At 62.2% G+C, this 56363-nt stretch carries 53 protein-coding genes and 1 pseudogene (1 of these 54 running past the window's edge); 29 read left to right on the plus strand and 25 right to left on the minus strand.

Annotation, left to right across the window (positions count from 1 at the left end):
* Positions 1–614: pseudogene (locus tag ACP153_RS19440) on the minus strand (transposase); the annotation flags it as partial.
* A 41-nt stretch (positions 615–655) separates the two neighbouring features.
* On the minus strand, positions 656–1384 hold the full coding sequence (locus ACP153_RS19445) for a winged helix-turn-helix domain-containing protein (protein ID WP_424972675.1): 729 nt from the start codon (positions 1382–1384) through the stop codon (positions 656–658).
* A 1365-nt stretch (positions 1385–2749) separates the two neighbouring features.
* On the opposite strand from ACP153_RS19445, the gene ACP153_RS19450 reads away from it, so the two are divergent.
* Complete coding sequence (locus ACP153_RS19450; protein WP_424972676.1) at positions 2750–3292, plus strand: RNA polymerase sigma factor; 543 nt, start codon at positions 2750–2752, stop codon at positions 3290–3292.
* On the opposite strand, the gene ACP153_RS19455 is transcribed toward ACP153_RS19450, so the two are convergent.
* On the minus strand, positions 3289–3852 hold the full coding sequence (locus ACP153_RS19455; RefSeq protein ID WP_424972677.1) for a hypothetical protein: 564 nt from the start codon (positions 3850–3852) through the stop codon (positions 3289–3291). The two genes, ACP153_RS19450 and ACP153_RS19455, sit on opposite strands and share 4 nt — an antisense overlap.
* Before the next feature lie 142 nt (positions 3853–3994).
* Between ACP153_RS19455 and ACP153_RS19460 the strand changes: the two genes are divergently transcribed.
* Complete coding sequence (locus ACP153_RS19460) at positions 3995–5155, plus strand: S8 family serine peptidase (protein WP_424972678.1); 1161 nt, start codon at positions 3995–3997, stop codon at positions 5153–5155.
* A gap of 77 nt (positions 5156–5232) precedes the next feature.
* Here the strand turns inward: ACP153_RS19460 and ACP153_RS19465 are convergent, their stop codons facing one another.
* From ACP153_RS19465 to ACP153_RS19475, 3 genes are all read right to left on the minus strand, one after another.
* The gene (locus tag ACP153_RS19465; RefSeq protein WP_424972679.1) at positions 5233–6840 is read right to left on the minus strand and encodes a calcium-binding protein; all 1608 of its coding nucleotides are present in this window, start codon (positions 6838–6840) and stop codon (positions 5233–5235) included.
* A gap of 562 nt (positions 6841–7402) precedes the next feature.
* A complete protein-coding gene (locus ACP153_RS19470; protein WP_424972680.1) occupies positions 7403–7774 on the minus strand; it encodes a Lin0512 family protein in 372 nt (123 codons plus the stop codon).
* The gene (locus ACP153_RS19475) at positions 7771–8118 is read right to left on the minus strand and encodes a Lin0512 family protein (protein ID WP_424972681.1); all 348 of its coding nucleotides are present in this window, start codon (positions 8116–8118) and stop codon (positions 7771–7773) included. The genes ACP153_RS19470 and ACP153_RS19475 overlap by 4 nt, the downstream gene beginning before the upstream one ends.
* Before the next feature lie 148 nt (positions 8119–8266).
* Here ACP153_RS19475 and ACP153_RS19480 point away from each other — a divergent pair, with 148 nt between their 5' ends.
* Positions 8267–9757: a hypothetical protein gene (locus ACP153_RS19480; RefSeq protein ID WP_424972682.1), complete on the plus strand. Its 1491-nt coding sequence runs from the start codon at positions 8267–8269 to the stop codon at positions 9755–9757.
* Between the two features lie 64 nt (positions 9758–9821).
* Here the strand turns inward: ACP153_RS19480 and cynS are convergent, their stop codons facing one another.
* From cynS to ACP153_RS19505, 5 genes are all read right to left on the minus strand, one after another.
* The gene (gene cynS / locus ACP153_RS19485; protein WP_424972683.1) at positions 9822–10292 is read right to left on the minus strand and encodes a cyanase; all 471 of its coding nucleotides are present in this window, start codon (positions 10290–10292) and stop codon (positions 9822–9824) included.
* Between the two features lie 30 nt (positions 10293–10322).
* Positions 10323–10802, minus strand: coding sequence for a DUF1348 family protein (locus tag ACP153_RS19490; protein WP_424972684.1), 480 nt, complete (start codon positions 10800–10802; stop codon positions 10323–10325).
* 2 nt (positions 10803–10804) lie between these two features.
* A complete protein-coding gene (locus tag ACP153_RS19495) occupies positions 10805–11719 on the minus strand; it encodes an ABC transporter ATP-binding protein (protein WP_424972685.1) in 915 nt (304 codons plus the stop codon).
* Positions 11720–11730: 11 nt separating this feature from the next.
* Positions 11731–12732 carry an ABC transporter permease gene (locus ACP153_RS19500; protein WP_424972686.1) on the minus strand — a complete coding sequence of 334 codons (1002 nt, stop codon included), beginning with the start codon at positions 12730–12732 and terminating at the stop codon, positions 11731–11733.
* Between the two features lie 75 nt (positions 12733–12807).
* Complete coding sequence (locus ACP153_RS19505) at positions 12808–14235, minus strand: ABC transporter substrate-binding protein (protein WP_424972687.1); 1428 nt, start codon at positions 14233–14235, stop codon at positions 12808–12810.
* 282 nt (positions 14236–14517) lie between these two features.
* Here ACP153_RS19505 and ACP153_RS19510 point away from each other — a divergent pair, with 282 nt between their 5' ends.
* Both ACP153_RS19510 and ACP153_RS19515 read left to right on the plus strand, forming a co-directional pair.
* The gene (locus ACP153_RS19510) at positions 14518–16371 is read left to right on the plus strand and encodes a sigma 54-interacting transcriptional regulator (RefSeq protein WP_424972688.1); all 1854 of its coding nucleotides are present in this window, start codon (positions 14518–14520) and stop codon (positions 16369–16371) included.
* A 191-nt stretch (positions 16372–16562) separates the two neighbouring features.
* Positions 16563–17024: a hypothetical protein gene (locus tag ACP153_RS19515; protein WP_424972689.1), complete on the plus strand. Its 462-nt coding sequence runs from the start codon at positions 16563–16565 to the stop codon at positions 17022–17024.
* A gap of 136 nt (positions 17025–17160) precedes the next feature.
* Here the strand turns inward: ACP153_RS19515 and ACP153_RS19520 are convergent, their stop codons facing one another.
* Entirely contained in the window at positions 17161–18324 is a 1164-nt protein-coding gene (locus ACP153_RS19520; protein WP_424972690.1) for an S-(hydroxymethyl)glutathione dehydrogenase/class III alcohol dehydrogenase, read from the minus strand.
* Positions 18325–18345: 21 nt separating this feature from the next.
* Positions 18346–18999, minus strand: coding sequence for a DUF1826 domain-containing protein (locus tag ACP153_RS19525; RefSeq protein WP_424972691.1), 654 nt, complete (start codon positions 18997–18999; stop codon positions 18346–18348).
* A 356-nt stretch (positions 19000–19355) separates the two neighbouring features.
* On the opposite strand from ACP153_RS19525, the gene ACP153_RS19530 reads away from it, so the two are divergent.
* A complete protein-coding gene (locus ACP153_RS19530; protein ID WP_424972692.1) occupies positions 19356–20774 on the plus strand; it encodes an amidase family protein in 1419 nt (472 codons plus the stop codon).
* Positions 20775–21322: 548 nt separating this feature from the next.
* On the opposite strand, the gene rtcR is transcribed toward ACP153_RS19530, so the two are convergent.
* Positions 21323–22951 (minus strand): RNA repair transcriptional activator RtcR, encoded by a 1629-nt coding sequence (rtcR, locus tag ACP153_RS19535; RefSeq protein WP_424972693.1) that lies wholly within the window; start codon positions 22949–22951, stop codon positions 21323–21325.
* 209 nt (positions 22952–23160) lie between these two features.
* Between rtcR and ACP153_RS19540 the strand changes: the two genes are divergently transcribed.
* Positions 23161–24567 carry an RtcB family protein gene (locus ACP153_RS19540; RefSeq protein WP_424972694.1) on the plus strand — a complete coding sequence of 469 codons (1407 nt, stop codon included), beginning with the start codon at positions 23161–23163 and terminating at the stop codon, positions 24565–24567.
* A gap of 266 nt (positions 24568–24833) precedes the next feature.
* Here the strand turns inward: ACP153_RS19540 and mgrA are convergent, their stop codons facing one another.
* Together mgrA and ACP153_RS19550 are read right to left on the minus strand one after the other, a co-directional pair.
* Positions 24834–25874 carry an L-glyceraldehyde 3-phosphate reductase gene (gene mgrA / locus ACP153_RS19545; RefSeq protein WP_424972695.1) on the minus strand — a complete coding sequence of 347 codons (1041 nt, stop codon included), beginning with the start codon at positions 25872–25874 and terminating at the stop codon, positions 24834–24836.
* A gap of 320 nt (positions 25875–26194) precedes the next feature.
* Positions 26195–27583 carry an NAD(P)/FAD-dependent oxidoreductase gene (locus ACP153_RS19550; RefSeq protein WP_424972696.1) on the minus strand — a complete coding sequence of 463 codons (1389 nt, stop codon included), beginning with the start codon at positions 27581–27583 and terminating at the stop codon, positions 26195–26197.
* Between the two features lie 311 nt (positions 27584–27894).
* Between ACP153_RS19550 and ACP153_RS19555 the strand changes: the two genes are divergently transcribed.
* From ACP153_RS19555 to ACP153_RS19575, 5 genes are all read left to right on the plus strand, one after another.
* Positions 27895–28695: a DeoR/GlpR family DNA-binding transcription regulator gene (locus tag ACP153_RS19555; protein WP_424972761.1), complete on the plus strand. Its 801-nt coding sequence runs from the start codon at positions 27895–27897 to the stop codon at positions 28693–28695.
* A 418-nt stretch (positions 28696–29113) separates the two neighbouring features.
* Entirely contained in the window at positions 29114–30655 is a 1542-nt protein-coding gene (locus ACP153_RS19560; RefSeq protein ID WP_424972697.1) for an ABC transporter substrate-binding protein, read from the plus strand.
* A 69-nt stretch (positions 30656–30724) separates the two neighbouring features.
* Complete coding sequence (locus ACP153_RS19565) at positions 30725–31666, plus strand: ABC transporter permease (RefSeq protein ID WP_424972698.1); 942 nt, start codon at positions 30725–30727, stop codon at positions 31664–31666.
* The gene (locus tag ACP153_RS19570) at positions 31663–32568 is read left to right on the plus strand and encodes an ABC transporter permease (RefSeq protein WP_424972699.1); all 906 of its coding nucleotides are present in this window, start codon (positions 31663–31665) and stop codon (positions 32566–32568) included. The genes ACP153_RS19565 and ACP153_RS19570 overlap by 4 nt, the downstream gene beginning before the upstream one ends.
* A complete protein-coding gene (locus tag ACP153_RS19575) occupies positions 32565–34361 on the plus strand; it encodes an ABC transporter ATP-binding protein (protein ID WP_424972700.1) in 1797 nt (598 codons plus the stop codon). The genes ACP153_RS19570 and ACP153_RS19575 overlap by 4 nt, the downstream gene beginning before the upstream one ends.
* Positions 34362–34971: 610 nt before the next feature.
* Here ACP153_RS19575 and ACP153_RS19580 read toward each other — a convergent pair.
* The 3 genes from ACP153_RS19580 to ACP153_RS19590 form a co-directional block, all read right to left on the minus strand.
* Complete coding sequence (locus tag ACP153_RS19580; protein ID WP_424972702.1) at positions 34972–35508, minus strand: GNAT family N-acetyltransferase; 537 nt, start codon at positions 35506–35508, stop codon at positions 34972–34974.
* Positions 35509–35538: 30 nt separating this feature from the next.
* Positions 35539–36705 carry a MerR family transcriptional regulator gene (locus ACP153_RS19585; RefSeq protein ID WP_424972703.1) on the minus strand — a complete coding sequence of 389 codons (1167 nt, stop codon included), beginning with the start codon at positions 36703–36705 and terminating at the stop codon, positions 35539–35541.
* Between the two features lie 108 nt (positions 36706–36813).
* Entirely contained in the window at positions 36814–37512 is a 699-nt protein-coding gene (locus ACP153_RS19590) for an ArsR/SmtB family transcription factor (protein WP_424972704.1), read from the minus strand.
* 145 nt (positions 37513–37657) lie between these two features.
* On the opposite strand from ACP153_RS19590, the gene ACP153_RS19595 reads away from it, so the two are divergent.
* Entirely contained in the window at positions 37658–38272 is a 615-nt protein-coding gene (locus ACP153_RS19595; RefSeq protein ID WP_424972705.1) for a LysE family translocator, read from the plus strand.
* 39 nt (positions 38273–38311) lie between these two features.
* Here the strand turns inward: ACP153_RS19595 and ACP153_RS19600 are convergent, their stop codons facing one another.
* The 4 genes from ACP153_RS19600 to ACP153_RS19615 form a co-directional block, all read right to left on the minus strand.
* Complete coding sequence (locus ACP153_RS19600) at positions 38312–39853, minus strand: hypothetical protein (protein ID WP_424972706.1); 1542 nt, start codon at positions 39851–39853, stop codon at positions 38312–38314.
* Positions 39854–40048: 195 nt separating this feature from the next.
* Positions 40049–41521: a multicopper oxidase domain-containing protein gene (locus ACP153_RS19605; protein WP_424972707.1), complete on the minus strand. Its 1473-nt coding sequence runs from the start codon at positions 41519–41521 to the stop codon at positions 40049–40051.
* Positions 41522–41659: 138 nt separating this feature from the next.
* Positions 41660–42280: a phosphatase PAP2 family protein gene (locus tag ACP153_RS19610; RefSeq protein WP_424972708.1), complete on the minus strand. Its 621-nt coding sequence runs from the start codon at positions 42278–42280 to the stop codon at positions 41660–41662.
* Positions 42281–42341: 61 nt separating this feature from the next.
* Complete coding sequence (locus ACP153_RS19615) at positions 42342–42674, minus strand: PepSY domain-containing protein (protein WP_424972709.1); 333 nt, start codon at positions 42672–42674, stop codon at positions 42342–42344.
* A 345-nt stretch (positions 42675–43019) separates the two neighbouring features.
* Here ACP153_RS19615 and ACP153_RS19620 point away from each other — a divergent pair, with 345 nt between their 5' ends.
* From ACP153_RS19620 to ACP153_RS19630, 3 genes are all read left to right on the plus strand, one after another.
* The gene (locus ACP153_RS19620) at positions 43020–43754 is read left to right on the plus strand and encodes a glycosyltransferase (RefSeq protein ID WP_424972710.1); all 735 of its coding nucleotides are present in this window, start codon (positions 43020–43022) and stop codon (positions 43752–43754) included.
* 9 nt (positions 43755–43763) lie between these two features.
* Positions 43764–45086 carry an LssY C-terminal domain-containing protein gene (locus ACP153_RS19625; RefSeq protein WP_424972711.1) on the plus strand — a complete coding sequence of 441 codons (1323 nt, stop codon included), beginning with the start codon at positions 43764–43766 and terminating at the stop codon, positions 45084–45086.
* A gap of 300 nt (positions 45087–45386) precedes the next feature.
* On the plus strand, positions 45387–45833 hold the full coding sequence (locus ACP153_RS19630; protein WP_424972762.1) for a YHYH protein: 447 nt from the start codon (positions 45387–45389) through the stop codon (positions 45831–45833).
* On the opposite strand, the gene ACP153_RS19635 is transcribed toward ACP153_RS19630, so the two are convergent.
* Entirely contained in the window at positions 45830–46402 is a 573-nt protein-coding gene (locus ACP153_RS19635) for a TetR/AcrR family transcriptional regulator (RefSeq protein WP_424972712.1), read from the minus strand. The two genes, ACP153_RS19630 and ACP153_RS19635, sit on opposite strands and share 4 nt — an antisense overlap.
* Positions 46403–46493: 91 nt before the next feature.
* Between ACP153_RS19635 and ACP153_RS19640 the strand changes: the two genes are divergently transcribed.
* The 8 genes from ACP153_RS19640 to ACP153_RS19675 all read left to right on the plus strand — a co-directional run bounded on the left by ACP153_RS19640 (position 46494) and on the right by ACP153_RS19675 (position 50275).
* Positions 46494–47408 (plus strand): AraC family transcriptional regulator, encoded by a 915-nt coding sequence (locus ACP153_RS19640; protein WP_424972713.1) that lies wholly within the window; start codon positions 46494–46496, stop codon positions 47406–47408.
* 95 nt (positions 47409–47503) lie between these two features.
* Entirely contained in the window at positions 47504–47794 is a 291-nt protein-coding gene (locus ACP153_RS19645; RefSeq protein ID WP_424972714.1) for a putative quinol monooxygenase, read from the plus strand.
* Entirely contained in the window at positions 47794–48120 is a 327-nt protein-coding gene (locus ACP153_RS19650) for a hypothetical protein (protein ID WP_424972715.1), read from the plus strand. The genes ACP153_RS19645 and ACP153_RS19650 overlap by 1 nt, the downstream gene beginning before the upstream one ends.
* A gap of 5 nt (positions 48121–48125) precedes the next feature.
* A complete protein-coding gene (locus tag ACP153_RS19655) occupies positions 48126–48581 on the plus strand; it encodes a hypothetical protein (protein ID WP_424972716.1) in 456 nt (151 codons plus the stop codon).
* Complete coding sequence (locus ACP153_RS19660; RefSeq protein WP_424972717.1) at positions 48578–49015, plus strand: DUF3995 domain-containing protein; 438 nt, start codon at positions 48578–48580, stop codon at positions 49013–49015. Before ACP153_RS19655 ends, ACP153_RS19660 begins: the two co-directional genes overlap by 4 nt.
* Positions 49016–49024: 9 nt before the next feature.
* The gene (locus tag ACP153_RS19665) at positions 49025–49399 is read left to right on the plus strand and encodes a hypothetical protein (RefSeq protein WP_424972718.1); all 375 of its coding nucleotides are present in this window, start codon (positions 49025–49027) and stop codon (positions 49397–49399) included.
* Positions 49396–49764: a hypothetical protein gene (locus ACP153_RS19670; protein ID WP_424972719.1), complete on the plus strand. Its 369-nt coding sequence runs from the start codon at positions 49396–49398 to the stop codon at positions 49762–49764. The genes ACP153_RS19665 and ACP153_RS19670 overlap by 4 nt, the downstream gene beginning before the upstream one ends.
* A gap of 133 nt (positions 49765–49897) precedes the next feature.
* Positions 49898–50275 (plus strand): hypothetical protein, encoded by a 378-nt coding sequence (locus ACP153_RS19675; protein ID WP_424972720.1) that lies wholly within the window; start codon positions 49898–49900, stop codon positions 50273–50275.
* Positions 50276–50310: 35 nt separating this feature from the next.
* Here the strand turns inward: ACP153_RS19675 and ACP153_RS19680 are convergent, their stop codons facing one another.
* Positions 50311–51714 carry a helix-turn-helix domain-containing protein gene (locus ACP153_RS19680; protein ID WP_424972721.1) on the minus strand — a complete coding sequence of 468 codons (1404 nt, stop codon included), beginning with the start codon at positions 51712–51714 and terminating at the stop codon, positions 50311–50313.
* A gap of 135 nt (positions 51715–51849) precedes the next feature.
* Here ACP153_RS19680 and ACP153_RS19685 point away from each other — a divergent pair, with 135 nt between their 5' ends.
* The 5 genes in view from ACP153_RS19685 to ACP153_RS19705 are tightly spaced (at most 39 nt apart) and all read left to right on the plus strand, a layout consistent with a single transcriptional unit that may run on beyond the window.
* Positions 51850–53052, plus strand: a complete 1203-nt coding sequence (locus tag ACP153_RS19685; RefSeq protein WP_424972722.1) for a pyridoxal-phosphate-dependent aminotransferase family protein — start codon at positions 51850–51852, stop codon at positions 53050–53052.
* A 39-nt stretch (positions 53053–53091) separates the two neighbouring features.
* On the plus strand, positions 53092–54045 hold the full coding sequence (locus ACP153_RS19690) for an HpcH/HpaI aldolase/citrate lyase family protein (RefSeq protein ID WP_424972723.1): 954 nt from the start codon (positions 53092–53094) through the stop codon (positions 54043–54045).
* A gap of 22 nt (positions 54046–54067) precedes the next feature.
* Positions 54068–55246 carry a malate--CoA ligase subunit beta gene (locus tag ACP153_RS19695; protein ID WP_424972724.1) on the plus strand — a complete coding sequence of 393 codons (1179 nt, stop codon included), beginning with the start codon at positions 54068–54070 and terminating at the stop codon, positions 55244–55246.
* Between the two features lie 10 nt (positions 55247–55256).
* Complete coding sequence (gene sucD, locus ACP153_RS19700) at positions 55257–56156, plus strand: succinate--CoA ligase subunit alpha (RefSeq protein ID WP_424972725.1); 900 nt, start codon at positions 55257–55259, stop codon at positions 56154–56156.
* Positions 56157–56164: 8 nt separating this feature from the next.
* On the plus strand, positions 56165–56363 hold the 5' portion of the coding sequence (locus tag ACP153_RS19705) for an FAS1-like dehydratase domain-containing protein (protein WP_424972726.1). The gene runs 683 nt beyond the window's last position; the window shows 199 of its 882 coding nt (coding positions 1–199); the start codon lies at positions 56165–56167; its stop codon lies beyond the right edge, outside the window.

A 56363-nucleotide genomic window follows, 5' to 3' on the forward strand; every position in this document is an offset into this window, starting at 1 on the left:
GCGATAGCTCCGTTTCCTTCAGCGCAAGATCCACAACCTTGCGCTTCACGTCAGAGGGCACCCGATTCCAGACGTGATTGGGCTTGGGAGATTGATCCGCCAGCCCAGCCTCACCGCGCTGCAGTATCGGTCATACCAACGGTAGAACGTGGTGCGAGGGATACCCAGCTTAGCCAGTGTTCGACGCGCCGACAGATGGCTTTCTTCCACCAGCCGAATGATCTCCAGCTTCTCTGATGCGGCATACCTCATTCGTGGTCGCCCCCATCCCCGAGCATGCTTTTTTTGAGAAGACGCAGCTCAAGCGTCTGTTCAGCGACCACTTCCTTGAGGTCCTTTGCCTCGCGGCGCAGTTCTTTGACCTCATCACTGTTCGCAGCCCGCGCTGTGTCCCCGGCCAAACGCTTCTTCCCGGCCTCCATGAAGTCCTTGGACCATTTGTAATACAGGCCCTGGGATATGCCTTCGCGACGGCATAGCTCCGCGATACTGTCCTCGCCGCGCAGACCATCCAGCACGATCCGGATCTTCTCTTCGCTCGAATACTGCTTGCGCGTGGCGCGCTTGATGTCTTTGACGATCTTCTCGCCAGGGCTCTTCGTTGTCTTTCTCATCGTCCACTCCTCGGTGGTTACGATGAGCAACAAACTCTCTCTTAGCAAATGACCCTGTTTGGACCCATAGGCACTGACGTCAGACAGGCCTCAGCACGACCTATATGAGGCGTGAGACAGGTGACGATGGCGCGGGCGACGTGCGCCTGTGTGTCAAAGTAGTCGACGAGGTCGCGATCAAAGGTTTCCGCCCAGACATGCCCCCCATCCGCGGCGTCGATCAACTGCGCGGTTACGCGCACGCGGCCCGGACGCGCCCGAACGCTGCCTTCGACGAGGTGCCGGACACCGAGGTCGGCCGCGACCGCGCGGAGATCTCGCGGCGTCTCGCGGTACACAAAGGCTGAGTTGCGCGCCACGACGAACAGATCCCGAAAACGGGAGAGCTCGGTCGTGATGTCCTTGACAAAGCCATTGGCGAGCCATTCGAGATCGGGAACTCCGCCGAGCGTGTCAAAAGGCAGGATCGCGACCGACGGCCTGTCGGGCAAATCAAGCGCCGCAATGCCTGGCTGAGTATCCAACGCAAAACGCAGTCCACGCCCGGCGACGGTGACGATCGCATCCGCCCCGAGCAGGCGACGCAGGTTGCCAATTTGCACATTGAGGTTATTGTCGCCCACGACGGTTTTTGGCCAAACGGCATCCATCAGTTCATCCCGAGACACGATCCTGTCTCGGTGGGACACAAGTACTTCCAAGACGTCGAAAGCGCGCGCCGAGGCGCACGACCTCGCCGTCGCGACGCAACTTTCGGGTGCGGCTGTCAAAAACGAAGTTTGCGAAACGGAATTGGTCTACGTGCCGAGTAGTAGAAGCCTAAGTGATTGTCGGAGCGTACTGGACCCGAGCCGTACATCCCAGACCCCGCGCGCTCCCCAGAACAGGCGTAGGTCTTTGATCCGGGTCACGCTTCACCCGCGAGAGTAATCAACGCGCGGTTGGTTGCGTTAGCTGCGTGTCCCATTGCAACAGCGAAGGGCTCATAGCGGGCTTCAATGCCTGAGTTCGAAACGCAGCGTGCATTCCATGAGTGTGTTCACCAGCGGCGATGCCGCGCTGCGTTCGAGGCACGCTTTGGAGCTCGCACCCAACGAGTGCTGCCACTTCGGAGCCGGTGTTCTACTGCGATAACCATTTTCTCAGCGTGCCGTTAATAGGTCAGGGCGTCAGCTGAAACTATGGAAGCAGCTTACCTCATGCGGCTCCTATTGGTGTCAAAATCCGCTCTGCTTCTGCTCTCTCACAATGTGTCATTCGTGACCGGCAGCGCGATGATCGCAGATGGTGGAAACGCCAAACGCAAAATGTAGGCCAAGAGGAGCGGGCATTGGCGGCGTGCCTTTCAGTGTTCTCATTCCGGTCACAACACAGCCTGGTTCAAGTAGGTGCAGTGAGCGGAGGCTTTGAGCGCGCCAACGCAGGATGTGGGTTGTCAGTAAAGGGAAATGGGGACCTCAGTTGAAATACCTCGACTGGATGTTGGCGCATTGCAAACCCGAAATCAAAGGCGGCATTCTGACGATCCCGGCTCGAGCTGGTGGGTCTTCGAAACGCACGAGGGGTAGTTTTCAGAAGCAAGAGAAAAGGAAATGCGTCGCACCTGCCATCTCTATGAAGCCCAGACAGATCCCTTCATCACGCCAGGGCACATCAGCAAGCTCCAAAATGAATGGAAGTATGGTGACGGTCTGGTTGGCGCCAGCGATCAGCAGGCAGAAGTTGGTCCCCTTCCATCGAGCCGAAGCGGGGCGCAAGGATCTCCCCGTGTGATGGATCCGAGGTAATGCGGGTGGATAAGCTCGAACTGGCCGAGGAGTATGATCTCGTAACGGGGTCTTGCAGTCGTTTCATGCGCGCAGCCAAACGGGTCGATCAGAGCAGCGGCCGTCGGGAAGGCTTTCGAACGTCGCTTTGGCGAAAGCCGTCTTCTCCTATTGCTGAAACTCGAAAGAAGCTGACCGAAGACAGCTTCGGTGCACTCGCTGTTCAACTTGATTTCGCCGTCGGCTACCGGCGCAGACAAACGAACCAGCCACTCCCAGTGCAAACTCTGCAACGTCCCGTTGAACCCGGTTGTGTCGGATGCCAGTGTTGGTTCGACGGGTACTGCGTTGGCAAGCGCGTGAGGGGTCTTGGACGATTTCGAGCTCATACAGCGGATCGGGCGCGGTGATACCCGGGCGATGCGCGTTCTTTACGAGAGGCATAACGGAGCGGTCTATGCCTTTGCGATGTCGCGCGCCAAGAATGCCGAGCTGGCCTCGGACTGTGTTCATGACACGATGATGGAGGTCTGGCGCAATGCCAGCAGGTTCGGGGAGCGGTCTTCGGTGCGGACCTGGCTGTTCGCCATCGCGCGCAACAAGCTTGTCGATGCTCTGCGAAAACGGGGGCGTATATCTTATGTCGAGGACGTGCCCGAAACCGAGGATCCTGCCCCCAGCCCCGAGGCGGCGGCCATCGCGGCGGCAGAGCGCGCGCGGCTTCAACACTGTCTCGGGGGGCTGTCCGGACCGCACGCCGCGGCGATCCGGCTCGCGTTTTTCGAGGAGCTCACCTACCCGGAGGTCGCCGAGATCGAAGGCGTGCCCGTCGGCACGATCAAAACGCGGATTTTCCATGCCAAGCAGGCGCTGATGCGGTGCCTGGAAAAGGGGCTGCGGAAAGCGCGCTAGTCCGCGATCAGCTCCACAAGATCGGGCCGCGCGGCGAGGGCCTCCCGCGCGGCAGCAGCAGCCTCGGCATCCGGGAAGGACAAACGCAAGAGCCCAAGCGCTGTGGGCCCATCGGCAATCGTGCCGCCGAGGGGCATGAGCGCCTCGGAAATTTCGGCCAGTGTCGCTGTTTCGGCAAAGCGGACCTGGAACCCGGCCTCCGTTTGCGCGTCGCTGGCGGTGCGGAAACCGCCCTCGCCTTGGGTGATGCGCGGGCCGAGCGTGACCTGCCAGACGCCGATGGCCAGCACGGCCACCGCAGCGTAGCGCAGCGCCTGCGCCCAGGGACGGCGGTTCTCGTTGGCTGGCGCCGGGGTCTCAATCTCAGCTGCGATCCGATCCCAAACGGCTTCGGCCTCGGAATGTTCCGGCCCGTCGGCCAGCTCTGCCTGCACTTTCCGCAACAACTCGACCTCGGCCGCGAGGGCGGCGTCGCGCGTCATCTCAGCCTCGAAGGCGGATTGCGCCTCGGGGGGCATCCGGTCCTGCAGGTAGTCGAGAATGTCCTGTTCGCGATCCACGGTATTCCGCTCGTTTTCTGGCCGTTACAATTGGTTGTCGCACAAAGCGGGCAGAAGGTTCAAAACTATTGTGAACGAGGGGGCATTGACCAAGGATTTGCGTTGTGTCCCCCGCTTCTTGGGCGAGCAGCAGGAGAGTGCCATGCCAGTTCAATTGTCTCGGGTCGCGCGGTTCTCCCTGCTTGTCGTGGCTCTTTTGCTTGCGGGATGCGCCGCGTTGCAGGATGCAGCAACACCTCGGGACGCGCAGGACCTCGTGACGCCTCGGCAGGTGATCGCGCTCTTGCCCGATGCGCCGGGTGTGGCTCTGATGCGCGCCGAGACCGAGGCGGAGGGCTATCGTGAGGTCGGCGTCACGCGGCTTGCCGGGCTGGGCCTGACGATGATGACCTACCGTATACCTGACGGGACTACCGGCGATGAGGCGATTGCTTCGCTGGAGGCCGCGGTGCCGTCCTCGGTGGTTGGTCTGAACCACGCCTATCGCCCGCAACAGGCCGGGGCGGTGCAGGGGCTCGACTATGCCGATGGGCTGATGGGCTGGGCCGTGGGGGCGTGCCGGGCGCAGATGGCTATTGGTATGATCGACACCGCTATCGATCCGACGACGCCGACCCTCGCCGGAGTGCAGATCGAGACGCGGCAATTCTTCGACGGCCCGTCGGCGGATCCGCGCCACGGAACGGACGTTGCTTCCATCCTCGCCGACCCGGCGCGGCTGCGCGATGTGACGCTCTACAGCGCGAATGTCTTTGGTGCGCCGGGCACCGGGGATCTGGTCACAGGCGCAGAGGCGCTGGTTCGTGCGCTCGACTGGTTGGCAGCGGAGGATGTGCGGCTGGTCAACCTCGCCCTGGCCGGGCCTTACAACAAGCTTCTGGATCTTGCAGTGGCCCGGGCGAGCGCGCGCGGGCTGATCCTGGTGGCGGCGGTGGGCAATGACGGCCCGGCTGTGGACCCGATGTACCCGGCGGGCTTCGACGATGTGATTGCGGTAACGGCCGTGGATGCGGCCCAGCGGGTGTATCGGAACGCGGTGCGTGGGCCCCATGTGGACGTGGCCGCCCCGGGGGTGGATGTCCGGATCGGCGAGGGTGACAGCATGAGGTTTGTCACCGGCACCTCGATCGCGACCCCGTTCGTGACGGCCCGGCTGGCTGCCGATCCAGACGTGGTGACAGCCCAAAGCGCGGGCGAGGTGCGCGCCCTGCTGGCCCGCACCAGTGCCGAGTTGGGCAGATCGGGCCGCGATCCGACCTTCGGTTTCGGATTGGCCCGGGCCGACGGGGTCTGCGGAGGCTGATCCTCAACGAAAGCGGATCCTTCAAGCAAAACCCCGCCAGGCCAGGCCGGCGGGGTCAGAGTTGCTCCGGGGCGCGCTCAGGCGATCAGGAACATGTCGGCGGAGAAATCGGCAACCTCGACATTCTCAAAAGTGATGAGCTTGTTGTTCAGGGCCAGTTCCACGTCGTCGCCCGCCTGAGTGAGGCTCGCCAGGAGGTTGGCCTCGGTCACATCCGGGTCATTGGTCGCAAAGGCCAGCTGGTCGATGCCGATCTCGAAATCCAGGATCACGTCGGTCCCAACGTCCTCCTGGAAGAAGAGGAACGTGTCCGCGCCCGCACCCCCGCGCATGGTGTCGTCACCCGACCCGCCGCGGATCACATTGTCCGCGTCATTCCCGGTCAGGATGTCATTGCTGTCCGTGCCGGTGACGTTCTCGAAATTGATGGCGACCCCGTCCGGGCCAGGGCCATTGTCAATCTCGATCACTCCGGTGGCGAGGTTCACGCTGACCGGGCCGGAGGCGGCACCAAGATCGAGCGTGTCGACACCCGCACCGCCGTCGAGATCAAGCGTGATCGCGTTCAACACATCGCCCTCGAGCACCGCAGTGTCGTCGCCGCCGCCGAAATTGGTCTCGAGCGTTTCAGTATTGCGAATGTCGAGCTGAAAGAGCCCGTTCACCGACTGATCGTTGACCTCGACACGGGCGAATTGCACGCCCTCCGCGGTGGTCGCAAAGGTGGCCACGTCCTTGTTCTGCAGGTCCGTATTCACGAGGTCGGTGTCGAAATTGACCTGTACCCGGTCCTCATCCGCGCCGCCATCGAACAGGTCCGAGCCGTCTCCGTTGTTCCAGATGATCGTGTCATCACCGGCGCCGCCTAGGACCGTGTCGCTGCCCTTGTTGCCGATCAGGGTGTCGTCGCCATTGCCGCCCGTGATCAGGTCGTCGCCATTCCCGCCGGAGATCACATTATCCGCGTCATTGCCGATGATCTGGTCGCCGCCCTCGGTGCCGATGACGTTCTCGAACCCGATCGCCTTCGAACTCTCAACAGCAGGTTCGAGGTCTTCAACGCCATCTGTAAAGAACGCGTTGCTGACAAGAGTTCCGCTGTCGAGATTGACCGAGATGTTGCTGGTGATCCCGCTGAAATCGAGCGTGTCGATGCCGGCGCCACCATCGAGCTGCAGCCGGATCGCGTTGAGCACCCCGTCGCCGATGATCGCGGTGTCATTGCCACCGCCGAAATTCGTTTCCTGCACCTCGGTTTCGCGGATATCGAGCTGGAACAGCCCCCGCTCGGTCTGGCCGTTCACCTCGATCCGGGCGAACTGGATCCCCTCATCGGTGACCGAAAAGGCCGCCACATCGTCATTCTGCAGATCGGTATTCACAAGGTCGGTGTCAAAATTCACCTGCTGGCGGTCCACGCCGTCGCCACCATGCATCAGGTCCGAACCATCGCCGTTGTTCCAAACCAGCAGGTCGTCGCCCGCGCCACCGAACATCCGGTCATTGCCGGTATTGCCGATCACGATGTCGGCGCCGAAGCCGCCAAAGAGGCTGTCCGCCTCCGCGCCGCCAGAGATCTTGTCATCGCCGAAAAGCCCGAAAGCAATATCTTTGCCATCGGATCCGGTGATGTGATCGCCTTTGAAAAAGCCGAAAATAAGCTGGAAAAGTGTAAGATCAGACATTGGGGTCTCCATTCTGGGTTCGTCCTCAACACATTCGTGCCGACCTTTCAGAGGCGCTGTTTTGCGCATGGCGCCGGCCAAGTGTGCGGTGGTCGCGAGAGGGCGCGGAATGGTTCAAAAGTTTTTCGAGATTATTTTGGGTGGGCGCGTGCAGGGCCAGTTTCGACACCCAGGTCGCGTCAGTCCTGGGGCGGGCAAAAGCGCTGCGAAGAGCCCCGTCTGCAGATGAACGCCTTCCCGCCAAAGCAGCCTTCCGAAACCATGTGGCGAGAGAGCGACGTCAGGGGATTGAGGTCTATGTAACGCGGGTTGATGTGCCAAACCGCGCGCGGTCTGCCTTGTCTCCGCGCGGGTCAGAGCCCCTAGCCTTGACTGCCGCGCTCACCGAACGTGCGCGTCCTTTTGTCAGACGCGCGCATTGCGGTCCGCGCTCCATGAGATCGATGGTTGCGTGCTTCGGCCATTTGCCGATGGAAGCCGAACTATAAGTCGGATGCGTTTCGCGCCGCACAGCATTGTGTGCGCTATAAACGATCGGACCCGGGCGTTTGGGCGGCTCCCCTCAGTCTGCCTTTCGTTGCAGAACCCATCCGTCTTGCGGTGGCAAGAATGCCTCCACCGCCGCACTTGCGATCACGATCACACCGCCCGTGTCTGGGTTCGGGACGTTCAGCCCCCCCAAGACGGCGCGGACCGTGACCCGCCCCCGCGGCAGCTTCGTTGCCAGGGCCGCGCAGTCCACGGCCTCGGGTTCCTGAACGCCCACGGTCACCTGAACACGCATCTGGTCATGGGACAGCCCCACAGCCTCGAAGATCGGGAGAGAGGAATGGCGGATGGCATCCTCGATCGCCCGAGCGGCGGCTTTGGTATAGTCCTGCCCGTACTGGTCGTTGCCCGTACCCATCTCGATGATGAAACGCTGCTCACTCATTGCGCGCGCTCCATGTCAAAGCTGACCGACAGGGCCACATTGGCGATGATCGTCGGATTGCCCGAGCCCTCGGGGCGCGGGATGTCGAGCCCGCCCTTGGTGATGTGGAACTCTGTCTGGCCATAGGGGAAGACCGTTTCCAGCTCGGCAATCTCTACGGCGCCGGGGTTCTGCACCCCCACATCGACGCGGATCTGCATATCGGTTTTCTCGAAGCCGAAAAGCTCCGCCAGGTTGATGGAGTTGTGCCACAGGGCGTCCTTGATGCCGCGCTTCACGGCCTCCGTATAGTCGCCGCGACGCAGGGAGGTCCCAACTCCGAACTCGGTAATCAGTCTTGGCATCAGTCAGCGCGTCCCTTGCTGCAAGATGGTTAGTGAATGGCCACGCGTTTGACACGACATGCTCCGGCGCGTTGAGCCTAGCGGCTTCGAGGCAAAGCGCAATCGCGGCGCCAAAGGTCCGGTGTGATCGACAGTGGGGCGCTGCCCCGTGGCGGATATCGGGAAAAGAGGCAGGGCCTCGATCCAGCCCCGGGAGTTTTTTCGATTTTTCTTTGAACCCTTCGTCGCGCCCAAACGACCTTTGAGCGATCCGGCCTGCTGGCCGATCCAGAAACACCAACGCGCAAAGGCAATGGACATGGCAAAGACATCGAATGATTTGATCGAAGGTGGCGGCGGGTTTGGCGACCCGGTTACGCCATTCACTTCGGGCCGACCCTTCAAACAGAGTGCGCCGGTCGCATCGCCCCCCGGCCCAACGGGCTCACAGCGGTTTGCGGCCGCGATCGAGCAGGCCCGGCACAGCATGTCGCTGGCACCCTGGATGCAATACAGCGCCAATCCAGAGCAGGAAGAGGCTGCTGCCGAACGGCAACTCAAGCACCAAATCGCAGCCGCGCTGGACCAGGGATTTGTCCTGCACGATCCCTGTTTTCCCGAGTTCAGTCGGCTGGATAAACACAATCAGTTCGGTCTTGTTAACCCGGACAACCTCTATTTCCTGGCGAGCATCGACACGCCCGGGACCTATGTGATCCACGGCAAACGTGGGACCAGCGCCGATCTGCAGATCCAAGTGGGCGCCGGCGAACCGGGCTTTGAGGTGGACCTGACGAGCCCGATCCCGGTCAGTGAACTGGACCTGAGCGCCTTGTCGGTCAAGCGGAACGGTGAGTTCACCATCATCATCAGCGACACCAAGCCCTGCGACCTGAAGCGGGGGGAGAACTGGCTTTGCAACACCAAAAAGGACTTGCGGGCGAACAGTATCCTGATCCGGGAAAGCCTGATGGATTGGGACACGGAAACGGGCGGGACATGGCGGATTGAACGCGTCGACACCATCGGCCAGCCCAATCCGCTGCCGACCCCTGCGCTGGTGAACCAGCAATATGACCGGGCGGCGAACTATCTGACGGGCTCGACGAAAGGTTGGATAAAGTTCGTCGAGCAACTCAGGGTCAATCTACCCGCCAACCATATCAGCCCGCCGCGAGAAACCGGGCAAGGCTTGCCGGGGCAGTATAACTCCGCCGGTCATTTCCGGATGAGCCCCGACACGGCAGTCCTCATCACGGTGGAGGAATCCGACGCGCGGTATCAGGGTATCCAACTCGGTGATCTCTGGTTCAACGCCCTCGATTTTCGCCGTCGGCAAACGAGCCTTACGACGAAACAGGCGTATCAAAGTGAGGATGGCAAATACCGCTTTGTAATCAGTGCAAAGGACCCCGGATTTGAAAACTGGCTGGACCCCGCCGGTGCCTCCACAGCGTTTGTCTTCATGCGCTGGCAGGGCATTCCGCACGCCCCGGGAGAAGAGCCGAAGGCACCCAACGCGCCTGAACGGCAGGTTTTGACGCTTGATCAGTTGGCAGAAAGGCTGAAAGGCGAACCCGATTTCACGCCAGAGCAACGCAAAGCGCAGCTTGCCGCTCGGCATGCGAGTGCCTTGAGGATCCCACGAGGGTTCTCGTAAATCGAGGGACTTCCTGCACGCACAATCAGGCCCATTGGGATGGGCCTGATTGGCCGCGATTCTATTACCAGGAGTTGTAGGACAGGAACTTGCCCGACATTTCGACTTTCACGCGGTCCCCTTTGGGGTGCTCGACCTTGGTGATCTGCATGTCGAAATCGATGGCGGACATGATGCCAGTGCCGAACTTCTCTTCTATCAGGGCTTTGATGGTCGGACCGTAAACACCCACGATCTCATAGAGGCGGTAGATGCACGGGTCGGTCGGGACCGCTTGTTCCCAGACCTTGGTGGGCGGCTCTTCCAGAACGCCAACGGCTTCTTGCGGCAGCCCCATCAGGGACACGATCGCCTCCGCCTTGTCTTTGGGCCAGCCGTTCATGCCCATGCAGGCCGAGTGGGTCCAGACAGGCGACATGTCGATCTTTTCCGCGATCTCTTCCCAGGTCAGGCCGGCCGTTTTCTTGGCCGACAGGATCATCATGGTCACGTCTTCTTTCGTCATCATGGCGGGCACCTCGAACGTATCTTTCATGGGGGTCTCCTCGGTAATGTGTTCCGGGCCTTACAGGCCCAATTCGGTCAGCCCAGGGTGGTCGAGCGGGCGCGGGCCCTGTGGCCAGTGGAATTTGCGATCCGCTTCGGCGATGGGCACGTCGTTGATCGAGGCATGGCGTTGGGCCATGTAGCCTTTCTCGTCGAACTGCCAGTTCTCGTTGCCATGGGCGCGGAACCAGTTGCCCTCCTCATCGTGCCATTCATAGCAGAAGCGCACGGCGATCCGGTTTCCCTCATGGGCCCAGATCTCCTTGATCAGGCGGTAGCCGTTCTCCGTCTCCCATTTGCGGGTCAGGAAGGCGCGCACCTCCTCGCGTCCGTTCAGGAACTCGGAGCGATTGCGCCATTTCGTGTCCGCCGTATAGGCCATGGACACCTTCTCGGGGTCGCGCCGGTTCCAAGCGTCTTCGGCCATCCGGACCTTCTGCACCGCTTCTTCAAAGGTGAAGGGCGGGACCGGGGGGCGGATCGGGTCTTCTATCGTCATTCTCAGTCTCCAACAGCGCGCAGCGCAGGGGCAGGCACAGGGTCAGGGTCGTCCACTTGGGCGGGGTCGGTTTTGTCGATATGGACCGTCTCGGGGCGCTGATCCTCCGAATTGCTCTCCTGGCCTGCCAGCTCCTTGGAGCGTTGACCGAGGAACTGCACGAGGTGATTGCGGATCGCGTAGTAGTTCGGATGCTCAACGATCTCGGTCCGGTTCCGGGGGCGCGGGATCGTGATCTCGACGGATTCCGCGACCCGCGCGAGGGGGCCATTGGTCATGAGCAGGATCCGGTCCGCGAGCAGGATCGCCTCGTCGATGTCATGGGTGATCATGAAGACCGTTTGCTCGGTCTGGCTCCAGACCTTGATAAGCTCTTCCTGGATTGTCCCCCGGGTGAGCGCGTCCAGCGCGCCAAAGGGTTCGTCCAGCAACAGCAGCTTGGGCTGGTTCGCGAAGGCCCGGGCGATGGACACCCGCTGGCGCATCCCGCCGGATAGTTGCGAAGGTTTGCGGTGGACCACATCGCCCTCCAGCCCGACCTGGGCGAGGTATTTACGGGCGTGTTCCTCCACCTGCGCTTTGGACCAGTCTTTGTACCGGGCCTCCACGCCGAAGGTCACGTTCTTCAGGGCCGAGAGCCAGGGCAGGAGCGAGTAGTTCTGAAACACAACGCCCCGATCCAAGGAAGGCCCGGACACCTCGAACCCGTCCATCTTGACCACGCCCGAGGTGGGTTCGGCCAGCCCGGCCAGAATGTTCATGATCGTGGATTTGCCGCAGCCTGAATGGCCCAGGATGCACACGAACTCTCCCTTCTCGACGCCGAAGGTCGCGTTCTCGAAGACAGTGAGTGTGCCGCCAGCCCCATCCGGGAAACGCTGGGTCAGACGCTCGATCGAAAGAAACGGTTTCGCCATATCAGGGCCCTTTATTCGGTGTACGCCACGGCGCGTTGCAGGCGGGCGAAGAGCCCATCCAGCAGCATGCCCATGACGCCGATCAGCAGGATTGCGACGATCATCCGATCCAGTCGCAGACCGTTCCATTCATTCCAGACGACGTAGCCAATGCCGGTGCCGCCCACGAGCATCTCGGCGGCCACGATAACCAGCCATGCGATGCCGATGGAGATCCGCATGCCCGTGATGATCGTCGGGGCAGCTGCGGGCAGGATCACGGTCATGGCTGTCTTGAACGCGCCCAACTCGTGCGTCCGCGCCACATTGATCCAGTCGGACCGGACAGACGCCACGCCAAAGGCGGTATTGGTCAGCATGGGCCAGACCGAGCAGATGAAGATCACGAAGATCGATGACAGCTCACTATCACCGATGGTGAAGAGCGCGATGGGCATCCAGGCCAGCGGCGAGATCGGCTTGAGCACCTGGATATAGGGGTCGAGCGCCTTGTAGGCCAAGGGCGACATCCCGATGAGAAAGCCGAGCGGGATGGCCACCGCCGCCGCCAGCGCGTAGCCGATCACGACCCGCAGCAGGGAGTAGCCGATCTGGATCCCGTAGCCCATGTCATTCGTGCCCGCCACGTAGAACGGGTCGGTGATGGTCGCCCAAAGCTCGACACCGATCTGGGCGGGTGAGGGGAAGAGCGATCCGGGGGCAGGCGCGGAATTTTCATCGGGAACGCTGATCCCCAGCGCCCGGATCCCGCCTGCCATTTCAATGGTCTCGCGCGAGAGGCCGAGGCCCGCGATCTGCTCGAGCTGCGGGAACTCCACGCCTTGACTGGAATAGAGCTCGATATCCTCCGCCGGCATGTTCTTGGCCAGAAGCGCATCGCGCTGGTCGTCCGTCAGCACAACGCCAATCGGTCCCGTGTCCGGGACGTAGGTTGCGGCGTGCCAAATGAACAGGCCCGCGACGAGGATACACAACGACAGCAACGAACTGCGCAGATCAAAGTTCCGGACCATGCCGACCCTCCAGGAAAAATCGTCGTAAGAGCGGGGCATGTCGCTGCCCCGCTCCGGTGTCTTTGCAGCGTTGGATCAGACCGTCCGGCTGAACGGCTGGCTGTCGATGAACTGCTGCGCGTTGCCGGGGGCGAACTCGCGGCCCTGGATCGTCACGGGCGCGAAGACGTCCTGATCCACATCCGAGAAGGTGAGGTTCGGATCTGCGGCCATCATGGCGCGCATGCGCTCGCGGGTGGTGGTGGTCAGCACCAGCTCCTCCGCCAGGGTCGCGTAATCCGTATCCGCCTCGATGTAGTTCCAGCGGCGCAGCTGCGACAGGACCCATGTGCTCATGGTCTGGGTGGGCAGCGGCATGAAGGAAATCCGATCCGGGACGGCCTTGATGTTGCCCTGGCCGTCCGGGAACACGCCCGTGAGGATCTGCTTGAGGATCTCGACCGGCTGGTTGAGGTAGTTGGCAGGCGCCATGGACTCCGCAAAGGCAACGCGGCCCTCGGCGGTTTCTGCGGAGGCCGTCGCCTCGAGGATCGAGGTGGTCAGCGCCATGGTGGTGTTCGGGTTTTCGGTGATGAATTTCTCCGACAGGCCAAACACACAGCACGGGTGCTGCTTCCACAGATCCAGCGTCAGTTTGTGGATGAAGCCCACCTGGTCATAGACCGCGCGCTGACAGAAGGGGTCGGGCGCCAGGTAGCCATCCACGTTCTCCGAACGCAGGTTCGCAACCATCTCGGGTGGCGGCACCACGCGGATCTGGATGTCGCGATCCGGGTCGAGCCCGGCATCTGCCACGTAGTTGCGCAGCAGGAGGTTGTGCATCGAATATTCAAACGGCACCGCGAAGGTGAAACCCTTCCAATTGGCCGGATCCTGATTGTCCAGATGCTTGTTGGCCAGAACGATCGCCTGACCATTGGTGTTCACATTCGACACCACGCGCCAAGGCTGTGCGGTGGAGCCGATCCCCAGGGACATGGCCATCGGCATCGGATAGAGCAGGTGCGAGCCGTCATATTCACCGTTCAGGCACTTGTCGCGCGAGACCGCCCAACCGGCCGTTTTCACGATGTCGACGTCCAGCCCGTAGCGCTCATAGAACCCGAGCGCGTGACCACCGATGATCGGCGTCGCGCAGGTGATGGGCACAAAACCCAGGGTCAGCTTGGTCTTCTCGAGGTTCTTCATGGCCTCTTCGGCCATCAGCTGCAGCGAGGAGAGCGGGAAGACCGTGGCAACCGCAGCAAGCGCCCCCGTGACACCCGCACTGCGCAGGAAGGCCCGGCGCGAGATATCTGTCTTGAACAGGCCCTGCATGACCGAGCTCTCCAGAGCGCGGGTCATCCCGACCTCAGGGTTCAACGACTGCTTCGCCCGTTTGCGCAGGATCGCCGCATCATCCGGCGTCAGCCCGGCATAGGGATCGGCGGGGGCGTCGGAGGCTTCGCCGCACTCGTTCCAGACGTCGATATTGGGGTTAAAGGGATCTTTAAAGTGGGTCATTGAGCACCTTTGATATGTGATCGAACCGCAGACACGGTGGTGACTACCTTCCTCGGGCCGCGCTGCTCCGGGTCTCTCTCAGAACCTCTTTTGCAGCGCTGATAGGGTCAGTATGAGAAAGCCGTTAACCAGAATGAAGCATGCGCCATTTATTTGTGCGCTGTGAAAATTACCCTGAAATCAGTGCCTTAATCGGTTGGATCAATCAGCGATTGTAACGAGAATTCGTAATTTACGAAATCTCGCTAGGTGGTGTGAGGATCCGCAAGCTATGTGTCTCCCATGTCCGATTTGGCGCTCATTCCCGATTCCATTGTCGCCGCTGTCCCCGAAGCGGCGCTCATTCTCTGCACCCGGAGCGACGAGATCCTCGCCTTGAACGCATCGGCGCGGGAGCTGCTTGGAATCGGCCTCAACACACCACCATTCTCGGTCCTTCTGGGGGAGAGCGCGGGGCATTTCCTCGTGTTTCTGGACGAGATCGACAGTCGCGGCAGCGCCTGGACACGCCAAGTCGCCATCCGCCGACCAGATGGCACCCCGGTGCATGCCGAGCTGCGCGGGCGTCCCTTGCCGGGACAGCACGGGAAGGTAGTCCTGACCGTGACGGATCTAGATGATCTGGACCGGCGCCGCGAGGCGACGGAAGTGGCCGAGTTGCATCGCGCAGGCCTGACCGAATGGAAGCGGGCCGAAAGCTTCTTCGCGGATCTGGAGCGGCGCAACCAGTTGATCCTGAACGCGGCGGGCGAGGGGATCTACGGCCTCAATGCGGAGGGCAAGGCGACCTTCGTGAACCGCGCTGCGCAAGAGATGCTGGGCTGGACGACCGAGGATCTGCTGGGCAAGGACATCCACTCGATCCTGCACCACACCCATGCGAACGGCGATCACTACCACCACCACGACTGCCCGATCTACAAGTCCTTCCGCTTTGAGCAGGTCAATCGGATCGAGGACGAGTTCTTCTGGCGCAAGGACGGCAAACCGATCCCGGTCGAATACATTTCAACGCCGATTTACGATCACCAGATCCTCGCCGGGGCCGTTGTGATCTTTCGCGACATCACCGAGCGGAAGGAAAACGAAAAGAAGCTCCGGAATGCGCTGGGCGAGGTTGCCGAGCTGCGCGACCGTCTCGAGCAAGAGAACGCCTATCTGCAGGAAGAGATCAATTCCGAGCGGGCGCATCACACCATCATCGGCAAATCGGCAGCCATCGAGCAGATCGTTGCGCGCATCGATCTGGTTGCCAAGACCGATGCGACGGTCATGATTTCCGGGGAACCCGGGACGGGCAAGACCCTGATGGCGAACGAGATCCACAAGGCCAGTTCCCGCTCGCGCCGCCCGCTTATTCATTTCAACTGTAGCTCCGTGGTGCCCGAAGCCGTGGAAGCCGAGCTTTTCGGGCAGGTGCGCGGCGGACCCCATGCCGCCAAGCAGGACAAACCCGGAAAGCTGGAGCTCGCTCAAGGCGGCACGCTCTTTCTGGATGATGTGGAGGATCTGCCTCAGCAGGTTCAGGGCAAGCTTCTCCATGCGTTGCAGACAAGCACGGTCCGGCGCGTCGGGGATACGCGCGAAAAACCGCTGGATATCCGTGTGATTTGCGCGACCACCTTGTCCTCAAAGGGGCCGCTCGCGGCGCAGCGCCTGCGCGAGGCCCTGTTCATGCATCTGAGCCTCTTTCCGATCACCTCCGTCCCCCTGCGCGACCGGCCCGAGGACGTGCCATTGCTCGCCGTGCATCTGCTGAGCGTTGCCTGTCGACGCCTGAACCGCCCGGTCCCTGCGATCCCGGCCCGCGTCATGCGGGAGCTTGAGGCCTACACTTGGCCCGGCAATGTGCGTGAGCTGCGGAACGTGATCGAACGGGCCGCGATTGTCACGAAGGGGCAGAAGCTCGAAGTCGAGCTGTCCCTCGGCTTTGCCGGTGGGTCGCAATCCCCCGAGGCGATCATGACCGAGGCGGAGGTCCAAACCCTGGTGCGTGGCAATATCGTCGCCGCGTTGCGGTCGGCCAAGGGTAAGGTTTCGGGCGCCACAGGGGCGGCCAGCCTGCTCGACATGAAGCCAACCACGCTGCATTCCCGCATCAAAGCCTTGGGGATTACCGAAGCCGATTGGCAGTGACGGTCCCGGCCTCCGCCGTCAGATCGGCACGATCATCGCCCCCTTGCGCCTGAATGCCAATGGCGGCGATCGGCCCGGAGGTGGGCGCAGATGTCGCTGCGCATTCTGCAAAGGGCTGTTTAACAGCGCAGCATGCTACAGTATACATGTCGCCGCATTTACCAACCGACCAAGAATGACGGACCGTAGCCATGTCTGAACGCAGTTTTGAACCGATGACCAAAGCCGAAGTTGTCACGGCGCAAAGAACCTGGGCCAAGAGCGTAACGGACCAGGATGTGGATGCACTCCTTGAGCTCTACGATTTTGGCGACCCGGATGAGCCTCTCCTCTTCAAGCCCACGCTGGCGGATGTGATCCGTTTGGACAAGAAAGGCGCGAAGGCGTATTTTGTCGGCGGCGACCCCGATTATCCGCAGGATAGCGGGTTTTTGAAGCGCGGCTGGAAGACTGTCGAGTTTCAAAGCGCCGTCGGCCCGATCCTGAAAGCGGGTGGTCTCGGATACAAGGATATGGGGCACTACACGTTTGTGGATGGGTCCGGGAATGCGACCCGGGCGGACTACACTTTTGCTTATCACAAACTGGATGGGCGCGTGTTGATTTCGCTGCACCACTCCTCGTTGACCTGGTTCCCGCCAATGGACGAGTGACGCCACCAAAGCGGTCGAATGCCAGTCTACGACTCTGGTGATCCTCCAGGGTCGCCGCTGGAGCAGAATGTCCATTACCACGGCCGTGTCGTTGGTCCTGCCCAACATCTTGAGCAGGACCACGCTTGGCTGCGGCCTAGGCCGGCACGATCTTCCCGGGCAGGGAGTTGACCTTCAGGGTTTCCTGCGGCTGGAAGTGGATCACCGACCGGATGGACTCACCCGCCTTGAGCAGGTCGAAGGCCGTATTGATCTGCTCATGATGCATGTGGTGGGTGATATAGGGATCGACGTCGAAATCGCCGCGCAGCCATTCATCCACCATGCCCGGCAACTGGCTGCGGCCCAGCACGCCGCCAAAGGCGGTGCCGCGCCAAACCCGTCCGGTCACAAGCTGGAAGGGACGGGTCGAGATTTCCTGCCCCGCGCCCGCTACGCCGATAACGGTGCATTCTCCCCAACCTTTGTGACAGGCCTCCAGCGCCGAGCGCATGAGGTTCACATTGCCGACGGCTTCGAATGTGTAGTCGAGACCGCCATTGGTCATCTCGATCAGCACTTCATGGATCGGAGCGGTGTGATCCTTTGGATTGACGCATTCCGTGGCGCCGAGGGACATGGCCAGAGGGAACTTGTTGGGGTTCACGTCGACCCCGATGATCCGCGATGCGCCCTTGAGCACCGCGCCCTGGATCACGGCCATTCCGACGGCGCCAAGACCAAAGACAGCGACGGTCGAGCCGGGTTCCACCTTGGCTGTGTTGCGCACGGCACCGATCCCAGTGGGAACCGCGCAGCCCATGACGGAGGCTTTGGAAAGCGGTGCCTCCTTCGAAATCTTCGCGACGGAGATTTCCGGAAGCACCGTGTATTCGCTGAAGGTGCTGGTGCCCATATAGTGCAGGATCTGCTTGCCCTTATAGGAGAAGCGCGAGGTGCCATCGGGCATCAAACCGGCCCCTTGCGTGGCGCGGATGGTCTGGCAGAGATTCGTCTTGCCCGACTTGATATAGGGGCATTCGGGGTCTTCTGGCACGTAAAGAGGGATGACGTGATCGCCCGGCTTGACCGATGTCACGCCGCGCCCGACCTCTTCCACGATGCCACAGCCCTCATGGCCGAGGATGCAGGGGAAGAGCCCTTCCGGATCCTCCCCAGAGAGCGTGAAGACATCCGTGTGGCATAGGCTCGTGGTGACGATCCGAACCAGAACCTCGCCATCCTTCGGACCTTCCAGATCGATCTCTTCGATCTCCAGAGGCTGGTTTGGCCCCCAGGCGATTGCGGCACGTGTTTTCATCCTTTGTCTCCTCCCAAGGGATCAATGGTAAGTGTTTGGCTTTGGAGCCGTTGTTCTTCCCGGGGCACGGACTGGGTCCAGGGTGAGAACAAGGCTGCTCAATGGCGCGCCGGTAGTGGGCAGCGCGTGGTAGGGCAGGGTTTTCGCGGAAAACCCGTCCGGGTCCGTCTCGCGCATGATGAAGGGAACCCCGTTTGCGATCGGGGTCCCCGGAGTATGGCCATCCGCGCTCTGAGCGATTTCCAGCTGCGGCCCCCGATAGACGCAGACCAGGCGCGCGTTTTCGATGGGGGCATCTGCGGTGATCTCCTGAGGGCCGTCGCACACGGTCAGGCGAAGGCGCAGGTAGTCGCAGCGCGCAATCTCCGCGAAGATATGCGCCAGTGCTGCGATATCCCCGGTCAGCATATTGCGCTCCCGACAATCGGGGATCCCGGCTTGCTGGCACAGATGCGTCATGGCCTCTTTCACCGTCTCCGCCTGCAGGATCAGACGGGCGCTTGGCAGAGACGTGGCGCAGAGCGCGTCCAGCCACATCTGAAAAGACGCAAGAGGCTGGCGCTGCCATACGGCTGCAAAGCAAGCCGGCGCGGTAACCTTGGACAGGACAAAAGGTGTCTCTGCGACCGCAATCCCGGAAGGTGGTGACGGCAATCGTGCCTGTTGTATGCTCATGCAAATGTGGTCCGAAATGGCTTGGCGGCAGCGTGTTGGTAAAATGAAACTATTTCAGTTACGTGATTCTCGCAACAAGCAGAGTTGCGAGATGGCCTTGTGGCTGCGGCGCTTTGATATGAAGGCAAAACCCCGTCGGACCTTGGCGAAGTCTGCGCTCAGGCATGACCCCTCTGGGCGCTCGACGGCGTTGATCTCAGTGGAGATCGCCGAGTGAGCCGTGCCCAATTCAATCTTGCCGCGCTGAACGTTGGGAACGTCGCGCGATGCCGTCCTTGCCGGGTGGCGCTTTGTCAAAAAAATCAGCACGGTCCTGAAACCGGCCCAGCTGCATTCACCCGAAGGAATTCCGCGACATGACTGACACACGTCCTCTTTGGCAGTGGAGCGCCTCCGAGATTGCTGCGGCAACGCGGAGCGGATCGCTCAGCGCATCGGAGGTCACAGAGGCCGCGATTACACGGATGGAGGCGGCCAATCCCGACCTGAACGCCGTGGTCGAGAGCCTGGCGGAGGAAGCGCGTACGGACGCCGCCGCACTTGACGCCAGCTTTGACCCCAAGGGGCCGCTGCACGGCGTGCCTGTGACCATCAAGATCAACGTGGATCAGAAAGGCCACGCGACATCCAACGGCGTCGTGGCCTTCAAGGATATCATCGCCCCGGATGATGCAACCGTCGTGCGCAATCTGAAGGCGGCTGGCGCGGTTGTCATTGGCCGTACGAACACGCCGGAATTTTCCTTCCGCGCGGATACGGACAACCCGCTCTATGGTCGAACCCAGAACCCCTGGGGGCCGCATATCTCGCCCGGGGGGTCGTCGGGCGGTGCGGGGGCGGCGGTCATGGCCGGGATCGGTGCCCTTGCCCATGGGAACGACATTGGCGGCTCGCTGCGGTTTCCGGCCGCCGCGAACGGGGCCGTGACGGTCAAGCCGGGCTTGGGACGCGTGCCCGCCTATAACCCCAGCCAGACGAGCGAGCGGGGGCTTCTGGCACAATCCATGTCCGTCCAGGGGCTCATCGCGCGCAACGCGGCTGATTTGCATCTGTCGATGCCCGCCATGATCGCACCAGATGCGCGGGACCCATTCCATGTGCCCATGCCATGGCGCGGTGCGCCGATCGAGCCTCCGCTCCGGGTCGCGGTCGCCAGTGACGATTTCGGCTTCGGCATGGATCCTGCCGTGCGGACCGCGCTCGACAAGGCGGCCTCTGCGCTTTCGGATGCCGGATATGCCGTCGAGGCGGTGGAGCCGCCGCTTGCACGCGAAACCGGAGAGACCGCCTACAGGACGCTCCTGGGGGAGGTGCATGCCATGCTGGGCCCCGATATTCGCGCCTACGGGTCCGAAGAAATCAACGCGATCTTTGACGAATACTATCGCCAGTTTCCCCCATATGAGGGCAACGACCTTCTGAAAATGCTCGCCCAGCGGACAGCTTTTGCGCGGAATTGGTCGCTGTTTCTCGAGGAGTATCCGCTGGTTCTGACCCCCTTCATGCTCACGCCCTTCTTTGCGCCCGGACGCGACATCGAAGGCGCCGATGGCGTGAGGGAGGTGTTGGGATGCTCCCATTGGTCCTTCATCATGAACTTCCTTGGCCTGCCCGCGGGCAACCTGCCGACGCATGTCGCCGAGACAGCGGAGGGCCCCAGCCCAATCGGTGTGCAGATCGCGGGACGCAGATGGCGAGAGGATCTTATCGTGGATGCGATGCAGGCCATCGAGGCGAGGATCCCGCCCACCTGCACCCGGCTCTGGGCCGGGTAGCGGCGGGCATCCGGCTACGACCGGTTTTCGTCGGTGGATCTGGCCGCTGCGATCCCTGAAGCTGAGGCACGGCACTCCGTGTCTCCATGCGTTGCTCGGTGGTCAAGGAGGCGCAGCCCTCAGCCCCGTCTTTCACACAAGGCTTAGCCCGACAGCACCGGCTCCAGCCGATCGAATGCCTGCTCGAGGATGTCGGGCAGTTGCGCATGGCACAGACGGAGAAAGCCCGCCCCATCCTCTCCGAAGGCGATGCGACAATGCACTTGTCTGATCGAGGGTGCCAATCACCCAACCGGTCGGGTCGCTATGAGAATTGACACGGTAACCGATTTCAACAGCCTCGTTTGCTGCATGTGTTTCGACCCCGCGGCTCTGCCCGTTCCGAGCGACTATGGGCACGAAAGCCAAATTCAAGAGATTCCGCAACTGTTGCCTGCCCCAGGAACAGGACGCCGCCAAAAGCGCGCGACCCATTTGTGTACGTTCGCGACTGCCATGTGACCTGCACTCTGGTGCTCAATTCTCGCAGTCAACGACGAGCCTGAGTATCAGCTGGAAACGTCTTCCCAAGACAGACCAAAACGGGCGAGGTACTTCCTGAGGCGGTCGGAGTCGTTGACGCTGCTCCGCTGCGCGCGGGAGACCGTATAGAGCTTGCGCCCTGCCTCGCTAAGCGTTTTGGAGCTTTGGCATACCCGAATGACATGCGCCAATTGCGGGATGTCGAACGGGTCAATCTCCTCGTTGATGACATCAGCCACAAGGTTCGCATCATCGTCCTTGGAGGCTGTTGCCCAGCGGTGCTTGAGGGCTTCGATCTCTTCATTGACCTGGCTGAGGGTGATGCGACCCCGCGGCGCGAGCGTGCAAAGTCGTAGGACCGCACCGCTGAAATCGCGGAAGTTCCCGGGCCAGTCTGTGTCCGGCGCGCGCGAGAACCGCAGCCAAGCGTCCGCGGCATCCGCATTGAAGCCGATGCGACTTCCCAGCTTTTGCTCGGCCCGGAGCAACTCGTGGCGCAGATTGACTTCAATGTCGTCGCGCCGGTCGCGCAGTGGCGGAAGATGAAAGGTCCAGGTGTTCAACCGCGACAATAGATCTGCACGGAACTTGCCGTCTGCAACAAGCACCGAGAGGTCCTGCGAGGCAGCCGCGATGACCTGAAACCGGCTTGTTGCTTCCGCGTCAGACCCGAGCGGATAGTAGCGCCCAGTTTCGATCGCATGGAGCAGGAGCGACTGCTCGTCCGCACCCAATGTGTCGATCTCGTCGAGAAAGAGAACGCCGCCATCCGCTTCACGCAGCAGGCCCGCGCGTTCACTGCCCGCAATCCCTGTATGGCTTCGGCGTTGGCCAAAGAGCGTCGGAAAGGCTATTTCTCCGCGCAAGGTGGCGCAGTTGACTTGGACCAGCCGTCCTTTGACCCGGCGGCGCTGCAGCTTCATTTCGTAGATCCGTTGCGCGAGCTCGGATTTGCCGACACCGGGTTCGCCGAGGATCAAGACAGGCTCGTCAGAGCGCTCGGTGACGTGTTCGATCCGGTCTATGATGCTGTTGAACGCGCGGTTTCGGGTTTCGATCCCGCCCTTGAGAAGGGTGCCATACTCGCGCGTTTGCTGGTCGAAGCGTTTTTGGATCGCGTCATATTGGCTGAGGTCGAGATCGATGAGGTCAAACGTTCCTGCCTCGACCTCTCCCTTGCGAGGGGGGCCTGTCTGGATCAGAGCTGCAGGGATGTGCCTGCTCTCGGTCAACAGGAACCAGCAGATCTGCGCGATATGCGTCCCCGTGGTCAAATGGATATGGTACCGCTCGCGATCCTCGTCGAACCCATAGTTCTGTGCGAAATCAAACAGCTTGCCGTAGACCTCTTGCAGATCCCAGGGGTCGTCCAGATCCATGCGTTGCAGCAGAACCTCTGTCTCGGGAGAGACCTTCGAGATTTCCCGGCGGACGTCATGGGCAAGGCGATTGAACTTGCGATCATAGAGGAGTTCGAGACGGTCGATCTCAAAGCCGGGCTCTTGGCACATGCCAACTGTTGGCCGCCAGCCAAGTTTGCCGCCGCGATCTAGCTGCGTCCCCAGAAAGCCGAGAACGACATTTCTCATAAGTTTGATCCATTTGGATAAATTACGATCACCAGGGATCGTATCTTGAGGGAGGTGTTTGTGCAAACTTCAATAAACTGTCACGAAAACAGGCGCTTGATGGCTTCTCCGTTTTTCCTTCGGCGCAGGCTGGGACACTGCCAAAACACTCTCACCAAAAGGATGAGAGAAGAAAGCAACGGATGATCCGCATCCCCAAGTCCAGCGGCCTGGGCCCATTCCCAGGCCGCTACACCATTCCCTCGATTGCTGAAGACTGATGAGAGGCTGTGAGTATGAACGAGTTGACACCTTTGACCGGTCACGATCTGACCGCGTGGGGCCATACGCCTGGCCCGCAGTTTCCCGCTTTGCTGGAGCGTGCGAACACCCTCTTGGGCACTGGCCGCAATCGGGATGACATTCGCGAAGCCTTGGCGGCAGACCTGCCGCCAGAGCCCGTAGAGTATCCGTTGCAGAGCGCTGCAGATGTTCCGCTTTTTGAGAACCTGACACCGGCAGATGCAGATGAGGAAACAAACCTCAGCAAAGTGCGCGAAACGATCCGCGCGGTGATGGAAACCCCGACCGTTGTCAGCGCGGCGATCATGCCGGATGCCTGCCCGGCGGGTCCTGTCGGGACCATTCCTGTCGGTGGGGTCATCGCGGCTCGGAACGCCATTCATCCCGGGATGCACTCGGCCGACATCTGTTGTTCGCTGATGTTGAGCGATCTGGGCAACGCGGATCCAAAGGCTGTTCTCGATGCCGCATCCCAGGTGACACATTTTGGCCCCGGTGGGCGGGCGCAGGGCCAGCGCTTTACCGTCTCCTTGGATTTGCTGGATGCCTTTCGGGCAAATCCGTTCTTGAACAGCGCCAAGACAATTCGTGCCGCGCAAGAGCATATGGGGACGCAAGGAGACGGCAACCATTTCCTGTTCGTCGGCACGTCCCGGCGCAGCGGGCGGACCATGCTGATCACACATCACGGGTCGCGCGGGCCGGGCGCCAAGCTCTACAAGGCCGGGATGGAGGTTGCTGAGCGGTACCGTCGCAAACATGCAAAGGGGACCCTGAAGCAGAATGCCTGGATCCCTGCGGATACCGAGGATGGTGTGGCCTATTGGGACGCCCTTCAGCTCATTCGGAAGTGGACAAAGACGAACCACAACTCGATCCACCAAGCGACGGTCGAGGCCGTTGGTGCGTCAGCGTCGGATCGGTTCTGGAACGAGCACAACTTTGTCTTCCGCCGCGGTGATGTCTTTTACCATGGCAAAGGGGCGACCCCCGCGTGGCGTGACTTTGCTGCTGATGCTGATCCTGCGGGTCGGACGATCATTCCGCTGAACATGGCGGAGCCGGTCCTGATTGTGAAAGGCGCTGACGCGCCCAACGGCCTTGGCTTCAGTCCTCATGGGGCGGGGCGCAACTGGTCGCGGACCGAACACATCCGCCGGCTCGGCGCCAAAACGCCGGATGAGGCTTTGATCGAGGAAGCGAAAGGGCTCGACGTCCGGTTCTTCTGTGGGAAAGTCGATGCCTCGGAGTTGCCGTCGAGTTACAAACCGGCCGCTGCGCTTGAGGCCCAGATCACAGAATTTGGTCTGGCCACCATCGAAGACTGGATTGATCCCTATGGCTGCCTCATGGCCGGCGAGGTCCCGCGCTACCAGCGGCGCGTCAAAGGTCGCCGCTGAGACGCCCCGCTCGAAGGTTTTCCGGGCGGGGTTTTCTTAGTCTGATTTGTTCTTTCGGCTGCTCCGCTGCCCGAGAACACATGGTAGGACAGCGCAGATGTGCCGCTGACAGAACGGTTGGTTTTCGGGGGCGCGGAGCGCGCAGGCGTAGCGCAGCTTCAAAGGCCTTGCGATCGGGCTTAACCCTGCAGACAGCAGGTTGCCGTCAATCCGGTCCTTCCCACAAGCTCCCCTCCCCCGATTGATCAGATCTCGCTCGATAGGGCTCAGGGTGTGACGTCTCCCGAAGATGAGCTTTCCCAAAGGTTGATATCGCCCTCGACTGCATATCTGTCGATCTCTTCAAGCTCCGCGGCAGAGAACTCCAGATTGTCCAAAGCCCCCACGCAATCGACGACCTGCTGTGGTTTCGACGCGCCGATCAGGGCTGAGGTGATGTCGCCCCCACGCAGAGTCCATGCGATGGCCATTTGCGCCAGGGTTTGGCCCCGGCTTTCTGCAATCCGGTTCAACTGCCGGATGTTCTCGAGGTTTTCGTCGCTCAGGAAACCCTGGCTGAGCGATGTACCTGCATCCGCGCGGCTCCCCGTGGGCACGCCGTTGAGATACTTGTTCGTCAACATGCCCTGCGCCAGAGGCGTGAACACAATCGAGCCGATCCCGAGCGTGTTGAGTGTCTGCTTCAACCCGTCCCGTTCGATCCAACGGTTCAGCATGTTGTAGCTTGGCTGGTGGATCAGGCACGGTGTGCCAAGCTCCTCCAGGATCGCAGCTGCTTTGCGTGTCGTCGCGGAGTTGTAGGACGAAATCCCGACATAGAGCGCCTTGCCGGACCGAACGATCTGATCCAGCGCGCCCATGGTTTCTTCGAGCGGTGTCTCCGGATCGAACCGGTGAGAGTAGAAGATGTCGACGTAATCCACGCCAAGGCGTTTGAGGCTTTGGTCACAGGACGCGATCAGGTACTTGCGGCTCCCCCCGTTGCCATAGGGGCCGTCCCACATGTCCCAGCCCGCCTTGCTCGAAATGATCAGCTCGTCGCGATGTCCGGCAAAGTCAGTCCTGAGGATGTCACCGAAGGCTTCTTCGGAAGATCCAGCAGGCGGCCCATAGTTGTTGGCGAGATCAAAATGGGTGATGCCAAGGTCAAAGGCTGTCTGACAGATCGCCCGCTTGGTCTCATGGGGCGTGTCCTCGCCGAAGTTATGCCACAGGCCCAGCGAAATCGCCGGGAGTTTCAACCCGCTTTTGCCGCAGGGATTGTAGAGCATCTTGGAGTAGCGGCCGTCATGGGGCGTATAGGTCATGTTTATCTCGATGTTTGGGTTGCTAGGGGCGTCGTATCAAAACGCCATCAGATAGATGTGTCGCTGACCGGGCATCTTGGATGATCTGCGCTTTGTCCTTTGGGTCAAGGGGAGGAACGAAGCGGAAGCAGGGGTGATCAGTATTGGAAGGTAACACGGGCGCCGTCGCCGGGTTTCTTGCCAACGGTCGCACCCCGGACGATATCGGCGGGGCAGGGGGGGACAAATCTGCCGCAAAGGCATTGAACTGGCGCGATCTGCTCGTGCCCTGTGCCAAGCCTTCCCGGCATGGCGGCGCGCGCTGAGGTTCCGTTCCAGCCTCATTGCATGGCCCCCATGGCCCTATTTCCCGGGGCAAAGGTCGGCATTCCCTTCGTGGAGCGAAACCGATTGAACCGAAATGGCGTCGGATCGACGCTGGTACGATTTCCGGTGATGATCTGGGACATAAGCTCGCCTACCGCAGGCCCGGCGCCGAACCCATGCCCGGACAACCCAGATGCTATGAACAGGCCGGGGATACTGGCCACGCCATCGATCACCGGAACGCCATCGGCTGTGGCGTCAATTGCGCCGCCCCAGGCGTGGGTGACGCGCGCATCCTTGAAAGCAGGAAAAGCTTCCCTGAGGCCCTTCAGTGATGTGTTGAGCATCCATTTTGAAGGCGCAGGGTTCAAAACGCGCACGGCCTCAAAGGCCGTTGTCCCATCGAGGCTCCAGCGCCGCTTGGTCATCAGTTCCTCGAAGAAATCACGGCCGAAGCGCAGGCTGAGTTCGCGCCAGCTTTTGAGGAAGACCGGCAGGAAGTCGGGGAGGAACCGAAAGCTGTCCGGGACGATGGGTGCGATGTTGATGTTGCGGGGGCCGACCGTGAAGCCGCCATCCAGCCGTCGGCGCAGCCCGAAGGTCGCGCCTCCGATTGGAAAGTCGGGACCAGCATTGTGCGATCCGTCTGGCGCCTCGATGCGCGCCGCCGCGGCAATGATGTTCAGTTGCGGCAAGCGTATTCCGGCATTTCCGAGAAACAGACGGGTCCATACGCCGCCTGCCACAACGACGGAGGCGCATTTGATGGTCCCTTTCTCGGTGACAACTGCAGAGATCGCTCCGCCGGATGTTTCAATGCCGCGCACAGCGCATTGGATGCAAATGCCGGCTCCAAGACGGCGGGCAGCCTCGGCAAAGGCGGGAACCGCCAAGGCGGGTTCGGCCCGGCCATCGCTGGTTGTGTGCAGTCCATAGGTGTGGCCCCCGGATAGCCCGGGCACAAGCTCCTCGATGTCTCGTGCGTTCAACTCTCTGAGGGGTAGCCCAAAATCGCGACCATCTTGCGCCCAGCCTTGGGCTTGCTCTATCTCCCAGCGCTTTCTGCACACATAGGTAATGCCGGTTTCCCGGTACCCGGCTTCGATGCCAAATCGCTCCTTCAAGCTCCGCCACAATGTCAGGCTCTGGATGGAGAGAGGCATCTCGGCTGTGTCGCGTCCCATCTGGCGGGTCCAGCCCCAATTGCGCGAAGATTGCTCCGCGGCGATCTCGCCTTTTTCGCAAAGACACACGCGCACGCCCTGTTCTGCAAGAAACAGCGCGGTCGAAACACCTGCGATTCCGCCCCCAATGACGACCACGTCAACGCTGGAAGGAAGGCTTGGGTCACTCGCGACTTTCGTCAGGGAAGGAACGCGACCGGTTACTGTGCTCTTGTCCATACTGTCCTTCTTTCTCGGCCTTGCTTCATCGTGGAGCGTGGCTGAGCGATAGGTTGCATTTTTATGACGTTATGTGATCGTTTGTGATTGAATGCAAGTGGAGACTCTGTGTTGAGATCTGATTTGACGCTACTTTGGTGTTTCGCGGATATATCTGGTGATTTCTGCTCCTTCTTGACTTGTTTTGCCGGCGCTCTCATACAGGATGCGCGCCCACGGGTGATGCTGACAAATAAACGACATGGTTGGGGTGGCCGGCTGCGACCGTGCCCCGGTGTTCGTTTCGTCAATACAGGGAGGCTCTGTTGAGCATGCCAAATGATGGCAACACGGAAGAGCTTCTGCCCGCTGAGCGCCGCCAGCGAATCATGGACTGGTTTGACGTGCATTTCGCAGGCTCGAGCCAAGATCTGGCCGAGCGCTTTGGAATCTCAGTGTCGACGATCCGCCGGGATCTCGACTATCTCGCCAAAGAAGGTTTCTTGAGCAGGACACATGGCGGAGCAGTGCGCATGCGTCCCCAGGCCAGCTATGAGCCGAGCACGGAACTCGCGCGGAACACTGCGGTTGAGGAGAAGCGGAGCATTGTGGCGGAGGCGGTCAAGCAGCTGCGGCCGGACCAGAGCATCATGATCGATACCGGCACGATCTGCCATGATCTCGCAGATGCGATCGCCCAGGTGGATTTCCCGCTCACCATCATCACCAACGACATCTATGTGGCAAAAGCCCTTACATATAAGCCTCAATTGTCGGTAGTCATGCCTGGTGGGGCGAACCGTTTTGGCGCTTATAGCCTTCTGGGTGAGCCAGGGCTTGCCTTTGTCCGGGACGTCAGGTGCGACATGTTTTTCATGTCTGCTCAGGCGGTCGACGGGGATTGCGCATCTGATACGGTGATGGAGTTGGTCGAGATGAAGCGTGCCATGATGGCAGCCTCTGAAAAGACCTGTCTGCTGGCGGATAGCAGTCGTTTCAACGGGCGCGCATTGTATCGCATCGCGCCCTTGGAGCGCATTCATACCGTCATCACCGATGAGGGGTTGGCGCCAAGCATGCGAGAAGCGATCAGATCGCATGGCGTGACGCTGAATTGCGTCTCCTTGGGCTGAGATCGGCCTGGGGCCTCTCGCCAGTCCTGGGGCGGAATAGCTTGCGGTGCCCGAGCCCTCGGCTCTTGCCATAGATGAGACTCGTTTTGGGGGCAGCACATTCGCGCTGTGCAGTCTCCGGGCGTGCGTCGCCTGATCTGCGAGTTTTTGGGTTGCCTTATGGGGCTCACTTGCACTTATTTGGTAGATTGTGCGCGATAAGCTCCCAAAAAAGCCATAAAGCGTCATAAAAGCGCTTTACAGATCTGATGCTGCGTGTAATGGCTTGGTTGTCGCGCGTATTTGCGCGTTTGTGACAGATTAGCGGCAAGGGCGCCAAGAAGAACCTCAGCGGTTCCGGTCACGTCCGGCAAATCTGAATGGAACAAAAATCCGGGGATGCTCTTGCGGCTCTCCTGCGAACAACTGGGAGACCTAGATGAAAAAGTTGCTCTGTATGTCGGTCACCGGCCTGCTTCTCGGCAGCGCTGCATTTGCGGACGGACAAACCCTGACCGTTGGAACCAACGTCGCAGATGCCGGGGTTCTTGATCCGCATTCGGCCACATCAACCGCTGACAAGGGTCTCCTGCATTGGATGTTCAACGGTCTGGTGCGGATCCAGCCGGGCCAGTCCAACCCGGACTTCATCGAGCCCGATATTGCAAAAAGCTGGACGACATCAGCTGACGGTCTGACCTGGACCTTTGCGCTGCGCGATGATGTCGACTGCCACGGCGACTATGGACGTATTGATGCAAACGATGTCGTTTACTCGCTGACCCGCGCGTCTGATGCGGACCGCTCCGCCTTTGCTGGCGACTTCGCGGCAATCAGCAGTATCGAAGCAACCGGTGACTTTGAGGTCACGATCACCCTTGCCAACCAGATACCCAGTTTGCTTGGGCTGCTCATTTCCTACCATGGAGGCAACATCGTCTGTCAGGATGCGGTGGAGGCCTTGGGCGACAATTACGCGCAAACGCCGATCGGCACAGGCCCCTTTATGTTTGCCGAGTATCAGCCGCAGCAGTTCATTCGACTGGTCGCAAATCCCGAGTATTTCCGCGGTGAACCGCAGATCAAGGAGATCGTCTATCGCTACATTCCGTCGGACTCGACCCGGGATCTGGCGTTTCAATCGGGTGAACTGGACATGATGACCGGGCGCCAGGATCAAATCTGGGCGGAGCGCATAAAGAAGGTTGAAGGCGCGAACCTTGTGTTGATGTCCCCCGGTGAGATGTCGGTGCTGAGCCTCAACAAAACCATGGCGCCGTTGGACAATATTCTAGTCCGTCAGGCGATTGCCCATGCAATCAACCGCGAAGAACTGGTCGCTTTCCGTGGAGCGGATGTCATTGTGCCGGCGATATCGCCGGTGCCCGAGGGGAACCTCGGCTATACTGACGACGTACCGCAATACGCGCATTCGGTCGACCGCGCCAAGGCGTTGCTGGCAGAAGCGGGGTACCCGGATGGCGTCACGATCCAGACGATCCACACCAACAACCCGGGCATGCTTCCGACCATGGAAGCGGTCCAGGCTCAGCTTGCTCGTGCGGGCATCAATATGGACATCACGGTGGTCGAGCACTCCACCTTCCATGAGCAGATCCGCAAGGATCTGAGCCAGGTTGTTCACTACTCCGCGCTGCGCTTCCCCGTTGCGGATGTGTATCTGTCTCAGTTCTTCCACTCGGATGCGATCGTGAACACGCCCTCCGGCGTCACGAACTTCTCGCATTGCTCGGTTGCGGATGCGCAGATTGAAGCGGCCCGCGCCGAGACCGACGCGACCCGTCAACTGGCGCTTTGGGCCGAGGCCCAGGCGGCGATCATGGAAGATCTGTGTGCTGTCCCGCTTTTTCAGGCGCGGCTCTTGTGGGTCTGGAATGACAAGCTGGATCTGGGTGTGGAGGTCGCGGGGTCGTTGAACCTCAGCCCCCCGGTCACGGAACTTGCCCGTTTCACGGACTGACGCGGTAACGCTTTGCGGGGCGCCCGGCCGATGGTCGGGCACCCGTTGCTACAGGAGAGGGAAACAAGCGTGACCGCTTTTCTCATAAAACGACTAGGCTTCGCGCTGGTCACGATGTTCGCAGTGATGACGATCGTCTTCTTCGTGCTGCGCATTCTTCCGGGTGACCCAGCTTACGCCATTCTGGGGGATCAGGCGAACGAGCAATCCCTGGCCGCGCTGCGCGAAAGACTGGGCTTGGACCTGCCGCTCTACCAGCAGTATTTCGACTTCATGCAAGGCGCACTGGTTGGGGATTGGGGGACATCCCTCGTGTCGAACAGGCCCGTGCTGCAAGACATCTTTGACGTTATGCCAGCCACGCTGGAGCTCACCTTCGCGTCACTCCTTATCGGCGCGGTTGTCGGCATTCCGGTGGGGATCTGGTCGGCGCTGCGCCGAAACAAGATGCCCGACTATGTGGCGCGCACCATTTCCTTGATCGGGCTGTCCTTCCCGGCCTTTGTCTCGGCGATCTTGCTATTGCTGCTCTTTTCGATCCATCTGCGGTGGTTTCCCGTCATCAGCTCGGGCCAGGGTGAGAGCATTGGCGACCGCATGCGGGATCTGGCGCTGCCAGCGATCAATCTCGGCCTCATCATGGCGGCCTATATTACCCGAGTGACGCGTTCGGCCATGCTGGAGGTGCTGAACCAGGATTATGTACGTACCGCTCAGGCCAAGGGCTCGTCCCGCGCGGTGATCATCTGGCGGCACTGTTTCCGCAATTCGATGATCCCCGTTGTCACCGTGGTCGGGCTCTACCTGGGTATCCTGATTGGCAATTCGGTGCTCACCGAGATCGTGTTCAATCGCCCAGGCCTCGGCAAGCTCATCATCGGAGCCCTCAACCAGCGCGACTACCCGATGCTGCAGGGCATGATCGTCATGTACACGATGATTGTGGTCATCGTGAACCTTCTCACCGACCTCACCTACGGTCTCATTGACCCAAGGATCAAATACTCATGACCACAGGAAACGCTGCTGAAAAGTTTTCGACATGGAACTATTTCAAGGCCTCCATCGGTTCCGCATTGGCTTCGGTGGTCCGCGCCTTCAACACGAACAAAGCCTCCTGGGTGGGGCTGGTCATGTTCCTGGTGGTTGTGATCCTGGCGCTGCTGGCCCCGATTGTAGCCCCCCATGATCCGATCGAGCAGAACATCTTCGACAAGCTCCAAGGGCCTTCAGCCGAATACTGGTTGGGAACGGATACCTTTGGGCGGGACATCTTCTCGCGCATCATCTGGGGGGCGCGCATCTCGCTGGCCATTGCCGTGTTCTCAATCGCTGCGGCTATGGTGATTGGAACGATCATCGGCCTGCTGGCCGGCTATATTGGCGGGCGGTTTGACGTCATCGTCATGCAGGCAATGGATGTATTGCTGGCCTTCCCGGGTCTCATTCTGGGCCTGATCGTCGTCGCTATGCTTGGCCCGTCAATCACCAATCTGGCGGTCGCCATTGCCATCACCGCCGTCCCGCCCTTCGCGCGGATCGCCCGTGCGCCCACCATCGCGGTCAAGGATCGGGAGTTCATCGATGCGGGCCGGGCGCTTGGGTACTCGGATCGGCGGCTGATATTTGGCCATATCCTGCCGAACATCGCCCCCGAAGTGCTGGTCATGGGCTCTCTTTGGCTGGCCACGGCAATCCGCGTCGAGGCGTCGCTTGCCTTTGTGGGGCTCGGGGTCAATCCTCCGACGCCGACATGGGGCGGCATGATCCGCGAAGGATTTGAGAGCATCCTCGACAGCTATTGGCTAGCGCTGTGTCCCTCCGTTGCCATTCTGATCGTCGTGCTGGGCTTGAACTTGCTGGGCGATGGCCTGCGCGACGCGGTGGACCCCCGCCTGAAAGGTGAAGAATGACCCCTCCTGTTCTGTCTGTAGACAACCTTGTCACGTCGTTTCACGTCAACAAACGTTGGGTGCCCGTCGTCAAGGGCGTCAGTTTCGATATCAATGCGGGCGAAACTGTTGCTGTTGTGGGCGAGTCCGGTTCCGGCAAATCCGTCACTGCGCTCTCGATCATGCGGCTCTTGCAAGCTGGCATCGGCAAGTCCGAAGGCGCCATCAGGCTGGAGGGGCGGGACTTGCTGAGCTTGCCCGAGGCGCAGATGCAAAAGGTGCGTGGCGGCGAGATTGGAATGATCTTTCAGGAACCCATGACCAGCTTGAACCCGGTCCTCACCGCCGGTGCCCAGGTCGCTGAAGCGTTGCGAAATCACCGGCATATGACCTCGGGCGAGGCGGCGGCAGAGACGCAGCGGCTCTTCGATCTTGTACGGATACCGGATGCCAAGAGACGGGCAGGGGAGTTCCCGCACAGTTTCTCCGGTGGCATGCGGCAGCGGGTCATGATCGCCATGGCACTGGCCTGCCAGCCGAAGCTGCTCATCGCAGACGAGCCGACCACGGCACTTGACGTAACGATCCAAGCCCAGATCCTCGAGCTGATCCATGAGTTGCAGCAAGAGATCGGCATGGGCGTTCTGTTCATCACTCACGATATGGGGGTGGTGGCAGAGATCTCCGACCGCGTCGTGGTGATGCTGCACGGCGAAAAAGTCGAAGAGAAACCGGTTTCGGAGCTGTTTCGCAACGCCGAGCATGGCTACACCAAGATGCTCTTGTCGGCCGTCCCAAAACTCGGTGCGCTCACGGGGACATCCACTCCGCGCAGGTTCCCGAAGATGAGCATTGAAGGGCCCGGACCCGAGGTGCCTTCGGAGGAGGATCGGCGCGGCAAAACGCTTCTCGAAGTGAAGAACCTGACGACGCGCTTTGCAATTCCCGGAGGGCTGCTGGGACGTACGATCGGGAATGTGCACGCGGTCGAGAACGTCTCCTTCGATGTGCGTGCCGGAGAGACCCTGTCGCTTGTCGGCGAGTCCGGATGCGGAAAGACCACGACGGGGCGGTCCATTCTCAGACTGCGAGAGCCGAAATCTGGCAGTATCCTGTTCGAGGGCAAGGACATCGCGAAGGCCTCGCCCGCCGAGCTGCGACTTGCGCGCCAGCGCATGCAGATGATTTTCCAGGATCCTTATGGGTCGCTGAACCCGCGCCAAACGATTGGCTCGGCCATCAGCGAACCCCTCAAGGTGCACAAGATCGGGGACCAATCACGCATTCAGGAACGTGTCGCGGAGCTTCTGGAAATGGTTGGAATGAAACCCGAGCATGCTCTCCGCTTCCCGCACGAGTTCTCCGGTGGGCAGCGTCAGCGTCTGTGTATCGCGCGCTGTTTGGGGTTGAACCCGAGCCTGATCGTCGCGGATGAATCCGTCTCGGCGCTTGACGCCACAATCAAGGCGCAGGTGATCAATCTGATGCTCGAACTCCAGGAACGGCTCGGTATCAGCTATCTTTTCATCAGTCACGACATTGCCGCCGTGGAGCGTATCAGTCATCGCATCGCGGTGATGCTTTTGGGCGAAATCGTCGAGATCGGGCCGAGGGATCAGGTCCTCAACAACCCGCAACACCCCTATACCAAGAAACTGATTTCGGCCGTCCCCCTGCCGGATCCGGAGCGAAAGCGGGAACGTCGTGGCCTGATCGCAGAGGACCTCAAAAGCCCCATCCGTGATCCGGGCTGGGTCGCCCCGAAACGGGCAATGCGCCCCGTGGGCGATGACCACTTCATCATTGAGCACTGAGCCCGAGCCCCCGCTCGACGGTTTCCTCCCGGCCATAGGTCGCGCCTCTCCTCTGCGCGGCTTATGGCGCAAGAGCCGGCAGCCGGTCTTCGGACGGGTTGTCGGCTTTTTGTTTATTGCACGTGGGCGTTGATGTGGATCTCAGTATGGGGTGGCTGATAGGGGCTGGGGCTATCTGGTAAGAACATGACGCAGGTTGGCATATTGCCGAGGTAGATCCGAAACGAGCTTGCCGCACTGGGTGCTGTGTCGCCCTTTCCACCCGATGCGAACGTGCCCGACCCACGGAACCGGCCCCATGGCGTCAAAGTACCAAATATGAAGCGCGTCCTCGCGGCCTACCTCGAAGAGGTCTGCGCGTTCTGGGAAATCAAGTGGGAGGAGAGGGCGTGGGGTCTTGCGGCCACAGCCCGACAGGCTTCTGACCGCTAGCTGAACGACGCAGCTATGCTCCGTAAAGATCGAAACCGGACGGTCTGTCTTCCACCGCCTCGGAACTGGTTTGCGTGCAAGGAGCGGGCCGCAGCCCAATCGCTCCGGACCTGTGTGTAGGACTTGGGTAGGCGTATCCTGGCGCCTGCTGAGAACACCTGCGGACACGTGAAAGCGATCACCAGAGCCTTGGGTCGTTGAACCCGGAAACGCAGATCGCGGGCCCGTTGAGCGGTGCCAAGGCCGCAGTGCTAAGGGATTGCCCAAGCCAGCCTTCGGGAAATTGCAGTCGATGCGGTGCGGGTACGGTGGCCTCGGTCACCTGGGTGAAACCGACGCGTCCGTAGAAGGCCGGGTCACCATAGGTCACGGCAATCTCGACACCATCCTCGCGTAGCAATCCCAGGCCGTGTGTGATCAGGGCCTGCCCGATGCCCTCCCCCTGTCGATCTGGTGCTACGGCGACGGGCGCAAGCAAGAAGGCTGGGCGAGGGTCCTCGAAGATCAGTCGGGTGAAGAGGATCGCACCGACCAACGCGCCGCCATCCCATGCGGTGACGACGCGCAGGTCGCTCGGAGGCGTATCCGTCATCAAGCGGCGCGCAAGCGCCCCGATCAGTGCCCCTTCTTCACGCCCTTCCGATGCAGTGAAGGTCGTCTCGAAGAGGCTTGCGATGGCGTCGATATGCGGAGCGTATGTGTCGATGTAGTTCATGTTTCAATCCTCCTGGAGCGCTCCACGGTTTCAGTTCCGTTGGAGCACAAACATCTCGTAGCTGACCTGCGCACGCCCGGCTTGGAAGATGGCGATCTCGCGGCGCAGGTCCTCGAGAACGCGCGTGCCTGCCAGCCGTGGCTCCATGGCGTCGAGCCGAGCAGCGAGTGGGCGGTAGTAGGCCTCCATGCCCTCTGGCCCGATATCGAAATGGCCAAGGACACCGAAGCCTGCGTGCCTTGCCTGGGCCACGCGGATCTCAGCCGTTGTCATCTTGGGATACTCTGCGGTCCAGAAGTCGCGGATGTCCTCAGCAGGATTGTCTGTCCGCCAGACCAGATCAGAGACAACCAGAACACCCCCGGGACGTAGCAGCAGTCTCCAGTCCGCAAGCGCCTGTTCCACGCCGATGATATAGGCACTGCCCTCGGACCAGATCACGTCCCATAGACGATCCGGAATAGGGAGCGCGGCCATGTCGACAGGCGCCACCTCAACCCGATCGCTGTATCCACGCGCCGCAACTCGCGACCGCAACTTGTTCAGTGCCACCTCGGACGTGTCGATCGCCGTGATACGGGCGCGCGTCGCCGCGGCGAGAGCCATTGTCGCCATACCAGGGCCGCAGCCAATCTCAAGAATGATGTCTGGGTCGAAGGGCACCAGGGCCAGGGCTTTCTGCGTTGCGGCCTCTGTTCCCGGGCCCCAGCGATCCAGCTCGGCGTAGACCTCCATGAAGTCAGCCATATAGGTGTCATGGGCGTTCATGTCCTTGGACACCAACGCAACCAGCCCGGCCTCGGATCTGGAAAACCCTTGGGACATGAGCCAGGCGCGATGCAGATCAGGCGCGACGCGCTCGACCTCCTGATGCCAGGTCTTGAGACTTGATTGTCCCAACAACGCCGCGAGCAAGTCGCGCGACGCTTTCTTCTCGGCAATCTCCCTGTCCAGTAGGGCGAGGCGCCGGGTGAGCAGATCCGGGTCGAGCTTGCCATCAAGGCAGGTCCGGCATTCCCGCAGACTGAGCCCTCCTGCCTGCAGTTTTTGCATCAATTGCAGGCGCTGCCGGTCAGCGTCGGAGTAGACACGATACCCGTTGGTCTGACGCGTGCCCTGCAGCAGCCCAAGTTTTTCGTAGTAGAGGAGCGTCGCGCGCGACAGGCCGACGCGCTCTGCCAGTTCTGAAATCCGCACTCTTGGGCACCCTATCCGCTCGGATCGACTCTTGGTTCGTCCTTCGTCCTAAGGTGTGAAGCCCTAGACAGGTCAAGCTTCAAAGCGGAAAAACCGCTTGGCTTCGCTCTAGGAAATGACCGGGTTGGTCACGGGAAACAGGCGGTTGAAGTCGCGCGCACCGCTTGGCGAGAAGGAGACGACGCGCGAGGCTGGGTCGCGCTTGGCCCAGCTGAGCTCCTCGAAGCGCGAGAGAAATGCGCGGCCGAGGCTGCCTGCAAGGTGGGAGCGGCGCGCGCTCCAGTCGAGGCATTCGCGGCAGAGGGGCGCGCGCGCTTTGCGCAGCTGCGTGAGGTCGATCCCGAATTCCGTGACAAGCTCCGCGCCCGAGGCGGTGAGGATCAACTCTTCACCCTCCAGCACCAGATGGCCCTGCGCCATGAGGCTGTCGAACATCTGTGTGCCCATATCGCCCGCCAGGTGGTTGTAGCAGACCCGCGCCTGCCGCAGCTCCGCGTCTTTGGGGCCGGGGCGTTTGCGCAGATGGCCGGCCCCCGCCGCCAAACCCATCAAGGCCTCAAGCACATGGGCGACCTCGTCGCTGGCCAGTGAGAAATACTTGTGCCGCCCCTGTTTGCGCGGTCGCAACAGCCCGCCATCGTCGAGTTTCGCCAGATGTGAGCTCGCCGTCTGGATCGTCACGCCAGCCTCTTCGGCCAGCTCGCTCACGGTCAGGGCTTTGCCGCTCATCAGCGCGGTCAGCATGTTTGCGCGGGCCGGATCGCCGATCAGGGCGGCGATATGGGCGATGTCGGGACCTTCTTTCATGCTTCGACCCTAATCGAAGCATCGGCGCGTCTCAATCCGCTACACCATCCCTACTGAGGCACGAGCCAAGAACCCGCATGTGTGGACCAACTCTTTGCTCTTGGCGCCCCGGCGCTGAACTTGACACCTGAAAGGCATATCCAAAATGACGCTGATCCTGACCGCCTGGATTGCATTGGCCACCGCAGCCATCTCACCGGGTCCGAACCTTGTCGCCGTGGCCTCCCGAGGCTTGGGATCCGGGCGGCGCTCCGCTTTCCTTGTCGCGGCGGGGCTCGCATGCGGGGCGTTTCTGTGGTCATCCTTGACCGCCGTTGGTTTCGGCGCGCTCTTCCAAGCCTATCCCGGATTGCTGCGACTGCTGGGCGTTCTCGGCGGCGGCTACCTGCTGTGGCTCGGGATCAAGGGATGGCGCGCGGCCTTGACCGGAGAAGGCGGACAGATCGCGCCTGTCTCCGGGCGCGGGGCCGCGCGCGATTTCCTCCATGGTCTGGCGGTCACGGCCACCAATCCCAAGGTTGCACTGCTCTGGGCCTCGCTCTCGACCTTTGTCGGGCCAGCGCTCAAGTATCCTGGGCTCTTGCTGGTCTTCATCTGCGGGTCGGCCGCCATCGTCTTTGTCATTTACGGCACTTACGGATGGCTCTTCTCGACGGGACGGATGCGGCGCGTCTATCGCCGGTTCCAAAGCGCCAGCGAGGCCCTGTTCGGCACGCTCTTTGGGGGGCTTGGCGCGGTCATGGTGCATCGCGCATTGTGACAGACCGGGCCGGGCGGGCAGTGCCCGGCCCCTTCCGCCTCAGCCGACGCCGCCATCCACGACCTGATCCGGATGGGTCTCCGCCCAGTCGGTGAGACAATCCGAGATCTCCTCAGCGCCGGCGAGCTCGATGGCGCGACGGGGCAGGGGCACGCCCGCTTGAAGCGCGAGCCGCAAGCAGCTGACATAGTCGCGCGCGGCGCGCTGGGGACAGTTTTCCGCCCCGTGCAGGATCGTGCCGAGCAGAGTGCCGCCATAGCCGTTCACATGTGTCAGGTCCGGCTTGAGCGACAGGAGGTATTCCATCACCTCCGGCAAACCTTCCCAGCCCGCGATCTGCACCGGGGTCAACCCTTCGGTATCCGGCAGGTCGTGGGCAACGCCAAGCGCCACAAGCCGCTGGATATGGGGCAGTTTCCCGGGCAGGTGGAGGATCATCCGGATGATGTTGCGATAGGCCTCCGGGATCGTGGCAGGATCGAGCGAACCGGTCGCGGCAACCCCGTCTGCGGCTTCGGCCAACCGGGTCTCAACCTCGCTCAAGCGTGTATCTGCGCCGTGCTTGGCCAGAGTCCGGGCCAGCGCGTCGTTGCCGAATACCCGGGCATAGGCATAGGGGGTCGTGCCCTCAAACCGGCGGTTCGGGTCGGCGCCATGCGCGAGCAGCAGAGCGACCATCTCGGGCTTGGCCATGCGGCGCGCGGCCTGATGCAGGGCAGGCACGACCCAGGGCGCTTCGCCCCCCACATGACGCCCGTCGAACTCATCCACCTGTGCGCCATGGGCCAAAAGGAGCTGCACCGCACCGACATCGTGGAAATCCATCGCGCGCAGCAAGGCGTTCGTACCCTTGGGCTCGGCCCCGTGGGCCAGCAACATCTCGAGCCCCTCATGGTGGCCCAGCTCCGTCGCGTGATAAAGGCTCTCGCCATCGTTCGGGTTCGCCCCTTGCTCCAGCAGCCAGCGCCCGAGGGCCATGTTGTTCCCGTGTCCGATCGCGAAATAGAGCGGTGACAGCGTATAGTCATTGCCGTCATAGTTCGGCGCGCCGCGATCGAGATCGGCCCCATGATCCAGCAGCGCCTGCGCGATGGCGAGCATATCGGCCCGCCGCTCCGGCGCGTTATGGATCCATTTCGACCGGGCGAGCACGGTCAGGGGCGGCGCCTTGTGGCCGATCAGATCCGTCGCCATCTGCGGGGTGCTTCGTAGAAACGCCTCGATCTCTGCCCTGCGGTAGAGGGACAGGCAGAGGCTGAAATCACCCTCCGCGAGATCCGGCGTATCCGCCAGAAGCTGCTCGGCCACGCGGAACTGGCCGTTATAGAGCGCGAGCTTCAGCCGTTGGCGCTTGGCGGCCTTGTCCATGCCCAGCATATCCGCCGCGAGCTTGAGCGCAGGCCAGGAGGGAAAGCTGTTCTCCCGCGCGATCACATGCAGGTAGTCCGCATGTTTCAGGGGAGTGCCCTCGGGGCGGGGCGGATAGTTGGCGATCCGCTGGCGTGCCCGCAGTTCCCCAGCGTGATGGGCTTTGCGCAGCGCCCGCGCATCCCTGCGCAATTGGTCCAGAGATTTGGTCATCGGTGTTCTCACTTCTGGCTCGGCGGTCCGCTAAGAGCGAGCATGAGACATACCGGAAATGGCTGTCCTGTCGTGGTGAGGGGTGCCGATGACGGCTTTCCGCGGACCTGGAGGCTTTCCCAAAAGCCCCCTCAGCCTAGGGGGGCTTGCGCGCTTGCACAAGGGATCCGACAGGAGCGGCGCGCGGACCGCGCCTCAGGTCACGGTGAACTGCCCCATCATCCCGCAATCCTCATGCTCCAGAATATGGCAGTGATACATATAGGGCGCGTCCTTGGGCGCCGCGTAGTCGAAGCGGACCAGCACCTCGGACCAACTGTCCTCCACATGCACCATATCCTTCCAGCCGGCGGCATAGGCGGGCGGGGCGGCCCCGTTCTGGGTCAGAATGCGGAAGGAGCAGCCATGGATGTGAAACGGGTGCAGCATGTCATCGACGCTGATCCGCCAGATTTCGGTCTCGCCCATGCGGACCTCCTCATCGATCCGCTCCATGTTCATGGGCAGCCCGTTGATCGCCATGGCGCCGCCGCCGCAGACATTGTCCCAGGCCGCCGCGAGCGCTGCGAGATCGGCGCCTGTATCCATTTGCAACTCGAAATCCCGGCTGCGTATGGCCGCGGAAGCCTCTGCCGGACCCAAGGTGGCCAGCCGGTCGGGCATGGCAGCAGACAGGCCTGTCTCGGCGTTGTGGGTCAGGGTCAGGGCGGTCAGGGGGCTCTCAGCTCCAAAGAGGCCACCGAGGAGGCCAAGCATGCCTTCACCGTCGCCCTCTCCAAAGCTGACGCGCAGGCTGTTGCTCGCGCTCAGCCCCATATCCACCAGCACCTCATAGCGCTCGCCGGGGGACATCAGGAGGGTTTCCGTCTCCACCGTGGAGGGGAGAAAGCCGCCCTCCGACGCGATCACATAGAGCGGCCCCGTGGACATGGAGAGGGTCAGGAACCGCGCGTTGCAGGCATTCAGGATCCGCAAGCGCACGAGCCCGCGCGGCACCGTCTGACCCACCGGCGCCACCGCACCGTTGATGACCAGGGTCTCGCCCTGGAGCCCATCCTCAAAGACCTCGCTGGTCAGCGTGTAGTCCAGCCGACCCGCCCCATCGAACACCTTGTCCTGCAGGATCAGCGTGAAATCATCCACGCCATAGGTCATGGGCAGATCCGCCGCGAGGCTGGCATCATCCTCGACCAGCAGCAAACCGGCCAGCCCCTTGTAGGTCTGCCGGGCAGTCCGGCCATGGGTGTGGGAGTGGAACCAGTTCATCGAGGCCTGCTGCACGATGGGGACATCCGGGGACCAGATGCCGCCGGGGGCAATCTCCTGATGGGGGCGGCCATCCACATCTCCGGGGATGTGCAGCCCGTGCCAATGCAGGGTCGTCACCTCGTCGAGCACATTGCGCACGTCAAAGGGCAGGGTTTGTCCCTGCTTCACCCGCAAAACCGGCCCGAGATAGGAGGCGTTGATCCCGAACGTGTCGCTCAGCACGCCGGTGCCGAAGTCGTGCCGCCCCGGCGCGAGGGCCAGAGGGATGCGCGTGTTGATCCCGCCGGTGAGGTCCGTGAGGGGTGGCAGCGGCAGGGGGCGCAGGCCGGCCTGCGAATGCGCAAGTCTGGCCATGGCGCTGGCGGCGGTACTCGTGATCAGAAACTGGCGGCGGTTCATCGGGGCGTCCTTTCTTGCGGTCATCTCTTTGCGGGCCCGGGGCGGGCCCATACCGGGCGCAGTCCACGCGTGGCGGGGAATGCATCCTGTCTTGCCCCCGAGATATCCGCGCCGCCTCGCAACGGCCTGACCGCAAGTTTACATTTTTGTAAGGACGGCAAATCGGAGGGAGAGCGCCCAAAGCGTCTCGCGCAGCCGGGGCGTTGGCCGCGCAAAGAGGGCCGCGACGATCATCCCGGTCATGGCCCCGGCAATGGTGGCCGACACCGTATGGGCGTCGAGCATCACCCGCGCATACATGGTCAGCCCCAGAACCGGCAGGACGATCAGCCCGAACCAGAAGCTGTAGCGCCGCATCACGAAATACGCCCCGGCGCTTGCCAGTGTCGAATGGCCCGAAGGCATGTTGTGCTTGCTGTTGGGGGAGGAGGGTCGCTCCCCCAGCCGCGTGCCCCAGACCTCCACATCGTTCAGCAGCCGCTTCGGCCCATGCGACGCGAGGATCCCCACAACGGTGATCCCTGCGAGCTGTTTCAGACCGACTGCGTCCCGGGTTGCCAGCACCAGAACGAAGGGCAGGGCCGTGTTCACATGGCGGCCCACGGTCTCCACCCCCATGACAAACGGGTTGTGCTGACCATTTTTGGACTCGCGGTAGCGCTGGTCGAGATCGGTGGGATAGACACTGGCGCAAAGCAGGATGCACAGCGACAGCGCCCAGCCGAGCGCGTGACCGAGACGCCCTGACAGGAAAGCCATAGCAATCTCCCAAGCCGGAGGGGGCGCCCGGACAGGCGCGCGGATCGAAGAGGGCGGCGGGTCAGTCCGCCGTATCGCCCGCGCCCGGATCGTCGGCGGGGTTCTCATCAATCATCGAGGCGACGATCTCACCGGTTTGCGCGTTGAGCTGAAACTCCGCTTCGGTGCCATCCGCTTGGGCGACCTCGATATCGATCACCACGATCCCGTCCAGCCGATCCAAGGCCACTTCAACGATCGTGCCATCCGCCTCGGCCAGGGCGATGGCAATCGCGGCGTCAAAGGTCAGGGGCGAGGCGAGCGGAGGCTCCGCCGTGCTCTGTGCCATTGCGGCGACACCAAGGCTCGAGATCAGAGCAGCAGCTGCTGCGGTGGGAAGCCAGGGATGGGTCATTGTCTTGTCCTTTTCGGTTCGGGAGGCTCAGCTCCGTGGATGAGGACAGTCTGGGCAGTCAGGCTTACACAGGCCTGCACGGGGGCTTACAAGATTGTAAAGCTTGAGATTTTTCAGATCTGTTGCGCGCGGGTCCGCCGGCGGGTTCAGGAAAAGCACATGCGGACAAGACCTTCGCGGGGCAGTAGCGCGAGGGTGAGGCGTCAAGCACGGGCGCAGATCAGGGGGCTCTGGCCCCGCGAAACCCGGCCCAGGGCGTAGCTTACAGATTTGTAATTCTCGCGAGAGCTTCACGGCAGGCTTGGCCCCTACCTCTCCGGTTGACCCGAAGACCGGAGGAGCGACATGGACCCGTGCAGGCTTTCCATCATCATCATCACGCTGAATGAAGAGACCCGGTTGCCTCGGTTGCTGGATGACCTCGCAGGCCAGAGCTGGACCGAGTTCGAGATCATCCTTGTGGACAGTCAGAGCGAGGATGCCACGGTGGAGGTTGCGCGTGCCCGCGCCTCGGAGTTTGAGCGCTACAAGATCATCGAGATGGATGCGCGCGGGGTCAGTCTGGGGCGCAATACCGGGGCGGAGGCGGCCAGCGGAGAGCGGCTCCTGTTTCTCGATGCGGATACGCGCCTGCCCCCCTACTTCGTGGGGGAGGCGCTGCATGAGCTCGACCGCAAGATGGCCGATGTCGGGATCGTCCTGATGTCGGCGCAGGGGCTGCCGCTGCACTACAAGTTTGGCTTTGCCCTCTTCAATCTCGGGATCCGCGTCACTCGCCCGTTCTTTCCCACGGCCATCGGGGCCTGTCTGTTTTCCACGCCGCAGGTCCATTGCGCCATCGGCGGCTTTGATGAGGCGATCGGGCTCTGCGAGGATTGCGACTACGTCCTGCGCGCGGCGCGTGTGGCCAAGGCGGACCTCACCATCATCGAGCCGAAATTCTGGTTCGATCCTCGGCGGCTCTCGCAGGATGGGTTTCTGGCGACCGGGTTCACCTATCTCAAGGCGAACCTGCGCCGGTTCTTTTTGGGCGAGATGCGCAATCAGGAAATTCCCTACCGCTTCGGCCACTACAAGTAGAGGCCCGTTTTGGACGCGCTGCTCTCATCGCTGGACAGTGTTGCCGGGCTCGTGGTGCTCGCGCTGCTTGCCTTTGGCGACACGCTGATCGGGGTCGGGTTCTTCGTTTTTGGTGAGCTGGCCTTTCTGGCCGCAGGCGCGGCCTTTGCCGCCAATGGCGCGCTGATCCCGGGGATTGTCGTGTTGGTCGCCGCCTGGGCCGGGGATGTGACGAGCTATCTGATCGGCGAACGGTATGGGGCCCGGATCTCTCTGCCTTTTCTCAAGCGCCTGAAACGCCGAAAGGCCTGGCGCCGCGCGAGGAGCGAGCTGGCGCGGCGCGGGGCCGTTTTCGTGGTGATCTCACGGTTTCTGGGGCCCGTGGCCTGGGTGACGCCCTTTCTCGCCGGAACGCTGGGAATGCGACGGAGACAGTTCCTGCTGGCGGCGGCCCTGGGGGTGATCCTCGGGGCGGGGCAGTTCCTCGTCTATGGCGCTATTGGCGCCCGTGTCATGGATGCGCTCTTGCCCTTCGTGCTCGACCATCACGCGGTCTTTCTGCTGCTGATCTGCATGATCCTGTCGAGCCTCTATGTCTGGCGGCGCAGCGAGCGCGGCGTGGTGCTCAGGGGGCTGCAAGTACTCGCGATCGCCGCCGCGATCTTTCTCGCCTCGAACCTCACCTATTTCTTCGTTTTCAACAGCCATGCGGCCCAGGGTGCGCCCCGCATGACCTATGACAGTGTTTGCGACGCGGCAGCGGGGCCCTTCACCGTCGATCCGGGGAGCACGGACCTCCACCTGCCGCAGCCGGTCAATGTCATACTGCTTTCCGATGGGACGGGCGCTGATTTGATGGCGGCGCTGGGATGGCACCGCAACGTGACCTTCACCCATGACGAGATTGGATTCGTGACCTATCTAGGCCTCGTTCTGCAAAGCACGCCGCCCGTCTCCGAGCTCTATTTACGCGGGGTGCCCGCCGATAGCGCGCATCAGATGTCAGGCACGCTCAAGGTGCGCGAACATATCCGTTGGTGGCAGATGGGAGCGGGGGTGCATCTGGGCGCGATCAGCAAGACCGAGGAGATTGCGATCAAATATTACAGCCATCTGCCGGTGCTGCTCCATGACATTGACCCCAAGGTGGATCTGTCCCGCGCCCTGCTGGCCGATCAAGTTGCGGACTTGCCCGGGTACCGGGTGTTGGGCCTTGCCGCCCTGACCTTGCCGGTCAGTGACGGGATCGTTGCGGATTACGAGACAGACGGCGATATCCTCGTGCTCGCGAAGGAAGGGTATGTGCTCCCTCCCGACCTCGCCGATTGTCTGGGGCTTCGACCGAGCCTTTGAGCCAAGGCGACCTGCGGCTCTGCGAAGGAAAACCGCCCGGTCCACGTTCCACATTCAGGACGGGGAAACGGAGAGGTTTCATGAAGAAGCTATGCCTGCTGGCGCTGATGATCACCGCTGCCTCGGCGCAAGGATTGCGGCTTCGCAACCATGATCAGACCCGTGGCGGCCCGCTGGTGCCAGGGCCCGCGGTGGCCGAGCCCGGAACCTCCGAGGTCTCCGTGGACGAGAGTGGCGCGACCCGACTGCTCAGCAGCAATGGCATTCCCGGCCATCTGATCTGGCAGGTCCTACAGCGCGCTGGGCGGGGCACTGGATCTGGGGCTGGATGCCAGCCACGCCCATGTGCAGCCCGACGGGACCTATCGCTATCACGGCGGGCCCACCGGTCTGATGGATCTCTCGGGTTGGCGCTCGGCGGCTCATTCGCCTCTGGTCGGCTCTGCGGCTGACGGGTTTCAGATCTCCGCGTTCACTGACGTTGTGGCGGGGGAGGATCCGCCGATGACCACTTCTTATCGCCTGATCGAGGGGGATCGACTGGATGGCGCCCATGACGGGGCCTTCGATCAGACCTACGTCTATGTGGCAGGGTCTGACATGCTGGGTACCTGCACTGGGGCGATGACGGTCGCGGTGGAGTATCCGAAGGGGGTCTATGCCTATTTTCCTGTCGGAGGACGACCCAATCATCCCGCGCTGCTTTCTTGGACCCCGGATGACAGCTTTCGCGTTGCGGGGCGCTAAGGTGCCAACTCGGCGCGCAGCAGCGTCTGGAACAGGGCGGCGAGGGTCGGGGCGACCTCGTCATACTGGTCGCGGAACAGCGTCTGCGTGCCGATATAGGCCGCATACTCCAGCCGGGCGAGGTCGCGTGCCGCATCTGCCTCCAGATCAAAGCGCTGGGCGTAGATCCGGCTGACATAGTCGATCCGCAGGGCGTCGACCTCCGCGACGGCTGCGGCCGCCATGGGGTTCTGAGTGGCGAAACTGCGCACCCCCATCTCGACCGAGACATCCAGTTGCGTGGCCAGGTCCATGAGCCGGTTCGCCTTATCCGCCGGGTCCGGGATCGCATCGAGCGCGGTCATGATCGCGCGTGTGCTCGTATCCCGCCAGTGATTCATCAGGGCCCGGAAGAAGTCCGACTGATCGTCGAAATGGTGGTAGAAGGAGCCAATCGTCTTGCCCGCCGCCTGGACCAGCGCAGTCAGTTTCAGCGCCTCAGGCCCGTCCGTCGCGAGGCGGGACAGGCCAAAGGCCAGCCAATCCGTTTTGTCGAACCGCGGCGCTCTGGCCTGGGGCGCGGGGGGCATGGCGTCTCCTGTGCTGCGTCACCATAGCATATTCTATGTTATGGTGTTTGGTCCATAGTCCAGAAGCCCCATCTGCAACCCCACGCCCGCCATGCCCCAGCCCAAACGCCCCAAATCGACGCTCGCGGTGCACGTGCGCGACAACACGCTTCTGATCCCCGAGGATCTTTTCGGGTTCGCCGATGCGCGGCCGATCATGTCCCATGGCATGGCGGGGATTTTTCACAAGCTCATCCGCACCGACATGACGGGGGTGGAATTCTTCACCAATGCGCCCTGCCTTGCCTATGTGCGCCGGGGGCGCGAGACGTTTTGCGACGCGGAGGGCCGTGAGATCGTGGTGGGGCCCGGCGACATGCTGTTCCTGCCGCGCCAACAGCATATGGTGTCGGATTTTCATAACGCGGATGGACCGCTCGAAGCCTGGTTGTTCTTCTTCGATCCCACGGTGATCGCGGAGTTTTTGCGCGCGGCCTCTCCCGCGCCCGTGGCAGGGCAGGGGGAAGCGGCGCTCTTTGCCGGTTCCGCCCGGCTCGAGGCTTTTGTCTCCGCCCTGCCAGAGGTCTATGGCGGCATGGCCGCGCCCGCTGCGCTGGTCCGGGCGAAACTGCTGGAACTTCTGATGCTGCTGCATCTCCATGACACGGCGCATCAGCTCTATGGATTTCTCATGCACCAGACGCAGCAGGCCGGGCGGCGCAACATCCGGCAGGTGATGCGGGCCCATGCGTTGGAGGATCTGAGCGTGGCGGATTACGCCAAGCTCTCCGGTCGGTCGCTCTCGGCCTTTCAGCGGGACTTCAAGCGCGCCTATGGCGTGCCGCCCAGCGTCTGGTTGCGCCAGGCCCGGCTCGAGCATGCCCATGGGCTGGTTACGGGCTCCCAGGCGCCGATCTCCGAGATCGCCCACACGGCGGGGTTTGCGGACACCTCCCATTTCATCAGGCTCTTCAAGGCCCGTTTCAATATCACACCCAAACAGCTCCGTCAGGATCTGAGCCAGTGACGCCGCGACGCGAAATCCCGATTTTTGAGGTGGGCGTTCTATGGCGTGTGGCGGCCCGGAGGCATGTTCCGGTCATCCCATGACAGGAGGACAAGATGACCATCTGGGTGACCCTTGAAATGACCGTGAAGCCGGGCGCGTTCGACGCACTCTCCGCGTTTCTGCGGGCCAATCTGCCGAATGTGCGCGGCTTTGATGGCGCGCTGAGCGTGACGCTCTATCACGATCCTGAAACGCGGGCCTTTCTCATTCATGAGGAATGGCTGAGCCGCGATCACCACGCCGCCTATCTCCGGTTCATTGAGGAGCGGGGTGTGATGGCCGCGCTCCTGAACTTCATGGAGGGGCCGCCGGAGGTCACCTATTATGACCGGATAGTGATGTGATGGCGGGTGCAGAGAGGCTCGATCGCCGCGCGGTTCTGCTCGGCATTGCCGCTGCCAGCATTGCGCATCCGGGGTGGGCGAGGATCGCTTCGGCGGTCCCTCCTGCGGTTCTGTCGCGCCGCACATCCCTTTGGCCCGGCGCCGATTTGTCCGGCCTGCTTGGCGCGCTCCGCTCCCATGCCGGTTGCCTCCGCGTGGCGGTGCTGCGTGCGCCGGACGGGCGCGTCACCCTGTGGCAGGACTGGGCAGATCCCAAGGCCGCGACCGCGTTCTGGTCGGACGCATCAGCGGAACGGCATCAAATTCTCACCCGTCTGGAGATCTGAGCGCGATGACCCGCAGCCTGCACCTGACCCATGACTACCCTTACTCGGCCAGCGCGGTCTGGCATGTGGCGACGGATCTCGATCATCTGCGCGCGGTGACGGAGGGCCTTCTGGCCTTCCGCCACCTGCCATCCGGAGCAATCCACGAAGAGCAGATTCTGGAGGTCGAGGTCTCGCTCTTCGGGCGGCTTCCCTTTCAGCCCTATCGCATGGTGGTGGAGGCGCTGGATCCTGTGGACATGAGTTTCCAATCCGATGAGCAGGGCGCGGGCGTCCGGGTCTGGCGGCACCATTTGCAGGTGGTGCCAACCTCGGAAGGCAGCCGGATCGACGAGCGGATCGAGATAGACGCGGGCCTTGCCACACCGCTCTTCATGCTCTGGGCACGGGTAATGTATCGCGCGCGTCACAAGCCGCGCTTGCGCATCCTCGCCGCCATGGCGGCGGAGGGCGCGGTATGAGTGATATTTTTGCGGTGATCCTGGCCGGGGTGCTGCTGCCCGTGGGTCTCTTGCACCTGATCTGGGCCAGTGGCGCGAGTTGGCCGTTCCGGTCCGAGGCTCATCTGGCGCAGAGCGTGATCGGAACGCCCTTCGAGATGCCTCGCCTGCAAAAGGCCGGGCTGACACTGGCGGCGGCGAGCGCGATCCTTCTCGCGGGGCTATTGCCGCTGGCCTTTGCCGATCTGATCGAGACCGGCCTGCCGGAGCGCGCACTGCGCTGGGCGCTGATGGTCGAGGCTGCTGTTTTCTTGCTCCGCGGGAGCTACGGCTACCTGCCCGCCATGGCTCGGGCCGCCCCGCTTGAGCCGTTCCGAACGCTCAACCGGCGCTACTACAACCCGCTGATCCTGGCCCTCGGGGGGCTGTGCGTCGCCCTCTTGGCCGTTGCCTAGGAGATCCCCATGCTGATCTTTGCCGCGCTCTGTCTCTGCCTTGTCTCGTTCATGCATTCGGGGTTGGGTGGGCGGAGGCTGATCGATCCGATCTGTTGCTTGCCCGACCTGCCGATCATCCTCGGAAGCCGACGCAACACCATCCTGACGCTGAAATTTGGCTGGCATTTCCTGTCGCTGGTCTGGCTGGTATTGGCGGCGCTCCTCTTGTGGCTTGAGTGGGATGCGGCAGGGTTCAACGCGGCGTTCCTCCTTATCCTTGCTGGGCATTTTGCGCTTTGCGGTGCTGTCGCGCTGATCGCGAGCCGGGGGCGGCACCTCTCCTGGGGCCTGTTCCTCCCCTTGGCCGGAGCACTCGGCAGTGCCGGGTGGGGGATGCTGTGAAACTGCTTACCTATCGCGTGGCAGCGCAGCTTTCGGGTGCGGTCTGCGCAGCCCTTTGCGTAACCCTTCTCTGCGCGCCCGAGGTGGTCTTCTGGCTCTTTGATCTGGCGGAGGGCGATACGGCCCGCGTTCTCGCCAAGCGCGCGGGAGTTCTGTTCCTTGGCCTCGCACTGATCCTGTTCCTCACACGGACCCATGCTCCGAACCCCTCCCGCCGGGTTGTTCAGACGGCCTGCGCTGTGATGCTCGGGGCCATGGCGCTGCTGGGGGCGCTGGACTGGGCTCGCGGTGCGGTCGGCGCGGGCATCTGGTGTGCCATTTTCGTCGAAATTCTCCTCGCAGGAGTGCTTGTGATCGCCGACTGAGCCCTTAAAACCCTCACGCGACGGATCCCGGTAAAGCGCCTGAACGCGCACCGGTTCCGGCGTGTTCTCAACCAGTTGCGCAGCCGCAAGACGGGCCGCGCGAATTCCAAAACTTGTAAAGGTTCTTGCCCCCATGTTTCGCCATTTGTCCCTTTTGCGGCTCGCGACCGTTCTGTTCCTGTCCCTTGCCCTGACCGCCTGCGAGGTCGCTTCGAGCGGGGCCATTTCCTATCAGGGGCAGCCCATCAAGACCGAGATCCGGCAGATCGATAACGGGCTCGTGGTCGTCGGCTATGATGTCTATCTCAACAATGAGTTGATCGGGCGGACCCAGCCCCTGCCGGATCAGGAGAACCCGGTTTTTGCGGCGAATGCCCGGGTGGAGCTGGCCCCGCTGAGCTCGCGCTTTGGCACTGTACGTGTGGAGCGGGCCTTCAGCTATGGCTCCACCAGCTTCGATGTCTATATCGACGACGCCTATGCGGGCACGGTGCAGATGCCTGCGATTTAGCGCCAAAGGGCGCGGCCCGTAGGGGCTGCGCCGGCTCAGGTTGCGTAGCGCGTCGGGCCACGGCGGCGGATATCCACGGGCTCGTTCAGGATCATCGCGTTATGGGCGCGCTGATCGCAATTGGCGCGGGGGCAGATCCGGCAGTTGATCCCCACCTCGGTGATTTTCGGGGTGCTTTGTTGGAACTCGTCCGCGTAGCCGATCGCCTCCAGATGCTCGATCCCGCAGCCCATGGCGATCGACAGGCGCTTGTCCTGGGTATGGCGGGTGAAGCGTGGGCGGTTCACCGTGCGGGCAAAGACGAAGAACCGGCGGCCATCGGGCATCTCGACGAATTGCGGGACAATCGCGCCCGGGGTTCGGAAGCACGTGTGCACATCGAGCCGCGGGCAGGCGCCGCCATATTCCGCCAGGTGAAACCCGGTGGAGTTGAAGCGTTTGGTGACATTGCCCGCCTTGTCGACGCGGAGAAAGAAGAACGGCACGCCCTTGGCGGTTTCGCGCTGCAGCGTGGTGGCCCGGTGGCAGGCTTGCTCGAAGCTCACCCCGAAGCGGAGGGAGAGATGGGCGAAGTCGTACTTGCTGCGCAGGGCCTCGGCGAGGAAGCTGTCATAGGGCATGAGCACGGCGGCGGCGAAGTAATTCGCCAGCTCCACCCGGCAGCGGTTGAGCCCCGCCGGATCGCTCAGGTTCACCCGCTCAAGGATCGTGTCGATCAGATCGCTATGCTCGATCAGCGCGGTCATATGGACAAGCTGAAAGGTGCGGTTCGGGTGGTCGAGCCCTTCTGACAGGCGCAGCTCCTTGCGCACCTCGTCATACTCGCGCAGCGCATCGGGCATCTCGGCCACGGGCACGAGCTCGGTCTTCACATCCAGTCTGTCGCGCAGTCTGGCCTTGAGTGCTGTGTAGACGTCATCGCTGCGCACGGTCTTGCCATCCCAGAAGGCCGCCGCGGCGCGCTCCAACTCCGGAAAATGGTTCTTGTTGTTGCGAAAGAAGTCATGAACCACCGCTTCGGGGGAGGCGCGCAACAGATCGAGATCGGATTCGCTTGCATTGGCCAGATTGAGCAGCTGATCCGTGTTGGCCTGATAGGAGCGATGCAATTGCAGGAAGCTCTGCGCCACATCCGGGCAATGGGCCAGAAGCGCGCGGAGCTGCGGGAGGTCCGGGCGATGGGCCTCAAAGAGCGGGTCCTGAAACACCGTGCGCAGATCGCCGAGCGTGGCGGTATCCGCCTCATCCGCGATGTCGCGCCAATCCACGCCGTAAGCTTCGAACAGCCGCAGCAGCACCTGCACCGAGACGCTACGCTCGTTCTTTTCCAGCATATTCACGTAGGAATTGCTGATGCCCAGCAGCTTGGCCATCTCTGCCTGAGTCTGCCCGGCCTCGTTTCTCAGGCGGCGCAGACGGGGTCCAATAAAGGTCTTCATATCCTCCGTTAACATGAAGTTCACAGATTCACAAATTCTGATCTTGTGAATTTTCGCATTCACAGCAGGACCCGGTTGCCTTTGCAGCATCGGAAATGGTCGCGCTACCACCCTCTGCACAACGGAGGACTCACCATGCGAACTGGCCAAACCCACCTCTTCATTCCCGGCCCCACCAATGTGCCCGAGCCTGTGCGGCGAGCGATGAATGTCCCGATGCAGGACATGCGGGCGTCGGATTTCGGCGACCTGACCCTGAGCCTTTTTGAGGACATGAAGCCGATCCTTGGCACCGAGACGGGCAAGGTGATGTTCTTCCCGGGCTCCGGCACCGGCGCGTGGGAGGCCGCGATCACCAACACGCTGAACCCCGGTGACAAGGTTCTGATGGCGCGGATCGGGCAGTTCTCGACGCTCTGGGTCGAGATGGCCCAGCGGCTTGGCCTCGATGTCGAAGTTGTCGATGTGCCCTGGGGCGCCGGAACGCCGGTCAAGGAATTCTCCCGCCTCTTGGGTCAGGACCGCAAGGATGAGATCAAGGCGGTTTTCGTCACCCATAACGAGACCGCGACCGGTGTGGCCTCGGATGTGGCCGCCGTGCGCCGCGCGCTGGACGAGAATTTCCACGACGCGCTGCTCTTTGTGGATGGTGTCTCCTCCGTGGGCTCGCTCGCCTTCGAGATGGACCGATGGGAGGTCGATCTCGTGGTCACCGGCAGCCAAAAGGGCCTGATGCTCCCTGCGGGGCTCGGCATTCTGGGGGTGAGCGAGAAGGCTCTGGAGGCCTCCAAGACCGCCACCATGCGGCGCGCCTATTTCGAGTTCACGGATATGCTGAACCTGAACGCGACCGGCTATTTCCCCTACACTCCGCCGACGCAGCTTTTCCATGGGCTCCGGCAGTCGCTGGATCTGATCAACGCGGAAGGCCTCGATCAGGTCATCGCCCGCCATCACCGTCTGGCCGAAGGTGTGCGTCGCGGGATTGCGGCCTGGGGTCTGTCCCTCGTGGCCGAGCATCACACGCTCTATTCCGACACGGTTTCGGCGATCCGCGTGCCAGCGGATGTGGATGCGCGCGACGTGCTGCGCATCGCCTATGAGGAGTTCAATGCCTCCTTCGGCAGTGGTCTTGGACCGCTGGCGGGCAAGGTCTTCCGGATCGGCCATCTGGGCGATCTGAACGAGGGCATGTGCCTGACCGCGCTCTCCATTGCCGAGATGGCGCTCTACCGCGCGGGTGCCGACATCCAGCTGGGCCAAGGTGTTTGCGCCGCCCAAGCCTGGTTTGCGACCCAGGGCGAAATGCGCCCGGCCCTGCGCGTGGCGGCCGAGTAATCGGTCCCTTTCCCTTCATTCCGACCCCGAGGATTTCCCATGTCACATACCTTGCACCCTTTGCGTCACCAGCGCCTGCAGCGCTCCGAATTGGCGGTGCCCGCCTCCAACCCGACCATGATCGACAAGGCCGCCGAGAGTGCCGCGGATTTCGTGTTCCTCGATCTTGAGGACGCCGTCGCCCCGCCCGAGAAAATCCAGGCCCGCAAGAACGCGATCCAGGCCTTGAATGACATCGACTGGGCGGCCAAGGGCAAGACGGTCTCGGTCCGGATCAATGGGCTCGACACCCAGTACATGTATCGCGACGTGGTCGACATCATGGAGCAGGCGGGCGACCGCGTGCATACCCTGCTCGTGCCCAAGGTCGGCGTGCCGGCGGATCTCTACATGGTCGACGCCATGGTCAATCAGGCCGAGCAGGCCGGTGGGCTGCGGACCCGGGTCGGGATCGAGGCGCTGATCGAAACCGCGCTGGGCATGGCCAATGTGGAGGCGATCGCCCAATTCGGCGGTCGGCTCGAGGCACTGCATTTCGGCGTTGCGGACTACGCGGCCAGCATGCGGGCACGCACGGTGAACATCGGCGGGCTCAACCCGAACTATCCGGGCGATCAATGGCATGCCTCGATCTCGCGCATGGTCATTGCCTGCCGGGCCTACGGCTTGCGCGCGATTGACGGGCCCTTTGGCGATTTCAGCGATCCCGATGGTTACATCGCCGGGGCGCAACGGGCCGCCGCGCTCGGTTGCGAGGGCAAATGGGCCATCCATCCGAGCCAGATCGACATGGCCAATGACGTCTTCAGCCCGCCCGAGGCGGAGGTCGCCAAGGCGGAGCGGATCATCACCGAGCTGCGTACGGCGGAGGCCGAAGGCAAGGGCGCTGCGAGCCTCGACGGCAAGATGATCGACGCGGCCAGCGAGAAGATGGCGCGCAACCTGATCGACACGGCCAATGCCATCGCGGCCAAGGCCGTGGCGGCCGAATAAACCGCAACCGGGAGGAGAGATCATGGATATTCATGAGTACCAAGCCAAGGAGATCCTCGCGGATCTCGGCGTGCCCGTCCCGCGTGGCGGCATCGCCTTCACCCCGGAACAGGCGGCGTTTCGCTGCCGCGAGCTGGGCGGCGGGCGCTGCGTGGTCAAAGCGCAGGTCCATTCCGGTGGGCGCGGCGAAGCCGGGGGCGTCAAGCTCTGCGACAGCGAGGAGGAGGTGCGTCGCTTTGCGGGCGAGCTGCTCGGCACGAACCTTGTGACCAAGCAGACCGACGCGAATGGCAAGCGCATCGACCGGATCTGGGTCGAGGAAGCGTCACAGATCGACCGGGAGCTTTATCTGGGCTTCGTGCTCGACCGGAAATCCGAGCGCATCATGATCGTCGCCTCCGCCCATGGCGGGATGGAGATCGAGGATCTCGCCGACGAGGATCCGGACAGCCTGATCCGCATGGTGCTGGACCCGGCGGTGGGCCTGGCGGAATTCCAGGCCCGTGAGCTGGCCTTCAAGCTGGGCCTTGCGGGCTCGCAGATCGGCGAGATGATCACCGTGCTCAAGGCCTGCTACCGGGCGTACCGCGACCTCGACGCGATGATGGTGGAGATCAATCCGCTGGTCGTGTGCAAGGACGCCTCGCTGGTCGCGCTCGACGCCAAGATGTCCTTTGACACCAACGCCCTCTTCCGGCGTGGGCAGGTCGCGAGCCTGCGTGATCCGGGCCAAGAGGATCCGCGCGAAAGCTTCGCCGCCGATCATGGGCTCGCCTATGTGGGCCTCGACGGGGATATCGGCTGCATCATCAATGGGGCCGGGCTCGCCATGGCCTCCATGGATATGATCCAGCTGGCGGGCGGGGAGCCTGCGAACTTCCTCGATATCGGCGGGGGCGCCAGCCCCGAGCGGGTCTGTCAGGCCTTTCGCACGGTGCTCTCGGATCCGAATGTCAGCGTGATCCTCGTGAACATCTTCGCCGGGATCAACCGCTGCGACTGGATCGCGAACGGGGTCATCCAGGCCTACAAGGATGTGGGGATCACGGTCCCGGTCGTGGTGCGCCTTTCGGGCACGAATGTGGAGGCCGGGCAGAAGCTGATCCGCGAGAGCGGATTGCCCATCATCAGTGCCGACACCCTTGCCGAGGCTGCCGATGCGGCGGTCTCGGCCCGCCCGCAGCCCATCGCCGCAGAATAAGGAGGCCCCCATGGCTATCGTGATTGATGAGACCACCCGCGTGGTGGTGCAGGGCCTGTCCGGTCGGATCGGCCAGTTCCACGCCCAGGAGATGATCGAATACGGCACCAAGGTCGTCGCCGGGGTTACCCCGGGCAAGGGCGGCACCACCGTTCTGAACCGACCTGTCTTCAACACTGTCCGCGAGGCGGTGGAGGCGACGGGGGCCGAGGCGAGCCTGCTTTTTGTGCCACCGCCCGCTGCTGCTGATGCGATGATGGAGGCCGCCGAGGCGGGCATCCGCACTGCGGTCTGCGTGACGGACGGGATCCCGGCCCAGGACATGATGCGGGTCAAACGCTTCCTCCGCCGCTTCCCGCGCGAGCGCAAGATGCGCCTGATTGGGCCGAATTGCGCGGGCATCATCAGCCCGGGCAAGGGCTTCATGGGCATCATGCCGCCCCATATCTACACGCCCGGACGTGTTGGCATTGTCGGCCGCTCGGGCACGCTGGGCTATGAGGCGGCCTCGCAGATGCAGGCCATGGGGATCGGGATCTCCTCCTCCATCGGGATTGGCGGCGATCCGATCAACGGCTCGTCGTTCCGCGATATCCTTGAGCTCTTCGAGGCGGATCCGGAGACGGATGCGGTGATCATGATTGGCGAGATCGGTGGCCCGCAAGAGGCCGAGGCCGCTGCCTATGTGCGCGATCACATGACCAAGCCAGTGGCCGCCTATATCGCGGGTCTCGCCGCGCCCAAGGGGCGGCAGATGGGCCATGCAGGCGCGATCATCTCGGCCTTTGGTGAGAGCGCGCAGGAGAAGGTCGCACTGCTCAGTTCCTGCGGAATCGAGGTTGCGCCGAACCCCTCGGCCATGGGCGCGACCGTGGCGCGGATCCTTTCGCCTGACCGCAGCGCGGCGTGACGGCGCCCATGGATGGATCCCAGACCTCCCTCCCCGTGGCGGATCCGGGCGTTGACCTGAGCGATTGGGTTGGGCGCTCGGAAACCGTGACGGGCTGTGTGCCGCATGGCGTGGCCACGACCATTCACGCCACGCTGGCCCGGCCTGAGCTGACCTGCCCCGGGCCGGGCGAGGTGCTCCCGGCGCTCTGGCATTGGTATGCCTTTC

The organism is Dinoroseobacter sp. S76, from assembly GCF_049801095.1.
Classification (GTDB): Bacteria; Pseudomonadota; Alphaproteobacteria; order Rhodobacterales; family Rhodobacteraceae; genus Dinoroseobacter.

Bases quoted from the DNA above. Each gene is read 5' to 3' on its own strand.
- ACP153_RS19460 (WP_424972678.1), top strand. From the start codon at position 3,995: ATGCCAGTTCAATTGTCTCGGGTCGCGCGGTTCTCCCTGCTTGTCGTG.
- ACP153_RS19465 (WP_424972679.1), bottom strand. From the start codon at position 6,840: ATGTCTGATCTTACACTTTTCCAGCTTATTTTCGGCTTTTTCAAAGGC.
- ACP153_RS19470 (WP_424972680.1), bottom strand. From the start codon at position 7,774: ATGAGTGAGCAGCGTTTCATCATCGAGATGGGTACGGGCAACGACCAG.
- ACP153_RS19475 (WP_424972681.1), bottom strand. From the start codon at position 8,118: ATGCCAAGACTGATTACCGAGTTCGGAGTTGGGACCTCCCTGCGTCGC.
- cynS (WP_424972683.1), bottom strand. From the start codon at position 10,292: ATGAAAGATACGTTCGAGGTGCCCGCCATGATGACGAAAGAAGACGTG.
- ACP153_RS19490 (WP_424972684.1), bottom strand. From the start codon at position 10,802: ATGACGATAGAAGACCCGATCCGCCCCCCGGTCCCGCCCTTCACCTTT.
- ACP153_RS19495 (WP_424972685.1), bottom strand. From the start codon at position 11,719: ATGGCGAAACCGTTTCTTTCGATCGAGCGTCTGACCCAGCGTTTCCCG.
- ACP153_RS19500 (WP_424972686.1), bottom strand. From the start codon at position 12,732: ATGGTCCGGAACTTTGATCTGCGCAGTTCGTTGCTGTCGTTGTGTATC.
- ACP153_RS19505 (WP_424972687.1), bottom strand. From the start codon at position 14,235: ATGACCCACTTTAAAGATCCCTTTAACCCCAATATCGACGTCTGGAAC.
- ACP153_RS19510 (WP_424972688.1), top strand. From the start codon at position 14,518: ATGTCCGATTTGGCGCTCATTCCCGATTCCATTGTCGCCGCTGTCCCC.
- ACP153_RS19515 (WP_424972689.1), top strand. From the start codon at position 16,563: ATGTCTGAACGCAGTTTTGAACCGATGACCAAAGCCGAAGTTGTCACG.
- ACP153_RS19520 (WP_424972690.1), bottom strand. From the start codon at position 18,324: ATGAAAACACGTGCCGCAATCGCCTGGGGGCCAAACCAGCCTCTGGAG.
- ACP153_RS19525 (WP_424972691.1), bottom strand. From the start codon at position 18,999: ATGAGCATACAACAGGCACGATTGCCGTCACCACCTTCCGGGATTGCG.
- ACP153_RS19530 (WP_424972692.1), top strand. From the start codon at position 19,356: ATGACTGACACACGTCCTCTTTGGCAGTGGAGCGCCTCCGAGATTGCT.
- ACP153_RS19540 (WP_424972694.1), top strand. From the start codon at position 23,161: ATGAACGAGTTGACACCTTTGACCGGTCACGATCTGACCGCGTGGGGC.
- mgrA (WP_424972695.1), bottom strand. From the start codon at position 25,874: ATGACCTATACGCCCCATGACGGCCGCTACTCCAAGATGCTCTACAAT.
- ACP153_RS19550 (WP_424972696.1), bottom strand. From the start codon at position 27,583: ATGGACAAGAGCACAGTAACCGGTCGCGTTCCTTCCCTGACGAAAGTC.
- ACP153_RS19555 (WP_424972761.1), top strand. From the start codon at position 27,895: ATGCCAAATGATGGCAACACGGAAGAGCTTCTGCCCGCTGAGCGCCGC.
- ACP153_RS19560 (WP_424972697.1), top strand. From the start codon at position 29,114: ATGAAAAAGTTGCTCTGTATGTCGGTCACCGGCCTGCTTCTCGGCAGC.
- ACP153_RS19570 (WP_424972699.1), top strand. From the start codon at position 31,663: ATGACCACAGGAAACGCTGCTGAAAAGTTTTCGACATGGAACTATTTC.
- ACP153_RS19575 (WP_424972700.1), top strand. From the start codon at position 32,565: ATGACCCCTCCTGTTCTGTCTGTAGACAACCTTGTCACGTCGTTTCAC.
- ACP153_RS19580 (WP_424972702.1), bottom strand. From the start codon at position 35,508: ATGAACTACATCGACACATACGCTCCGCATATCGACGCCATCGCAAGC.
- ACP153_RS19590 (WP_424972704.1), bottom strand. From the start codon at position 37,512: ATGAAAGAAGGTCCCGACATCGCCCATATCGCCGCCCTGATCGGCGAT.
- ACP153_RS19595 (WP_424972705.1), top strand. From the start codon at position 37,658: ATGACGCTGATCCTGACCGCCTGGATTGCATTGGCCACCGCAGCCATC.
- ACP153_RS19600 (WP_424972706.1), bottom strand. From the start codon at position 39,853: ATGACCAAATCTCTGGACCAATTGCGCAGGGATGCGCGGGCGCTGCGC.
- ACP153_RS19605 (WP_424972707.1), bottom strand. From the start codon at position 41,521: ATGAACCGCCGCCAGTTTCTGATCACGAGTACCGCCGCCAGCGCCATG.
- ACP153_RS19610 (WP_424972708.1), bottom strand. From the start codon at position 42,280: ATGGCTTTCCTGTCAGGGCGTCTCGGTCACGCGCTCGGCTGGGCGCTG.
- ACP153_RS19615 (WP_424972709.1), bottom strand. From the start codon at position 42,674: ATGACCCATCCCTGGCTTCCCACCGCAGCAGCTGCTGCTCTGATCTCG.
- ACP153_RS19620 (WP_424972710.1), top strand. From the start codon at position 43,020: ATGGACCCGTGCAGGCTTTCCATCATCATCATCACGCTGAATGAAGAG.
- ACP153_RS19635 (WP_424972712.1), bottom strand. From the start codon at position 46,402: ATGCCCCCCGCGCCCCAGGCCAGAGCGCCGCGGTTCGACAAAACGGAT.
- ACP153_RS19640 (WP_424972713.1), top strand. From the start codon at position 46,494: ATGCCCCAGCCCAAACGCCCCAAATCGACGCTCGCGGTGCACGTGCGC.
- ACP153_RS19645 (WP_424972714.1), top strand. From the start codon at position 47,504: ATGACCATCTGGGTGACCCTTGAAATGACCGTGAAGCCGGGCGCGTTC.
- ACP153_RS19650 (WP_424972715.1), top strand. From the start codon at position 47,794: ATGGCGGGTGCAGAGAGGCTCGATCGCCGCGCGGTTCTGCTCGGCATT.
- ACP153_RS19655 (WP_424972716.1), top strand. From the start codon at position 48,126: ATGACCCGCAGCCTGCACCTGACCCATGACTACCCTTACTCGGCCAGC.
- ACP153_RS19660 (WP_424972717.1), top strand. From the start codon at position 48,578: ATGAGTGATATTTTTGCGGTGATCCTGGCCGGGGTGCTGCTGCCCGTG.
- ACP153_RS19665 (WP_424972718.1), top strand. From the start codon at position 49,025: ATGCTGATCTTTGCCGCGCTCTGTCTCTGCCTTGTCTCGTTCATGCAT.
- ACP153_RS19675 (WP_424972720.1), top strand. From the start codon at position 49,898: ATGTTTCGCCATTTGTCCCTTTTGCGGCTCGCGACCGTTCTGTTCCTG.
- ACP153_RS19680 (WP_424972721.1), bottom strand. From the start codon at position 51,714: ATGAAGACCTTTATTGGACCCCGTCTGCGCCGCCTGAGAAACGAGGCC.
- ACP153_RS19685 (WP_424972722.1), top strand. From the start codon at position 51,850: ATGCGAACTGGCCAAACCCACCTCTTCATTCCCGGCCCCACCAATGTG.
- ACP153_RS19690 (WP_424972723.1), top strand. From the start codon at position 53,092: ATGTCACATACCTTGCACCCTTTGCGTCACCAGCGCCTGCAGCGCTCC.
- ACP153_RS19695 (WP_424972724.1), top strand. From the start codon at position 54,068: ATGGATATTCATGAGTACCAAGCCAAGGAGATCCTCGCGGATCTCGGC.
- sucD (WP_424972725.1), top strand. From the start codon at position 55,257: ATGGCTATCGTGATTGATGAGACCACCCGCGTGGTGGTGCAGGGCCTG.